Annotated in this window: 48 protein-coding genes, 7 tRNA genes, 1 rRNA gene and 1 other RNA gene (1 of these 57 running past the window's edge); 47 read left to right on the forward strand and 10 right to left on the reverse strand. The window is 53.0% G+C overall.

Going from position 1 to position 57,671, the window contains the following annotated elements; translation table 11 throughout:
- The 31 genes from H8B09_RS28465 to H8B09_RS28615 form a co-directional block, all read left to right on the forward strand.
- Positions 1-98 (forward strand): 23S ribosomal RNA (locus H8B09_RS28465); the annotation flags it as partial.
- Positions 99-279: 181 nt separating this feature from the next.
- Positions 280-356 (forward strand) — tRNA-Met (locus tag H8B09_RS28470).
- A 20-nt stretch (positions 357-376) separates the two neighbouring features.
- Positions 377-452 (forward strand) — tRNA-Val (locus H8B09_RS28475).
- 13 nt (positions 453-465) lie between these two features.
- Positions 466-542, forward strand: a tRNA-Asp gene (locus H8B09_RS28480).
- A gap of 45 nt (positions 543-587) precedes the next feature.
- A tRNA-Phe gene (locus tag H8B09_RS28485) sits at positions 588-663 on the forward strand.
- Positions 664-703: 40 nt separating this feature from the next.
- Positions 704-788: transfer RNA gene (locus H8B09_RS28490), tRNA-Tyr, on the forward strand.
- A gap of 15 nt (positions 789-803) precedes the next feature.
- Positions 804-879, forward strand: a tRNA-Lys gene (locus H8B09_RS28495).
- A 149-nt stretch (positions 880-1,028) separates the two neighbouring features.
- On the forward strand, positions 1,029-2,123 hold the full coding sequence (locus tag H8B09_RS28500; protein WP_224754107.1) for a PucR family transcriptional regulator: 1,095 nt from the start codon (positions 1,029-1,031) through the stop codon (positions 2,121-2,123).
- A gap of 98 nt (positions 2,124-2,221) precedes the next feature.
- A complete protein-coding gene (locus H8B09_RS28505) occupies positions 2,222-3,343 on the forward strand; it encodes an ABC transporter ATP-binding protein (RefSeq protein WP_191206973.1) in 1,122 nt (373 codons plus the stop codon).
- A 199-nt stretch (positions 3,344-3,542) separates the two neighbouring features.
- Entirely contained in the window at positions 3,543-4,136 is a 594-nt protein-coding gene (locus tag H8B09_RS28510; protein WP_224754108.1) for a sigma-70 family RNA polymerase sigma factor, read from the forward strand.
- Positions 4,137-4,141: 5 nt separating this feature from the next.
- Positions 4,142-5,542 carry a DUF4179 domain-containing protein gene (locus H8B09_RS28515; RefSeq protein ID WP_191206974.1) on the forward strand — a complete coding sequence of 467 codons (1,401 nt, stop codon included), beginning with the start codon at positions 4,142-4,144 and terminating at the stop codon, positions 5,540-5,542.
- Positions 5,543-5,625: 83 nt separating this feature from the next.
- On the forward strand, positions 5,626-6,564 hold the full coding sequence (gene hprK / locus H8B09_RS28520; protein ID WP_191206975.1) for an HPr(Ser) kinase/phosphatase: 939 nt from the start codon (positions 5,626-5,628) through the stop codon (positions 6,562-6,564).
- Between the two features lie 72 nt (positions 6,565-6,636).
- A complete protein-coding gene (gene lgt, locus H8B09_RS28525) occupies positions 6,637-7,608 on the forward strand; it encodes a prolipoprotein diacylglyceryl transferase (protein WP_397376105.1) in 972 nt (323 codons plus the stop codon).
- Positions 7,609-7,751: 143 nt separating this feature from the next.
- Positions 7,752-8,372 carry a pyrophosphatase PpaX gene (gene ppaX, locus H8B09_RS28530; protein WP_191207056.1) on the forward strand — a complete coding sequence of 207 codons (621 nt, stop codon included), beginning with the start codon at positions 7,752-7,754 and terminating at the stop codon, positions 8,370-8,372.
- A gap of 29 nt (positions 8,373-8,401) precedes the next feature.
- On the forward strand, positions 8,402-8,896 hold the full coding sequence (locus H8B09_RS28535) for an acyltransferase (protein WP_191206976.1): 495 nt from the start codon (positions 8,402-8,404) through the stop codon (positions 8,894-8,896).
- Positions 8,897-9,158: 262 nt separating this feature from the next.
- The gene (locus H8B09_RS28540; RefSeq protein WP_191206977.1) at positions 9,159-10,358 is read left to right on the forward strand and encodes an ATP phosphoribosyltransferase regulatory subunit; all 1,200 of its coding nucleotides are present in this window, start codon (positions 9,159-9,161) and stop codon (positions 10,356-10,358) included.
- A 32-nt stretch (positions 10,359-10,390) separates the two neighbouring features.
- On the forward strand, positions 10,391-10,999 hold the full coding sequence (gene hisG, locus H8B09_RS28545) for an ATP phosphoribosyltransferase (protein WP_224754115.1): 609 nt from the start codon (positions 10,391-10,393) through the stop codon (positions 10,997-10,999).
- Between the two features lie 109 nt (positions 11,000-11,108).
- Positions 11,109-12,398 (forward strand): histidinol dehydrogenase, encoded by a 1,290-nt coding sequence (gene hisD / locus H8B09_RS28550; protein WP_191206979.1) that lies wholly within the window; start codon positions 11,109-11,111, stop codon positions 12,396-12,398.
- A gap of 421 nt (positions 12,399-12,819) precedes the next feature.
- Positions 12,820-13,419 carry an imidazoleglycerol-phosphate dehydratase HisB gene (gene hisB, locus H8B09_RS28555; RefSeq protein ID WP_191206980.1) on the forward strand — a complete coding sequence of 200 codons (600 nt, stop codon included), beginning with the start codon at positions 12,820-12,822 and terminating at the stop codon, positions 13,417-13,419.
- A gap of 3 nt (positions 13,420-13,422) precedes the next feature.
- Positions 13,423-14,037 carry an imidazole glycerol phosphate synthase subunit HisH gene (hisH, locus tag H8B09_RS28560; RefSeq protein WP_191206981.1) on the forward strand — a complete coding sequence of 205 codons (615 nt, stop codon included), beginning with the start codon at positions 13,423-13,425 and terminating at the stop codon, positions 14,035-14,037.
- Positions 14,038-14,101: 64 nt separating this feature from the next.
- Positions 14,102-14,860 carry an imidazole glycerol phosphate synthase subunit HisF gene (gene hisF / locus H8B09_RS28565; RefSeq protein WP_191206982.1) on the forward strand — a complete coding sequence of 253 codons (759 nt, stop codon included), beginning with the start codon at positions 14,102-14,104 and terminating at the stop codon, positions 14,858-14,860.
- A complete protein-coding gene (gene hisIE / locus H8B09_RS28570) occupies positions 14,857-15,558 on the forward strand; it encodes a bifunctional phosphoribosyl-AMP cyclohydrolase/phosphoribosyl-ATP diphosphatase HisIE (protein ID WP_191206983.1) in 702 nt (233 codons plus the stop codon). The genes hisF and hisIE overlap by 4 nt, the downstream gene beginning before the upstream one ends.
- 86 nt (positions 15,559-15,644) lie before the next feature.
- The gene (gene hisJ, locus H8B09_RS28575) at positions 15,645-16,451 is read left to right on the forward strand and encodes a histidinol-phosphatase HisJ (RefSeq protein WP_191206984.1); all 807 of its coding nucleotides are present in this window, start codon (positions 15,645-15,647) and stop codon (positions 16,449-16,451) included.
- Positions 16,452-16,537: 86 nt separating this feature from the next.
- Positions 16,538-17,488, forward strand: coding sequence for a ribose-phosphate diphosphokinase (locus H8B09_RS28580; protein WP_191206985.1), 951 nt, complete (start codon positions 16,538-16,540; stop codon positions 17,486-17,488).
- A gap of 134 nt (positions 17,489-17,622) precedes the next feature.
- Entirely contained in the window at positions 17,623-19,392 is a 1,770-nt protein-coding gene (locus H8B09_RS28585) for a tetratricopeptide repeat protein (RefSeq protein WP_191206986.1), read from the forward strand.
- A gap of 109 nt (positions 19,393-19,501) precedes the next feature.
- A complete protein-coding gene (gene trxB / locus H8B09_RS28590) occupies positions 19,502-20,449 on the forward strand; it encodes a thioredoxin-disulfide reductase (RefSeq protein ID WP_191206987.1) in 948 nt (315 codons plus the stop codon).
- Positions 20,450-20,725: 276 nt separating this feature from the next.
- Complete coding sequence (locus H8B09_RS28595; RefSeq protein ID WP_191206988.1) at positions 20,726-21,676, forward strand: ROK family glucokinase; 951 nt, start codon at positions 20,726-20,728, stop codon at positions 21,674-21,676.
- Positions 21,677-21,795: 119 nt separating this feature from the next.
- Positions 21,796-22,686 (forward strand): RNase adapter RapZ, encoded by an 891-nt coding sequence (rapZ, locus tag H8B09_RS28600; RefSeq protein ID WP_191206989.1) that lies wholly within the window; start codon positions 21,796-21,798, stop codon positions 22,684-22,686.
- 13 nt (positions 22,687-22,699) lie between these two features.
- Positions 22,700-23,689 (forward strand): gluconeogenesis morphogenetic factor MgfK, encoded by a 990-nt coding sequence (gene mgfK, locus H8B09_RS28605; protein WP_191206990.1) that lies wholly within the window; start codon positions 22,700-22,702, stop codon positions 23,687-23,689.
- 6 nt (positions 23,690-23,695) lie between these two features.
- Positions 23,696-24,625, forward strand: a complete 930-nt coding sequence (whiA, locus tag H8B09_RS28610) for a DNA-binding protein WhiA (protein ID WP_191206991.1) — start codon at positions 23,696-23,698, stop codon at positions 24,623-24,625.
- A gap of 152 nt (positions 24,626-24,777) precedes the next feature.
- The gene (locus H8B09_RS28615) at positions 24,778-25,047 is read left to right on the forward strand and encodes an HPr family phosphocarrier protein (protein ID WP_110044041.1); all 270 of its coding nucleotides are present in this window, start codon (positions 24,778-24,780) and stop codon (positions 25,045-25,047) included.
- Between the two features lie 418 nt (positions 25,048-25,465).
- Here H8B09_RS28615 and H8B09_RS28620 read toward each other — a convergent pair whose 3' ends face one another.
- On the reverse strand, positions 25,466-26,749 hold the full coding sequence (locus tag H8B09_RS28620; RefSeq protein WP_191206992.1) for an adenylosuccinate synthase: 1,284 nt from the start codon (positions 26,747-26,749) through the stop codon (positions 25,466-25,468).
- A gap of 111 nt (positions 26,750-26,860) precedes the next feature.
- On the opposite strand from H8B09_RS28620, the gene H8B09_RS28625 reads away from it, so the two are divergent.
- Positions 26,861-27,757 carry a LysR family transcriptional regulator gene (locus tag H8B09_RS28625; RefSeq protein WP_318152808.1) on the forward strand — a complete coding sequence of 299 codons (897 nt, stop codon included), beginning with the start codon at positions 26,861-26,863 and terminating at the stop codon, positions 27,755-27,757.
- A gap of 75 nt (positions 27,758-27,832) precedes the next feature.
- Here the strand turns inward: H8B09_RS28625 and clpP are convergent, their stop codons facing one another.
- The gene (gene clpP / locus H8B09_RS28630; RefSeq protein WP_191207057.1) at positions 27,833-28,414 is read right to left on the reverse strand and encodes an ATP-dependent Clp endopeptidase proteolytic subunit ClpP; all 582 of its coding nucleotides are present in this window, start codon (positions 28,412-28,414) and stop codon (positions 27,833-27,835) included.
- Between the two features lie 502 nt (positions 28,415-28,916).
- Positions 28,917-28,991, reverse strand: a tRNA-Arg gene (locus tag H8B09_RS28635).
- Positions 28,992-29,315: 324 nt separating this feature from the next.
- On the opposite strand from H8B09_RS28635, the gene H8B09_RS28640 reads away from it, so the two are divergent.
- The 8 genes from H8B09_RS28640 (at position 29,316) to H8B09_RS28680 (ending at position 39,251) form a co-directional block, all read left to right on the forward strand.
- Positions 29,316-30,362 (forward strand): sugar-binding transcriptional regulator, encoded by a 1,047-nt coding sequence (locus H8B09_RS28640; RefSeq protein ID WP_191206994.1) that lies wholly within the window; start codon positions 29,316-29,318, stop codon positions 30,360-30,362.
- 108 nt (positions 30,363-30,470) lie between these two features.
- On the forward strand, positions 30,471-31,475 hold the full coding sequence (gene gap / locus H8B09_RS28645) for a type I glyceraldehyde-3-phosphate dehydrogenase (RefSeq protein ID WP_191206995.1): 1,005 nt from the start codon (positions 30,471-30,473) through the stop codon (positions 31,473-31,475).
- Positions 31,476-31,880: 405 nt separating this feature from the next.
- Positions 31,881-33,062 carry a phosphoglycerate kinase gene (locus H8B09_RS28650; protein WP_191206996.1) on the forward strand — a complete coding sequence of 394 codons (1,182 nt, stop codon included), beginning with the start codon at positions 31,881-31,883 and terminating at the stop codon, positions 33,060-33,062.
- Between the two features lie 420 nt (positions 33,063-33,482).
- Positions 33,483-34,238 carry a triose-phosphate isomerase gene (gene tpiA / locus H8B09_RS28660; RefSeq protein ID WP_191206998.1) on the forward strand — a complete coding sequence of 252 codons (756 nt, stop codon included), beginning with the start codon at positions 33,483-33,485 and terminating at the stop codon, positions 34,236-34,238.
- Position 34,239: 1 nt separating this feature from the next.
- On the forward strand, positions 34,240-35,772 hold the full coding sequence (gene gpmI / locus H8B09_RS28665; RefSeq protein WP_191206999.1) for a 2,3-bisphosphoglycerate-independent phosphoglycerate mutase: 1,533 nt from the start codon (positions 34,240-34,242) through the stop codon (positions 35,770-35,772).
- Positions 35,773-35,994: 222 nt separating this feature from the next.
- Entirely contained in the window at positions 35,995-37,290 is a 1,296-nt protein-coding gene (eno, locus tag H8B09_RS28670) for a phosphopyruvate hydratase (RefSeq protein WP_191207000.1), read from the forward strand.
- A gap of 225 nt (positions 37,291-37,515) precedes the next feature.
- Positions 37,516-38,283 carry a sugar phosphate isomerase/epimerase family protein gene (locus tag H8B09_RS28675; RefSeq protein ID WP_191207001.1) on the forward strand — a complete coding sequence of 256 codons (768 nt, stop codon included), beginning with the start codon at positions 37,516-37,518 and terminating at the stop codon, positions 38,281-38,283.
- Between the two features lie 83 nt (positions 38,284-38,366).
- Positions 38,367-39,251 carry an ROK family protein gene (locus H8B09_RS28680; protein WP_191207002.1) on the forward strand — a complete coding sequence of 295 codons (885 nt, stop codon included), beginning with the start codon at positions 38,367-38,369 and terminating at the stop codon, positions 39,249-39,251.
- Positions 39,252-40,127: 876 nt separating this feature from the next.
- Here H8B09_RS28680 and H8B09_RS28685 read toward each other — a convergent pair.
- From H8B09_RS28685 to H8B09_RS28705, 5 genes are all read right to left on the reverse strand, one after another.
- The gene (locus H8B09_RS28685; protein ID WP_191207003.1) at positions 40,128-40,859 is read right to left on the reverse strand and encodes an ABC transporter permease; all 732 of its coding nucleotides are present in this window, start codon (positions 40,857-40,859) and stop codon (positions 40,128-40,130) included.
- Between the two features lies 1 nt (position 40,860).
- The gene (locus H8B09_RS28690) at positions 40,861-41,577 is read right to left on the reverse strand and encodes an ABC transporter permease (protein WP_224754110.1); all 717 of its coding nucleotides are present in this window, start codon (positions 41,575-41,577) and stop codon (positions 40,861-40,863) included.
- Positions 41,574-42,548 (reverse strand): ABC transporter ATP-binding protein, encoded by a 975-nt coding sequence (locus H8B09_RS28695; protein ID WP_191207004.1) that lies wholly within the window; start codon positions 42,546-42,548, stop codon positions 41,574-41,576. Before H8B09_RS28695 ends, H8B09_RS28690 begins: the two co-directional genes overlap by 4 nt.
- A 63-nt stretch (positions 42,549-42,611) precedes the next feature.
- Entirely contained in the window at positions 42,612-44,012 is a 1,401-nt protein-coding gene (locus H8B09_RS28700) for a HAMP domain-containing sensor histidine kinase (RefSeq protein WP_191207005.1), read from the reverse strand.
- Entirely contained in the window at positions 44,009-44,683 is a 675-nt protein-coding gene (locus H8B09_RS28705; RefSeq protein WP_191207006.1) for a response regulator transcription factor, read from the reverse strand. The genes H8B09_RS28700 and H8B09_RS28705 overlap by 4 nt, the downstream gene beginning before the upstream one ends.
- A gap of 259 nt (positions 44,684-44,942) precedes the next feature.
- Here H8B09_RS28705 and secG point away from each other — a divergent pair, with 259 nt between their 5' ends.
- Positions 44,943-45,179: a preprotein translocase subunit SecG gene (gene secG, locus H8B09_RS28710; RefSeq protein ID WP_191207007.1), complete on the forward strand. Its 237-nt coding sequence runs from the start codon at positions 44,943-44,945 to the stop codon at positions 45,177-45,179.
- Positions 45,180-45,347: 168 nt separating this feature from the next.
- Here secG and H8B09_RS28715 read toward each other — a convergent pair whose 3' ends face one another.
- Entirely contained in the window at positions 45,348-46,793 is a 1,446-nt protein-coding gene (locus H8B09_RS28715; protein WP_191207008.1) for an alpha/beta hydrolase family protein, read from the reverse strand.
- A 182-nt stretch (positions 46,794-46,975) separates the two neighbouring features.
- Here H8B09_RS28715 and H8B09_RS28720 point away from each other — a divergent pair, with 182 nt between their 5' ends.
- Complete coding sequence (locus H8B09_RS28720; protein WP_191207009.1) at positions 46,976-47,413, forward strand: MerR family transcriptional regulator; 438 nt, start codon at positions 46,976-46,978, stop codon at positions 47,411-47,413.
- A gap of 206 nt (positions 47,414-47,619) precedes the next feature.
- The gene (locus H8B09_RS28725; protein WP_191207010.1) at positions 47,620-49,080 is read left to right on the forward strand and encodes an MFS transporter; all 1,461 of its coding nucleotides are present in this window, start codon (positions 47,620-47,622) and stop codon (positions 49,078-49,080) included.
- A 195-nt stretch (positions 49,081-49,275) separates the two neighbouring features.
- On the opposite strand, the gene H8B09_RS31150 is transcribed toward H8B09_RS28725, so the two are convergent.
- Positions 49,276-51,891 carry a rhamnogalacturonan lyase family protein gene (locus H8B09_RS31150; protein ID WP_318152810.1) on the reverse strand — a complete coding sequence of 872 codons (2,616 nt, stop codon included), beginning with the start codon at positions 51,889-51,891 and terminating at the stop codon, positions 49,276-49,278.
- A 532-nt stretch (positions 51,892-52,423) separates the two neighbouring features.
- Between H8B09_RS31150 and rnr the strand changes: the two genes are divergently transcribed.
- From rnr to ssrA, 4 genes are all read left to right on the forward strand, one after another.
- Positions 52,424-55,552, forward strand: a complete 3,129-nt coding sequence (gene rnr, locus H8B09_RS28735) for a ribonuclease R (protein ID WP_191207012.1) — start codon at positions 52,424-52,426, stop codon at positions 55,550-55,552.
- A 525-nt stretch (positions 55,553-56,077) separates the two neighbouring features.
- Positions 56,078-56,563 (forward strand): SsrA-binding protein SmpB, encoded by a 486-nt coding sequence (gene smpB, locus H8B09_RS28740; RefSeq protein ID WP_191207013.1) that lies wholly within the window; start codon positions 56,078-56,080, stop codon positions 56,561-56,563.
- A 256-nt stretch (positions 56,564-56,819) separates the two neighbouring features.
- Complete coding sequence (locus H8B09_RS28745) at positions 56,820-57,011, forward strand: hypothetical protein (RefSeq protein ID WP_191207014.1); 192 nt, start codon at positions 56,820-56,822, stop codon at positions 57,009-57,011.
- A gap of 365 nt (positions 57,012-57,376) precedes the next feature.
- Positions 57,377-57,671, forward strand: a transfer-messenger RNA (tmRNA) gene (gene ssrA, locus H8B09_RS28750); it runs 70 nt beyond the window's last position.

The raw sequence follows: 57,671 nt of genomic DNA on the forward strand, positions 1-57,671 counted from the left end.
TGTAAGATCCCTGGAAGACGACCAGGTTGATAGGCTCGAGGTGGAAGCGCAGCAATGCGTGCAGCTGACGAGTACTAATCGATCGAGGGCTTATCCTAAAATCCTTCTTCGGAAGGTAAAGCATATGCTAAAGCTAAGGATTCAACATTCGCATCCAGTTTTCAGGGTGTAACCACCTGGTCAATCAATGACAAGTGCATTGAGTGAATAGGATTACACGCAGCGCTTGGTCGCGCTGTATGCCTGATGGTATCCATTACCATAACAATGGACAAGTGTGGCGGTGTAGCTCAGTTGGCTAGAGCATTCGGTTCATACCCGGAGGGTCGGGGGTTCGAGTCCCTTCGCCGCTACCACTACCTTAATCAATTCCCATGGAGGCTTAGCTCAGCTGGGAGAGCATCTGCCTTACAAGCAGAGGGTCGGCGGTTCGATCCCGTCAGCCTCCACCATATTTACGAATGCGGAGCCGTGGTGTAGAGGCCTAACATGCCTGCCTGTCACGCAGGAGACCGCGGGTTCGAATCCCGTCGGCTCCGCCATTCCCTTCAACATTTAATGCAGGGATATAATTGAAAATTGAATAAGGCTCGGTAGCTCAGTTGGTAGAGCAGAGGACTGAAAATCCTCGTGTCGGCGGTTCGATTCCGTCCCGAGCCACCATTTGATTCCTGATGCAATGGCGCAGAAGGTTCGTTAACATGGAGGATTAGTGAAGTGGCTAAACACGGCAGACTGTAAATCTGCTCTCTCTGAGTTCGGTGGTTCGAATCCATCATCCTCCACCACTTATTTTACAGCAAGAGCCATTAGCTCAGTTGGTAGAGCACCTGACTTTTAATCAGGGTGTCGTAGGTTCGAGTCCTACATGGCTCACCATTTATCCAACAAACAAGCACCACAGACTACGGTCTGTGGTTTTTTTGTGTTCTTCGAATGGAACGATCATACAAGAAATTCGTAAGCATGGTAGGGAGTATGTTACAATGACCTAAAAGAAAAAGGCTTACATGGATAGGGGATAAGGAATGAGCATGTCGGATTGGGAACAGCTGCAGCACATTTTGAAATGCCCGATCATTGCTGAAGATTTGCTCGTGTCGGATCATTCAGAATGGACAAGTTTAGAGCCGGGTACGGTATGGATGGAGGAAGCGGAGTCGCTTAAAGTCGTGTGGCGTGTAGACTATCGCATGCTGCGACAATTAACGATTAAGCGCAGCTCTTGGACGGATACAGAGAAGGCATTGGTGCAGTGGGCGATCACGCAGCAGGCTGGACAAGGGTCAACTCACCCTTTTGAGACGGATGGCAAATCAGATCTTGAGCGTAAATCCCGTGCACTAGGGGAATGGATCGTTCAGCAAGCAGCTATTAATGGTACGGAGACGATACCTGGTAGTCTAGCTGCGGATGGACGGCTTTATGCAGAAATGATTCCTTTCTTATTAGAAACGGATCAAGCAGCGGAGGCATCAGCTCTCAATGACCTGCAGAAGCTTTTGGCTTCTTTCTTAGATGAAGAAGTTATTGTAATTCCGCTTAAGGCACAGGAGTGGCTCGTTCTTGCTCCAGTATCATTAACGCGTGACACAATGGATGAACGTGATGATCAGACGGAGATGCTGGAGGACAGCTTGGCTTCAATCGGATCAGGTCTGCAGGAAATGCTGGCAAGCGAGTGGATTGGCGAATGTCATTTAGCTGTTGGACGTCCGATGAAGCCTGTGAAGTCGATTGTTCAATCGGTTATGCTGCTACAAGAGACGATTGAGCTTGGACGCATTTTTGAGATGGGATCGAATATTCATCTTCCATGGAACATGCACCTGGAGCGATTGCTCATTAGCATTCCGGAGAATGTCCGTCTTCGTTATGTGGAACAGGCATTCGGAAGATCAGATGTGTTCATGGAACCAGAGACGTTGTCGACGCTGGAGACCTTCTTCGCATTGGATTGTAATGTAAGTGAGACTGCCAAGAAGCTATATATCCATCGGAATACATTATTGTATCGATTAGATAAGCTGAAACAGGAATCTGGCTTGGATGTACGGGTGTTCCGAGACGCAGTATTAATGAAGATCATTTTGCTATTGTACAAAGTTACGAAAAGGACCTAAATTTTTTGTAAGGAATGTGCATAGTCATATGGGATGCACTGAGTTAATATAGAAACATAACGAAACGAATCATACAATTGTTTAGGGGGAAATGACTCATGGCAGGTGTACGCTTAGAGCATGTGTACAAAAAATATCCAGGTTCCGATCTCGCATCCGTTAAAGATATCAATCTCGACATTAAGGATAAAGAATTCCTCGTACTCGTCGGCCCATCGGGTTGCGGTAAATCGACGACACTTCGGATGATTGCCGGCCTTGAAGAAATTTCCGAGGGTAAACTGTTCATCGGCGACCGCCTTGTGAACGATGTTGCTCCTAAAGATCGCGACATCGCGATGGTATTCCAATCCTACGCCCTGTACCCGCACATGAACGTGTACCAGAACATGGCGTTCGGTCTGAAACTTCGTAAATTCAAAAAAGCAGACATCGACAAACGCGTTCGTGAAGCTGCTAAAATTCTCGATATCGAGCACTTGCTCGACCGTAAACCTAAGGCTCTGTCCGGTGGTCAACGTCAGCGTGTAGCACTCGGCCGTGCTATCGTTCGTGAACCACAAGTATTCTTGATGGACGAACCACTTTCCAACTTGGACGCTAAACTCCGTGGTCAAATGCGCGCGGAAATCTCCAAACTGGCTAAACGTCTTGAAACGACTGTTATCTACGTAACACATGACCAGGTCGAAGCAATGACGATGGGTGACCGTATCGTAGTTATGAAAGACGGTATCATCCAACAAGCAGCTTCTCCTGAAGAGCTGTACAACCACCCAACGAACATCTTCGTTGCTGGCTTCATCGGCGCTCCTTCGATGAACTTCATCGCAGGCACACTGACGGACAAAGGCGGAGAGCTTCGCTTCAAAGCTGACGGCATTGACGTTGTTATGCCAGAAGGCAAAGCTAAAGTTCTTCGTGACAAAGGCTATGCTAACAAAGAGGTTATTCTTGGTATTCGTCCAGACGATTTCCACGAAGAGCCAGTGTTCATGGAAGCTTCGCCTAACACGATCGTATCGGCTCACATCGATGTTGCTGAGAACCTCGGCCACGAGATGATCCTTTACATGAACGGTATTGGTTCGCAAGCAGTAACGGCACGTGTAGACGGTCGTTCGACGCTTCGCGAAGGCCAAAACGTTAAACTCGCTATCGATATGAACAAGTCACACATCTTCGATAAAGAGTCCGAACTGAACGTATTCGAGAACTAATCGATTCGTAATAGATGAACAGCCTCTGAGCTCACAGCTCAGAGGCTGTTTTTTGTTTATCACATAAGAATAAATAAGTTTACGAGCTCATCATCGGAATGGCCTCGATATAGGTTTTCTCACATTGAAGTGGTATTAAGAAAACCGTTTGGCTTACTGCGATGTCTAATAGATATTGGAGAAGATGGGAGGCGAGTGATTGGAACGGGAATTCACCGTATATGAACCGCCAAGTGCAATTGCGAACGAACCATACGGAGATGAGACCGCGTTAGCGGCTGCCGCTATTCAAGGGGACGAAGAAGCATTCCTACGTCGAATAGAGATGGAGCGTGGCAAGCTATATGCCATTGCTTACAGTTATACTCGCCATCAAGTCAATGCGTTAGAGGCGATACAAGAGACCGTGTGCCGGGCATGGCTGAAGCGTAGAACATTGAGAGAACCGCGGTACTGGAGCACGTGGCTTGTTCGTATTTTGATTCGTATATGTATGGATATACAGCGCAAGCAGAAGCGAGAGGTACCGACGGATGATGCGCAGCTCATGCCGGATGTGTCGAATGCAGATGATCCTTCGGATCGTATGGCGCGACGGATGATGATCGAGGTGGCACTCGATCGGCTCGATGCGAAGGAGCGCATGGTCGTCGTGCTCAAGTACTATCGGGATATGACGCTGAGTGAGATTGCATTTCTAATGGATAAGCCGATAGGGTCCGTTAAGACCTGGCTGCATAAAGCATTAGGCAAGCTGCGAACCGAGTTAGGTCAATGGGAAGGAGATGAATAGAAGTCATGCGTAAACAAGGTCGAGATGACGAGTCTCTAGATAAGGAGTATCCTAACGAGCGACAAGCAGAGGAGATCGACCCGAATTGGATGTTCGATCGGCAGGCCATTCAGCAGGAAGAGGTTGATATACCAGACGATGCTTTAAAGGAAGTGATTCGAAGTGGACTGATGCGCGGGAAACAACGGAGCCGCAATGTGCGAAGACGCCGATTGTTAATGAGAGCATCTACAGCGGTCTTAAGTATTCTGCTGCTATTAGCGGTCTTCACCCGCGTCTCCCCTGTCTTCGCTTCGGTGCTGAAGGATATTCCTTTCTTTAACAAATTCGTTCAGCTGATTGATTACGACTCCACACTTCGTTCAGCTGCGAACAATGAGTTCATGCAGGCTGTTCAGGTATCGGATACCGTGAACGGAAGAACGTTTACGGTTCATTTTATAATGACGGATGGGCATCGTCTTGTTCTGTTCTACTCCCTTGAGGGCGAAGGGATTACGAAAAGTAGCAGCCTGAGCAGCTTCAAGATTCAAGGGGCTCATGGTGAGGCAATCCCGGCTGGCTATACGACTTGGGGAGCTGGTGATGAGGACAATAGCGCTGCAGGGGAGAAATTCGATAAAGTGGACATTCGAATCCAGCCAGGAACGACGCTCCCGGATCGGGTTGTATTCCAGACGGAATGCGAGCAAGACAAATTCCAAGTCGAGTTCGACATTGATCAGAGTCGATTCGCAACGATGCGTGAACAATACACCGTCGATAAAGTTTTCCAAATTGGCGGACAATCGTACCATGTAGGTAACGTCACCGTCACTCCGCTACAGGTCGAAGTACCGATTGAGGATATGCCAGGTAACACGAAGAAGACCAATGGGCTAATTGAGCTTGCGTTAGTGGATGAGCAGGGAAATCGGTGGAAATGGGATTCGGGATCGGAGTCTACGATTTATTTCTACAGCAGCTATTATACCCGGCCCAAACATCTGACGCTTGTTGCCGATGGAGCGTATCAAGTGGATACTGGTCGTAAGTTGGTAATCGATACAGATAAGCTTCAGACGATTGAAACACCTGACGAGCGGTTGAGATTAGTCGATACAAAGCCTAGTAGTGACGGTCAGAAGCTGACGCTCACAATTGAGATTGACGGTATGGATAAGATTGAGGGCGTAAAGGGCTATAATCTTTTCAATCAATCAACGCCATTCACGGATGCTGAGGGTCATGCCTACTACCTGGATGGAGGTTCAGGAATAAGCAGTTTGCAGGATACTAGTTTAGATCATTATAAGCAAGAGATTACGTATACGATTCCGAACAAACCGTATAAACAGCCGTTGACATTTGAACTGGATCAGTACCCCGGTTACGTGCTGCAGCAGGTCAAGGTACCGATTCGATAAGAAGAGACGGGCTAAACATTGCGTTTAGCCCGTTTTTCATTTACGATGAAGACATTGGAAAAACGGCGAGGGAGGCAGCGTTGATGCCCAAAAAGGTGAAAGTATCGGAACTCGTTCAGCAGTTCCAGTTTGAGATTTTGTCCGGCGAGGAAGGGCTTCGCCGTACGATAACGACAGATGACTTATATCGGCCAGGGCTTGAGATGGCAGGCTATTTTCATTACCATCCGCGTGAGCGGGTGCAAATACTCGGTAAGACGGAGCTGACATTCCTCCAGACGCTTAGTGCGCAATCCCGTTCAGAGCGGATGGAGAGACTGTGCAATGATGAAGCGCCATGTATCATAATTACACGTGGTCTAGAGGCGCCGACTGAGCTGCTCGAACAGTCCAAACAAGCGAATGTGCCCGTATTGCGAAGCGGTATGGCGACAACGATTCTGCAGAGCCGCGTGACGAACTTCTTGGAGCGTAAGCTGGCACCAACTGCTACGATTCACGGTGTATTAGTAGACGTATACGGCATAGGGATGCTCATTACAGGCGGCAGCGGTATCGGTAAAAGTGAGACGGCGCTTGAGCTCGTGAAGCGCGGTCACCGATTAGTCGCTGATGATGCGGTAGAGATCAGGCAGACGTCCGATAATCAGCTGCATGGATCTGCACCGGAACTTATTCGTCATTTGCTAGAAATTCGCGGTCTTGGCATTATTAATGTTATGACATTATTCGGAGCAGGAGCAATTCGCAACAACAAACGGATTGAGCTTGTCATTCGACTTGAGAACTGGCAGCCGGACAAGCAGTATGACCGTCTTGGTCTGGATGAGGAGACGACTCGCATAATCGATACGGATGTGCCGCTCGTTACCGTTCCTGTACGTCCTGGCCGTAACTTAGCGGTTATTATTGAAGTGGCAGCAATGAACTACCGTTTGAAACGAATGGGTTATAATGCAGCACTGCAATTCACCAACAAGCTTACAGAGACGATCGCAGACGACATGGATGATTATGAATGAGATAGCAAGCCGGCTTAACCGAGCCGGTCTCTTGCGGTGACTCTAATAATTTAAAGGAGACTCGGCCCTATTATGTTGGAAACGCTTCGTCTTAATCCAATTGCATTCGATCTCGGACCGATTACGGTGCACTGGTACGGCATCATCCTGGGTTTGGGGGCATTGGTCGGACTGCTGCTTGCCGTTCAAGAAGGCAAACGCTTCGGCATTACCCCGGACTTCTTCATGGATCTGCTTCTCCTTGGTGTTCCTTCGGCTGTCATCGCTGCACGTATCTACTATGTAGCATTCGAATGGAACCGCTATAAGAATGATTTCTTGTCCGTCTTCAAAATATGGGAGGGCGGAATCGCGATCTACGGCGCGTTGATCGGTGCTTTCATATGCGGCATTCTGTATGCTCGTCAGAAGGGATACAACTTCCTGCGCATTGCGGATATTTGTGCGCCGTCGCTTATCGCGGGCCAATTGATTGGCCGTTGGGGCAACTTCGTTAACCAGGAAGCTTATGGCGGTCCTGTAGAGGAATCGTTCCTGCGGGACAAGCTTCATCTCCCAGGATGGATTGTTGACCAGATGAATGTGGAAGGTATCTTCCACCATCCAACGTTCCTGTATGAGTCGCTCTGGAATGTGGTAGGCATTATTATACTGTTCGTTCTCCGTCGTCAGAAGTTTCTGCGCGTGGGCGAATTGCTGTGCACGTACTTCTTCTGGTACGCACTCGGTCGCTTCTATATTGAAGCATTGCGCACGGACAGCTTGGCATTCTCCGGTCCGGACTGGCTCGCATCGTTCATGAACGGACTGTGGACGCCAATGGAGTGGATGGGCTTCAGCCAAGGTTACTTGAATATCGCAGTAGAAGGCAATGTGCGTGTGTCGCAGCTCGTCAGTGTTGTGCTGCTGCTCGCGGCTATCGTATTCGTCGTTGTAAGACGCGTAACGATCGCCAATCCGGTACGCTATCTAGATCCGATTGTATCGAGCAAGCAGCAAGCGTCCGATATCAAGATTGATTCTTCGGATGCTGCCAACAGCTAATCATTCGTGAAGAGGCTCCTAATCGGGGGAGTGTATAAGGAATGCAATCGGCTCCGTCTGCTCCGCCATTAATTGGCTGACGGCGGGGCCGATTTTTAAGCAGGAAGGGGATTAACGGTTTGACACAGCAGCAAATCAAGACGATGTTGTTTGACTTAGATGGTACGGTGCTCGACACGAACGAGCTCATCATTCAATCTTTTATCCATGCGCTGGATGGTATCGTTGAACCGGGCTTTGGCGCGGAGCACATTATCCCATCGATGGGATTGCCGCTCGTGGATCAGCTCCGATTGTTCTCCGGCAGGGAAGAAGTTGAGGATCTGCAAGACAAATACCGTGAGTTCAACCTGCGTGTGCATGACGAGTATGTGCAAGCTTTTCCCAACGTGAATGAAGTACTGAAAACGCTGCATGAGCACGGTATTCAGTTGGGCGTTGTAACGACGAAGATGCGCCTCACGACTGAGCGGGGTTTGAACTTCGTTGGCATTCGCGAGTATATGAGCAGCATCGTATCAATTGATGATGTGAAGCATGCCAAGCCGCATCCAGAGCCTGTGCTTCGTGCAATGGAGGAGCTTGGCGCCGATCCAGCTACTACGATAATGGTAGGAGACAGCGCGGTTGATATGGAATCAGCTGCAGCTGCAGGCGTCATCCCAGTTGGTGTTGCATGGTCGCTGAAAGGCGAACAGAAGCTGCTTGCTAGCGGCGCGAAACATATCATTCATGACATGCAGGATTTGCTTAAGTTCGTCTAACCAACGTCTATCGACAAGGCGGGTGCTGAATGGGACGTAACGTTGAACGGTTCAAGATGGAAGGTCCGAATGCGTTGTGGCAGGTTTACCGTACGGTGAGCCGGTTCAAAGCGGTACGTAATTTCGTAGCGATTCAAATCGCGCGTTACTGCCCGTCGCTTCCGGTTAAGAATGCGATTTATCGTCGTGTGCTTGGCATGAAGGTGGGGCGCGAGACGGCGTTTGCGTTGATGGTGATGGTCGATGTATTTTTCCCGGAGAAGATTGAGGTCGGTGATAATTGCATTATTGGCTACAATTCCACACTGCTAACGCATGAGTACCTGATCGGCGAGTATCGGATCGGTAAGATTATAATTGGTAATAGCGTCATGATCGGTGCCAACACAACCGTGCTGCCCGGTGTAACGATTGGAGATGGAGCAGTTGTTGCAGCAGGTTCGGTTGTACATCGAGATGTGCCTGCAGGTGCATTCGTTGGTGGCAACCCGCTGCAGGAGCTTCGTGGATCAGGTCCAAAGTGAAGGCCAGACTCTCTCGTGGAGCTGGCCTTTTCCTGTGCTTTCGTGGGCGGGCGCTGTCCCTTGACGGTATGGTCAGATCATGGTACGATTACGACTAATCCTTTGTTTTGGTAGTATGGTAACATGGTATCGCTTTAATGCATCAAAGTAATGTTGGATGATGAACATAGAATAATGGAACTAACAAGAGAGAACGATGGAACACAAACATAGAACAAACCGCAATCTATTCTTATAACAATTGCTAAGAAGGTGAATCCGTATGTCGAAACCTAAAGTGTTTGAGAAACCGATCGGGGTCAAAGATTATTTGCCGCACGCCGTTGCGAAGATGCGCCGGATTGAGCGTCAGACGCTCGAGTGCATGAACCGTTGGGGCTATGAGCAGATCATTACGCCAACGATGGAGTTCTACGATACGGTCGGCGTAGCGAGCTCTACATCCGATCAGAAGCTGTTCAAGCTGCTTAACAACCGTGGCACGACACTTGTGCTGCGTTCGGATATGACAGCGCCAATCGCGCGTGTGGTATCGTCTTTATTGAAGGAAACGCCATTCCCGCTGCGTCTGTCGTACCATGCGAACGTATTCCGTGCGATTGAGGAAGAAGCGGGCCGCGATGCGGAATTTTTCCAAACAGGCGTAGAGCTTGTTGGGGATCCATCGGCTGAAGCGGATGCTGAAGTTGTCGCGCTGGCGATTGCATCGCTAAAGGCTGCTGGCGTGGAACGGTTCAAAATCGCAATCGGTCACGTGGGCTTCTTGAACGGTCTGTTCGAGGAGACGCTGCCAGGACGCCCGGAGGCGCAGGAAGCATTGAAAGCATGTCTGCTTGGCCGCGACTATGTCGGCTACCGCGAGCTGCTGCGCAGCCTCTCGCTGGCAGAGCCAGTGCTTAAGGAGCTTGAAGGCATTCTTCGTCTGCGCGGCGGACAAGAAATTTGCGATCAAGCGCTGCAACTGAGCGGTACGGCAACGGCGAAAGCGTCCATTCAGCATTTGTGCGAAATTTGGGATGTGCTGAAGGCGTATGGCGTATGCGAGAATGTACTGATCGACCTGACGATGATCGGTGATTTCTCTTATTATACGGGCATGACGTTCGAAGGCTACGCAGCGGATCTTGGATTCCCGGTTGTAAGCGGCGGTCGTTATGACAACCTGCTCACCCAGTTCGGACGTCCGGCACCGGCTACAGGCTTCGCGATTAAGACGACGCGCGTGCTCGAACTGCTTGATGGCGTAGAAGAAGCGCAGCCAGAGCGTGTGTTGATCAGCTATGATGCTGCGGGCCGCGCGGCGGCGCTTGAGGAAGCGCAGCGTCTTCGCAGTGAAGGCGTTAGTGTCGTAACGGAGCGGGTAGAAGCAGGGCAGCAAGATACGAATTCTGCTGACAGATACGGATATGCTACATTTATCTCATTTGTCGGATCGCAGGGAACGAAGGGAGCGCAATCGTAGTGAGCGGACAGCAGGAGATTTTGAAGGTAGCAATGCCGAAAGGTCGGATCTATAAACAAGCATCGAAGTTGTTCCGCGAAGCGGGACTGCCGATTCCAGTCGATTTTGACGATTCGCGCAAGCTGATTATTGAAGTGCCTGACGCAAAGATGGAATTCATCATGGCGAAGCCGGTCGACGTGCCGACTTATGTGGAGTACGGTGTAGCTGATATTGGGATCGTCGGCAAAGACGTGCTGATGGAAGAAAATAAAGACGTGTATGAGCTGCTGGACCTTGGCATTGCGAAGTGCCGGATGTCCGTAATCGGAATGCCAGACTGGAAGCCGGTTATTAACCCGCGTGTCGCAACGAAATATCCGAACGTGGCATCGCAATATTTCCGCGAGTTGGGCCAGCAGGTAGAGGTCATTAAGCTGAACGGCTCGATCGAACTAGCGCCGCTGATTGGTCTGGCGGATCGTATCGTCGATATGGTTGAAACCGGTCAGACGTTGAAGGAGAACGGTCTTGTCGAGATGGAATCGATCTTCGGCATTACGAGCCGTCTCATCGCGAACCGCGTGAGCTATCGGATGAAGAACGAGCCTATTCAGAAGCTGTGCGATCTGCTGCAGCAGACGTTAGCTGCAAGAGTGTAATGGACGGGTACGGGTAGAATGAACGGATAATTAGAAGGCTTATCGAAGGGCGGCTTGATCGGGAATATCAGGTCTGCCCTTGGTGAGCGAGTGAACGGGGGATGAAGCTATGCGGATTATGCGTGCAGAGCAGTTCAACATTGACCGGCAGGTCGAATACGGCACTCCGGAGCAGAATGAAGCGGTCAAATCGATCGTTGAAGCGATTCGTACGGAAGGCGACGCAGCGCTGCTGCGACTGACAGAGCAGTTCGACCGCGTGAAGCTGGATGCGTCCTCGCTTCGCGTAACTGAAGCAGAGATTCTAGCAGCGTACGATAAAGTCGACGCTGATTTTCTCGTTGCGATCCGTGAAGCGGCAGTGAACGTACGGACGTTCCATGAGAAGCAAATGCGCAATTCGTGGATCGATATGCAGCCAGACGGCACGATGCTCGGTCAAGTACTGCGCCCGCTCAAGCGTGTCGGCGTATATGTGCCAGGCGGCAAGGCAGCTTACCCTTCGTCGGTGCTGATGAATGTTATTCCGGCTCAAGTAGCAGGGGTGCCTGAGATCGTTATGGTAACGCCGCCATCAACAGGCGGTCAAGAAGGCATCAACCCATACATTCTAGTCGCGGCAGCAGAAGCTGGCGTGAAGGAAATGTACCGGGTCGGCGGGGCGCAGGCGGTAGCAGCATTGGCCTACGGAACGGACTCGATTGCGCCAGTCGACAAAATTACAGGTCCAGGCAACATCTACGTTGCACTCGCGAAGCGTGCCGTGTTCGGTGTCGTCGATATCGACAGCATCGCCGGACCAAGTGAAATCGCAGTGCTTGCCGACGACTCAGCAGACGCTTCTTACGTAGCGGCTGACCTGCTCTCGCAAGCGGAGCACGATGAGATGGCTTCGGCCGTCCTCGTTACAGCGTCCGAGACGCTGGCTGAGGCAGTTGCTGCTGAAGTGGAGCGCCAGCTCGCATTGCTGCCGCGCGAAGCGATCGCACGCAGCTCGATCGACAACTACGGCGCGGTGCTGCTCGTGGATTCGCTCGACGCAGGCATCGACGTTATCAACCGTATGGCGCCAGAGCACTTGGAGGTACTCACGGCGGACCCAATGGCGCTGCTTGCACGCATCGAGAACGCAGGAGCGATCTTCCTAGGACCATACAGCTCAGAGCCGGTAGGCGACTACTTCGCAGGCCCGAACCATATCCTGCCGACGAACGGTACAGCGCGTTTCTCGTCGCCAGTCAACGTAGACGACTTCCTCAAGAAGTCGAGCTTGATCTACTACAGCAAAGAGGCTCTTCTCGCCAACGGCGACAAAATCATGACGCTCGCCCGCCACGAAGGCCTCGAAGGCCACGCCCGCGCCATCGAAATCCGCCTGGAAAAAGAGGGCGGCAAGTAAGAAGCCATAGGCTTCACTTGCACTTGCACTTGCACTTGCACTGGCCTTGCACTTGCACTTGTACTTGCATTGGCACATAGTAGGCCCAAAAGCTGATTGCTGACGGGTACAGCCAGTACCTTCAGGTGTTTCCGCGCAGCGAGCAATGCGAGCCAAGCGGACCCAAGCTATATAAAAAGTGCTGAGCTAGACGTATGCACCACCGCGAACAAAAGCGGAGAGTGCGGAATCACTCTGGAGAAACGTAGTGGTCGCCTTTGTCACTCGGGTTGTTACCATATCTGAATCTATAAGTTCAGAACAATCCGAGGACAACAGCGATCGGAAGAGTGATCCGCGCTCGGAGCGGGCTAGAACACAAACGTAATGTTTTATCATTAAGCATTTAGTCTTTTATTTCAATCAAAGTGAGGTCAAATAAATGTCCGAAATCGTACAACGCGCAGCCGAAGTGGCGCGCAAAACCAACGAAACCGATATCAAACTCGCCTTCGCCGTCGACGGCAGCGGGCAAGTAAACCTCGAAACCGACGTGCCTTTCCTCAACCATATGCTCGACCTGTTCGCGAAGCACGGCCAGTTCGATTTGACGGTCGACGCTCGCGGCGATGTAGAGATCGACGATCACCACACGGTCGAAGACATCGGCATTTGCCTCGGGCAAACGCTGGCAACGGCACTTGGCGACAAGCGCGGCATCAAACGTTATGCAAGTGTATTCGTCCCAATGGACGAAGCGCTGGCACAGGTTGTGGTCGACTTGAGCAACCGTCCGCATTTTGAATACCGTGCAGAATATCCGTCCCAACAAGTTGGCAGCTTCTCTACTGAGCTTGTAGAAGAGTTCCTCTGGAAGTTCGCGCTTGAAGCGCGTATGACGCTGCATGTTATCGTTCATTATGGCAAGAACACGCACCACATGATCGAGGCTGTCTTCAAGGCGCTTGGACGCGCACTGGACGAAGCAACTAGCATTGATCCACGCGTACAAGGAGTGCCTTCGACGAAAGGGGTGCTGTAACCGATGATCGCCATTATCGATTATGGCATGGGCAACCTGCATAGCGTCAGCAAAGCGGTCGAACGCCTCGGCTTCGATTTTGTCATCACGGCTGACCCTGCTCGGATTCTTGCAGCAGACGGGGCTATTCTGCCAGGCGTCGGCGCCTTCGGCGACGCGATGGACAATCTCCGCGAGACGGGGTTGGACGAAGTAACGAAGAGGTTCGTTGCGACGGGCAAGCCGCTGCTCGGCATCTGCCTCGGCATGCAGCTGCTGTTCAGCGAGAGCGAAGAGTACGGAAACCACCAAGGTCTTAACCTGCTGCCGGGCCGCGTCGTGCGTTTCCAAGGCGACTACAAGGTTCCGCACATGGGCTGGAACAAGCTGTCGTTCCGTCAATCCTCGCCGCTGTTCGAAGGACTTGAAGAAGGGCATGTCTATTTTGTCCACTCGTATCATGTGAAACCAGAGCTGGCGAGCGATCTGCTCGCAACCGTTGACTATTATCAGCAAGTAACGGCAATCGTTGGACGCGATAATGTGTACGGCATGCAGTTCCACCCGGAGAAGAGCAGCGATCTCGGCATGCAGCTGCTTGGCAATTTTCTTAAGCTGGCTGTAAAAGCATCCGTGTAAGCATAAGAACGATTGGCGAATATCGCATTCTATACTATAGATAAACCGGAGAGGAGAGATCGGCATGTTGGCCAAAAGAATTATTCCGTGTCTCGACGTGAAGGACGGCCGTGTCGTGAAGGGCGTCAACTTCGTCAACCTTCGTGATGCAGGCGACCCAGTTGAGTTGGCAGCAACGTATGACCGCGAAGGCGCCGACGAGCTCGTATTCCTCGATATCTCGGCTTCCGTCGAAGGACGGGCAACGATGGTTGAGGTCGTCAAGCGGACGGCTGGCGAAATTACGATTCCTTTCACCGTTGGCGGCGGCATCTCGCACGTTGACGATATGAAGCGACTGCTGCGCGCAGGGGCGGACAAAATCGGCATCAATACAGCAGCGATCCGCAATCCGCAGCTTATCGCGGACGGCGCGCGCAAGTTCGGCTCGCAGTGCATCGTCGTTGCAATTGACGCGAAGTTCAATCCGGAGTGGGGCGAATGGGAAGTGTTCACGCACGGCGGCCGGAACGGCACGAGCATTAAAGCGCTGGAATGGGCACGCGAGGCGGAGCGTCTCGGCGCTGGCGAGATTCTGCTGACGAGCATGGACGCGGACGGGACGAAGGACGGCTTCGATGTGAAGCTGACTCGCGCGGTATCGGAACTCGTGAGCATTCCAGTCATTGCATCGGGCGGAGCGGGCCGAGTGGAGCACTTCCACGATGTGTTCGCAGAGGGCAAAGCGGATGCAGGCCTCGCGGCTACGATTTTCCACTATAAAGAAATGACGATTCAAGAAGTGAAGGACGATTTGCGGCGCAAGGGAGTGGAAGTACGATGAGCGACAACACGAATGCGGCAGTGGTGCCTTATGAGGAGCTGCAGCAGAAGATCAAATGGGATAAGGACGGTCTTGTAGCAGCAATTGTGCAGGACGCCGTCAGCAAAGAGGTTGTCATGCTGGCGTACATGAATGCAGAGTCGCTTAAGCTGTCGATCGAGAGCGGCGAGACATGGTTCTGGAGCCGTTCGCGCAGCGAGCTGTGGCATAAGGGCGCAACCAGCGGCCATACGCAGCCAATCCGTTCGATCCATTATGACTGTGATGCAGATACGCTGCTCGTACGCGTTAATCAGAATGGCGCAGCTTGCCATACGGGCCGATACTCCTGCTTCTTCAACCCGATTGTGGAAGAGGCGCCAGCAGTCGAACAAGACGCGCAAGGCGATCGCTTCCGTATGCTCAATGAGCTCGAAGCGATTATCTCGAAGCGTTACGCAGAGCGGCCGGAAGGCGCGTACACGACGTACCTGTTCGAGAAGGGTCTCGACAAAATATTAAAGAAATTCGGCGAAGAGTCGATCGAAGTCGTCATTGCGGCAAAAAATGGCGACAACGACGAGCTGCGCAGTGAAACGAGCGATCTGCTGTTCCACTTGATGGTGCTGCTTCGCGAACGGGGCGTTTCGCTCGATGAGGTTATGGCAGAGCTAGGAAAGCGCCATAATAAACCAACGACGAACAAAATGAATCGTTAATAAAAACAAAACTTTTTGAATCGTTAGTCAAGCTCGAACGTATGAAAGCACGAAAGCACGAAAGCACGGAAGGGGAAACCGAGCACATGCTAATCGATTACCATACGCACCATGAACGGTGCGGACATGCGGTCGGCAAGCTGGAGGAGTACATCCAGCAGGGCATTGCGATCGGCCTGCAGCAAATCGGCGTGTCGGATCATATGCCGCTGCTGCACGTCAATCCGGATGAGTACTATCCGGAGATGGCGATGCCGATGGAGGAACTGCCCCGCTATGTCGAAGAAGCGTTCGCGCTGAAGGACAAGTATAAGGGACAGATCGATGTTCGCGTCGGTCTGGAAGGCGACTATATCGAAGGCTCCGAGGAGCAGATCGAGACGATCGTGAACGCGTATCCGTGGGACTATGTAATCGGATCGGTTCATTTTCTCGGGACATGGGATATTACCGACTTCCGTCAAACGCATGGGTGGGAAGGCCGCGACCCGATGCAAGTGTATGAGCAGTATTATGACGCAGTGATTAAGGCGGCAAATACGGGCTTCTACGACTACATGGGCCACATTGATGTTATCAAGCGGTTCGGCTTCAAACCGGCTGGAGATGTCACTCATCTGGAGAACGCTGCGCTGGAGGCTGTACGTCGCAACGATCTGGCGATCGAGTTGAACGCATCGGGACTTCGGCATGCATGCGCAGAGATGTTCCCTGGCAAACGGATGCTTGATTATGCAAGAAAGCTGGACATTCCGATTACGATTGGTTCGGATGCTCATCAGCCCGCTAGATTGGCCGAATACTTGGATCAGGCGCGATCGCGTTTGAAAGAAGCCGGTTTTACACAGCTAGCGACGTTTGAGCGCCGAATTAGAACAATGGTCGATTTTTGAATTCTGCTGTAATCAATGTATAATGAATATTGTCGAACAAGCAGTGTACGTAAAATTATAGTGGTTCAAACGCTCAGGAGGGTATCATGTTAAGCGACAAGTTGCGTATTTTTTCGGGTTCCTCGAACCCGAAATTGGCCGAGATGATTGCGGAGGAGCTAGGGCTCAAGCTCGGCGCCATCAAGCTGTCCCGGTTCAAAGGCGGCGAGATCTATGTCAACTATGAAGAAGGGATTCGGAACTGCGACGTATTTCTAGTACAGTCTCTGTCGCATCCGATCAACGATCATTTCGTCGAATTGCTCATTATGATTGATGCAGCGAAGCGGGCTTCCGCACGGACGATCAATATCATCATGCCGCATTACGGCTATGCGCGCCAAGAGCGTAAGGCTGCACCACGTGAGCCAATCTCGGCGAAGATGGTGGCGGACGTTCTGACGACCGTCGGCGCCCATCGCGTTGTGACGATCGATCTGCATGCACCGGCGATTCAAGGCTTCTTCAACATCCCGGTTGACCATCTGACGGCGCTCGACATAATCAGCAACTACCTGAAAAATAAAGACATCAAGAACCCAATCGTTGTTTCGCCGGATGCAGGCCGGGCATCGACTGCGGAAATGCTGGCGAACTACCTGGACTGCCCATTCGCGATGATGATCAAGAAGCGTCCAGCGCACAACGAGTCAGTCATTACGCACGTCATTGGGGATGTAGAAGGCAAAACGCCGATCATCATCGAAGACCTGATTGATACCGGAAGCACGATTATTAACGTCGTAGAGGGACTGAAGGAACGTGGAGCTGAAGACGTCTACGTATGCGCAACGCATCCGCTGTTCTCTGGCAACGCCCTGCAGCGTTTGGATCACCCGAATATTAAAGAAGTCGTTGTAACGGACTCGATCGCCCTTCCGGCGCATCGTCCAGAGCGTTACCGCGTACTGTCCGTCGCACCTATGCTGGCGGAAGCAACCCGCATCATTATTGAGGGTGGATCGATTAGCACCCTGTTCAAAAACGCTGGCGTATAAGCCAGCAACCAGCCGAAAAATCGTGGGTCGCTTCATGCGCTCGCGATTTTTCCGCTTTTTCCAGCCTGTAAGGATAGGCGGGGCTATGATATAATCGTACCAACATTAGACGACTACGGGAGGTGCCTTGCATTATGACTAAGAAGCAGCGTGCGGCGGTTTCAGGCAGGCTAGCAAAAATTATACCCATCCAATGGGACGCGACGTACTTCTTCGAGCGGGCTGTTCGTTCGCTGGATCGTTATCATTATGACAAGGCACTGAAAAACTTTCGCCGCGCCGCGCAGTTTGAGCCTGATAATCCAGTGAATCATTGCAATATGGCCGGCATTCTATCCGAGCTTGGCAATTATGAGGAATCGAATCGGATTCTCAAATGGATCATTGACGAGCTTGACCCTACAATGACGGAATGCCACTTCTATATGGCGAACAACTATGCCAACATGGAGATGTATGAGGCTGCAGAGGATTCTCTTGTCCAGTACTTGGAGGAAGATGACGAGGGGCATTTCATCGATGAAGCGGATGAAATGATGGAATTGCTGACGTTCGAGCTTGCTCGTCCAACGAAGCAAGCGAATGTCAAATCGCTTGGCGGGATGCGGGAGCATGATCGTGCGCGGATGCTGCTGGAGGAAGGTAAATTCGCACAGGCGGTCAAAGTGCTGGAAGATATCGTAGAGCGGTACGAGGACTTCTCGTCTGCACGTAATAATTTGGCGTTAGCCTATTATTATATGGGGCAATTCGACAAGGCGATGGCGACGATTCTCAAGGTGATCGAGCTGGATGAAGGCAACCTGCATGCATTGTGCAATCTGGCAATCTTCTATCAGCATCTGGGAGACCGTGAGAAGCTGTCGGAGCTGCTTGCTCTGCTTCGTAAAACGTTTCCGTTCCATCAGGAGCATGCGTTTAAGCTGGCAACGACGCTTGGTATTCTAGGTGAACATGAAGGAGCTTACCGGCAATTTATCCGTCTGATTCGTACGGGTAGTTCCGGAGATGCCAGCGTATATCACTATGCCGCAGTCGCCGCTTGCCAGACGGGCCGACTCGCTGAAGCAGAGCGATTGTGGCAGCAGTGCCGCAGTCATGATCCGCAGTCGGAGGTCGCGTCATATTATTTGGACTATCTGGCCGGTATCCGCGCAAGCGGCAGTCAGCCGGCGCCGATCAGCTATCATTATCATCTGCCGTTCGAAGAGCAGATGAAGCTGTGGGAACGACTCCCTGGTGAAATTGTGCCCGAACGATTCAAGAAAGATCCGCTTGTGCGCTCTTCCTTCTTCTGGGCGCTGCGTCACGGCGACCGCCAGACGAAGCTGCAAGTTATTCAAGCGCTTGGCATTATTGGTGATGAAGAAGTGAAGGAAGCGCTGCGGGCGTTCATGAAGGAAACAAGCGAGGATGACGATCTGAAGCGGATCGCGCTGCTCGTGCTCCGCTCGCTTGGGGAGACGGCGCCAATCGAGGCTGTGTTCGGCAACGAAGAGACCATTATTGAACCGCAGCAGATGCCAACGCGTCTGCCTGTATGGGAAGCAAGCTGGCAGGCTATATTGGACGACGCGCTTAGCCGCATGCGGGCAACGGGTTATGATCTTGTGCAGCAGCATGACCTGCTGACGTTGTGGATTGATTTCTTGTCGCGGTTGTATCCGGATGTGCCGAAGTTCGGCAAGATACAGGGCTGGGCTGCCGCGCTGGAATATTGGACGGCAAAGATGCACAGCCGTACGATTTCGTTCGAGGAAGTGGCGCGCAAGTACGAAACAACGGCAGCGACGGTCAGCCGACATGCGAAACGAATTGATGATGTGTGCGGCATCCGTGACAAAATGCGCTCGACGAACGCGCTGCTGCAAACGCATCGTATAGACAGGAATGAACATGATTGATGCTCCCCCGTCAAGGGTATTCTAAGGGGGAATAGCATCTTGCACAGGGGCTGCTTGCACGCTTGATACAGCGGCAAGCGGCCCTGCAGTCGATCAGGAGGGCATACTTATGTACAAATCCATTATTATCGGAACGGGTCCATCGGGACTGACGGCTGCCATCTATCTGGCGCGCGCGAACATGAAGCCGCTCGTAATTGAAGGACCGGAGCCAGGCGGACAATTGACGACAACGACGGAAGTAGAGAACTTCCCAGGTTTCCCTGAAGGCATTATGGGCCCTGATTTGATGGCCAATATGCGGAAGCAAGCGGAACGTTTCGGCGCTGAATTCCGGACGGGCTGGGTCAACAGTGTCGATTTGTCTGAGCGGCCATTCAAGCTGCAGGTTGAAGGTCAAGGTGAGCTGGTTGCCGAGTCATTGATCATCTCGACGGGCGCATCGGCTAAATATATCGGCATTCCGGGCGAGAAAGACAACGTTGGACGCGGCGTCAGCACTTGTGCAACGTGCGATGGTTTCTTCTTCCGCGGGAAGAAAATTATCGTAGTTGGCGGCGGTGACTCGGCAATGGAGGAAGCCAACTTCCTGACGCGCTTCGCGACGGAGGTTGAACTCGTACACCGTCGTGATGAGCTGCGTGCTTCGAAGATTATGCAGGATCGTGCACGCGAGAATGAGAAAATCAACTGGAGTCTGAATAAGACTCCTATCGAAGTTGTCGCGAACGGCATGGGCGTTACTGCGCTTAAGGTACGCGACAATGCAACAGGCGAAGAAGAGCTGCTTGAGACGAGCGGTATCTTCGTTGCGATCGGCCACACGCCGAACACGGGCTTCCTGGGCGGACAGGTCGAAACGGACGAGCATGGCTACATTAAAGTGAAACCGGGCACGACGGAGACGAATGTGCCAGGTGTATTCGCCTGCGGAGACGTGCAGGATACGAAGTACCGGCAAGCGATTACGGCAGCGGGAAGCGGCTGTATGGCCGCGCTTGAGGCGGAGAAGTTCCTGGATGGTCACATTACCCAGGACTGGAGCGTTTCGCTGTAATAAATGGATCCCTTCCAGACGTCCTTTTTGAGCCGGAATACGGTGCAGAAAGGACGTTTTTCGTTGAGCGAATACGTCTTCCTGCGAGGTGTTGATTAACAATTTTTAATCTTTCTATTAAAACGTATATGGAGTCGAGATGGGAGAAAACGATAGGGCAGAAAGGGGCGAAGCCCCTTCCAACTGTTCCAGCTTTGCGTGCCTTGACCTATTAGAAGGCTTCGCTTATAGTTGGTAACAGAAGAAGTTTAACTTTGTGAACGAGGTGGCCTAGTAATGTCTGAGCAAATCTACGTGGGAGTCGATATCGGCGGCACCGCCATAAAGGTAGGCATTTGCAACCAAAGCGGCGATCTTCTCCATACGTATGAAGGACCGACCGAAAGCGATAAGGGGACGGAAGTCATCCTGCACAACATTGCAACTTATGCGAAGCGGATCGTAGAGCAATCGCATTATGAATGGGAACAGGTCGGTGGCGTAGGCGTAGGAATCGCCGGCTTCTTGGACATTCCGAACGGCATTGTTAAGTTCTCTCCCAATATTGGCCTGCGAGATGTACGGTTGAAAGATTACCTGGAAGAGCACTTGAACAAGACGGTGCGTATTAATAATGATGCCAATGTTGCAGCGCTCGGCGAAGCATGGGCAGGTGCAGGCAAAGGCGTCGACCATTGCGTATGCTATACGCTCGGAACGGGTGTCGGCGGCGGTATCATTGTAAACGGCAAAATCTATGAAGGCTTCAACGGCATGGCCGGCGAGCTTGGACATATGCAGATTGTACCGGATCTTGAAGCGATTCAGTGCGGCTGCGGCAAAATGGGATGCCTCGAGACGGTATCGTCCGCAACGGGCATCATTCGCATGGCGAAGGACGCTGTAGAGCGCGGTGACCGTACGTCGCTGTCGCTCGTTGAGCATATTATGGCGAAGGAAGTCATCGACGCGGCGAAAGCTGGCGACGAAGTCGCTTCGCGCATCGTGAATCGTGCCGCATATTACCTCGGTAAGTCGATGGCGGCTGTTGCGGTCGTATTGAACCCGCAGCGCTTCATCGTCGGCGGCGGCGTATCGAAGGCAGGCGAGTTCCTGTTTGATCAGATTCGTCAGGAATTCCGCAAGTACACGCCGGATGTGATCGCGGAGGGCGTAGAGATCGTAGCAGCTACGCTCGGCAACGATGCAGGCGTTGTAGGTGCAGCAGGCTTGATTCTGCGCGCGTAATGAAGGAATGTCGGCCAGCGGGCTGACACTAACAGAGAGAAGGCTGACCCGCCCTTACCGGCGGGTTTGTCCGTGATAGGGCCATTATCGGCTTGGCCTGGGAGAGGAGTGACCAAGGCATGGACAATGAATCGGTGCAAGTAGCGAAGCTCGTTATTATAACGGGCATGTCGGGAGCGGGCAAAACCATTGCGGTGCAGAGCATGGAGGATCTCGGATTTTTCTGCGTCGATAATTTGCCGCCCGTTCTCATTCCGAAATTCGCGGAGCTTATTGAACAATCGAACGGCAAGATCGGCAAGGTAGCGCTCGTTATCGACTTGCGCGGCCGGGAATTCTTCACAGCGTTGTCGGAGTCGCTTAGCTTCATTAAAGAGCACTATACGATCAGCTGCGAGATTCTATTCTTGGATGCGACGGATGCGGTTCTCGTTCAGCGGTACAAAGAAAGCCGCCGCAGACACCCGCTCGCGCCGGAAGGCATGCCGCTTGATGGCATCGGTCTCGAGCGCCGGATGCTTGAGGATCTTAAGGGGATGGCGACGCAGGTCATCGATACGAGCAGCCTGAAGCCAGCGCAGCTGAAGGAGCGGATCGTGTCGCGCTTCACGAACACGGAGCGTACCGGCATCAACGTGAACGTTATCTCGTTCGGCTTCAAATACGGCATCCCGATCGACGCTGATTTGATCTATGATGTTCGTTTTCTGCCGAATCCGCACTACATTGAGCATTTGCGCCCGAACACAGGGCAGAATCCGGATGTTTATGAATATGTTATGAAATGGCCGGAAACGCAGACGTTCCTTACCAAACTGCTTGATATGCTGAACTTTCTTATCCCGCTGTACCGGAAGGAAGGCAAAAGCCAGGTTGTCGTCGGTATTGGATGTACAGGCGGCAAACATCGATCTGTGGCGATTGCCGAATACTTGGGCCGAATGCTCGGAAGCAGTGATACAGAAACGGTGCGCGTCAGCCATCGTGACTCCGACCGAGATCGGCATTAAATGGGGTGCGTGAATGAAAGGCAGTGAACAATCGGCATCCGAGCGCCCTAAGATCGTCGTGATCGGCGGTGGGACGGGATTGTCAGTTATGCTGCGCGGCCTAAAAGAGAAGCCGCTCGACATAACGGCGATCGTTACGGTTGCGGATGACGGAGGAAGCTCCGGCATCCTGCGCAACGAGCTTCATATCCCGCCGCCAGGCGATATTCGCAACGTGCTGCTTGCGCTTGCCGATGTAGAGCCGCTGTTATCGAATTTGCTTAACTATCGATTCAACAGCGGCGCGGGCCTTGCAGGCCACAGCCTCGGCAATCTCATGCTGGCAGCCATTACGGATATATCCGGCGACTTCGTATCGGGCGTCAGAGAGCTGAGCCGCGTACTCGCGGTTCGCGGACGTGTGCTTCCGGCAGCTGGCCAAGCGATTGTGCTGAAAGGCGAGATGATGGATGGCACGATCGTAACTGGGGAATCAATGATTCCAAAGGCAGGCAAAGCGATCAAGCGTGTGTTCATTGAACCTCCGAATGTTGAACCGCTTGCTGAAGCGGTCGAAGCGATTCAAGAGGCTGATGCGATACTGATCGGTCCTGGCAGCTTGTACACGAGCATTATTCCGAATCTGATTGTGCCGAAGCTTGCCGAGGCCATTGTTTCGTCAGAAGCGCTCAAGATGTTCGTCTGCAACGTTATGACACAGCCTGGCGAGACGGATAACTACTCGGTAGGCGATCATCTCGAAGCAATCTATAATCATATTGGCTATCATTTGTTTGATTATGTTATCGTCAATGACGGCGAGATACCGCCGCAGGTTCAGAGCAAGTATGCCGAGAAGGGCGCTAAGGCGGTCCATCTCGACCTGGATGAAGTGAAGAAGCGCGGTTACAAAGTAATCGCTGACCGGCTGGTGCTGTTCCGCACCTATTTGCGGCACGATGCCGAGAGGCTGAGTCAGCATATTTTTCAACTAGTAGACGACTGGATGACACGGAAGAGGTGAATCGACATGTCCTTTGCGGCACAAACGAAAAAAGAACTGACAATGATTGAAATGGACGCCTGCTGCGAGAGGGCAGAACTGTCCGCATTGATCCGCATGAACGGCTCTGTGTCGTTGTCGAACCGCAAAGTGATACTCGATATCTCGACGGAGAATGCGGCGATTGCTAGACGGATCTATAGTCTTCTCAAGAAGCAGTTCGATGTACATACAGAGCTGCTCGTGCAGAAGAAGATGCGGCTGAAGAAAAATAATGTGTACATCGTGCGTATACCGACTAAAGTTCAGGAAATACTGAAGCAGCTAAGCATTGTGTCGGAAGGTTTTCTTTTTCAGCAGGGAATCGACAAAGAAATCATTAAGAAGTCATGCTGTAAGCGGTCTTACCTTCGCGGTGCCTTCCTTGCGGGAGGATCGGTCAACAATCCGGAGGGCTCGTCCTATCACCTGGAGATCGCATCGATGTACGAAGAGCACTGCCAAGCGCTCGCGGATCTGGCGAACAAGTTCGAATTGAACGCACGTTGCATCGAGCGGAAGAAGGGCTTTATTTTCTACATCAAAGAGGGCGAGAAGATTATTGAGCTACTGAACATTATCGGCGCTCACCAAGCGCTATTCAAATTCGAGGATGTTCGCATTATGCGCGACATGCGCAACTCCGTTAATCGGATCGTTAACTGCGAGACGGCGAATTTGAATAAGACGATTGGCGCAGCCGTTCGGCAAATCGATAATATTAAGCTGCTGCAGAAGGAACTCGGGCTTGATCAGCTGCCGGAGAAGCTGCGAGAAGTGGCGGAAATTCGGCTGATGCACCCCGATATGAATTTGACAGAAGTCGGCGAGCTGCTCAAAGGGAAGGTCAGCAAGTCAGGTGTTAACCATCGGCTGAGGAAAATTGATGAATTGGCTGAAAAAATACGTAACGGCTGACGTTTTCCCTAGTGCAACAAGCGCGATAATGATATAATAATTAACAAAATGCCGCGTTTGCGGCGGTTTCATCAGCTTAGAAGCTATTTTGCTCTGAATTACGACTGATTACATTCATGTCAATAGAAATATGTGTAGGGGGTATGGTTTCCATGACAAGACATCCCGTTGTCGTTCGTCTGAAAACAGGTCTGCACGCAAGACCAGCAGCTTTATTCGTTCAAGAAGCTAATAAATTCTCGTCCGAAGTGTTCGTGGAGAAGGACGACAAGAAAGTGAATGCTAAATCGATTATGGGCATCATGAGCCTTGCGATCAGCTCCGGTACGGAAATTCACATTAGCGCTGAAGGTTCTGACGCTGATCAGGCTGTAACCGCTTTAGTCAATCTCGTAAGCAAAGAAGAGCTCGAAAACCAATAATCGTCCGGATGACGAGTTAGCAAGACCCCCTTTAAAGGGGGTCTTTTTAATTATCTACCCAACTAAGGATATTAGAATAAGGAGTTCTACCCACCCAAACCCTCCCTGCAAGGGAGGGCCCCATGGGGCTAAGCATATGCTTCCGATGTGGTTTCCTCACGGAAACCTTTACCCCTGGACCCCGGAAGGTGTCGGCAGCAGGACAGAGGTGCATTGGAGGGGACGGCGTGCTGGTAGTCGCGTGCCCCTGTGGGGCACAACTTTCGTTCGAGCATGATAGTTACCTATCAAGGAACGTGTGAGCCTGCTGCGTGCAAATAGAGCCGTGCGCCTTATGGGCGCGACTCTACTTCGAGGTTACTAACCCTATTGGACTGTAGTTCTCGTCCAGAGTGTCGGATACAGCCGGCTGATGTCGTTAAGAACGATAGATCGTTTGCTCCCGATTCGGACCAACGGAGATGATTCGGATCGGTACGCCGATGACTTGTTCGATCCACTGTACATATTGCTGCGCTTGTGGCGGAAGTTGGTCGAATGAGCGAATATGCGAGATGTCACAGCCCCAGCCTGGCAGCGTAGTGAGTACGGGCTCGGCAAGCGCTAGTTGATCGGCTGTCAGGAATTCGTTCGTTATTTGGTCGTTCAAACGATAGCTCGTACAGACAGGGATTTCGTCTAAGTAGCCCAATACATCCAGATTGGTGAGCGCCACTTCGTTTGCACCTTGCACCATACAGCCATAGCGGGTAGCTACTGCATCAAACCAGCCAACGCGACGCGGCCGGCCGGTCTTCACGCCGTACTCTCCTGCGTCGCCTCCGAGACGACGAAGCTGCTCCGCTGCGTCCCCCGATAGCTCAGTCACGAATGGTCCAGCACCCACGCAGCTGGAGTAAGCTTTAGTTACAGCAATGATGCGATTGATAGCGTGCGGCGGAACGCCTGCTCCGATGGAAGCATAGCCAGCCAATGTTGATGACGAAGTGACATAGGGGAAATTACCGTGGTCAGGATCGCGAAGAGCGCCGAGCTGGCCTTCGACGAGAATGGACTCGCCGGCAGCGAGCTTCTGATGAAGAAGAACGGATGTATTCGCGATGAAAGGCTCCAAGCGGCTCTTCACTGCAAGCAGTCGATCAGCGATATGATCTGGATCAACTGGCTCGGCTTGGTAGAGATGCTGCATCAGTGCATTCTTAGCTGCCAAGGCCGCTTGGATCCGCTCGCGAAGCTGTGTTTCATCGCCAAGCAACGCGCTGAGCGGAATGCCGATCTTGAGCGCTTTGTCTGCATAGAAAGGAGCGATACCGGATCGGGTAGAGCCGAAGCTTTGTTTACCAAGCCGCTCCTCCTCGTATGCATCTAGCTGAATATGATAAGGGAGTACAAGCTGCGCACGATCGGAGATGCGAATCTCCGGTGCCGGAATGCCTCTAGCCAGCAGATTGTCGTATTCGCACAGGAAATCTTCGGGATTGAATGCAACGCCCGGGCCAATCACATTCATCGTGCCGTTAGTGAACACGCCCGACGGCAGCAGATGCAACGCGAATTTGCCGAAGGCATTAATAATCGTATGCCCCGCGTTGCTGCCGCCTTGATAGCGGACGACACAGTGATATTGCTCGGCCAGGAGGTCCGTTATTTTACCCTTACCCTCATCTCCCCAGTTCGCTCCTACTACTGCTGTTACACTCATTCCAATTCACTCCTCTAATCATCATTGGATTTCCAAAATTGATTATAAGTGCGATAATGATATTAATGAAATGAATATACATAATGACTAATATAAAGGAGATTAATGGCTGTGAGCGACCTCGTTACGAATATGGAGTGGTACCGCGCTTTCTATTGGACGGCGAAGGCGGGGAGTTTGTCAGGAGCGGCAGAGCATCTATATATTACGCAGCCAGCGGTCACGCATGCCATTAAGCAGCTGGAGTCACAGCTTGGCGGCCAACTGTTCTTCCGGACGTCTAAAGGCGTCAAGCTGACAGCAGAAGGCGCGATGCTGTATCAGCACATCGAACAGGCTTTTAACCTCATTCATGCAGGCGAACGGAGATTAGCAGAGCGGCATGCGCTTACGGAAGGGGAAATGCGTATTGGGGCGGGCGATACGCTGTGCAAGCATTATTTGCTGCCGCGCATGCGCCAGTTCCATGAGCAGTATCCTGGCGTTCAGTTTCAGGTGACGAATCGAACCTCTCGCGAGACGGTGAAGCTGTTGAAGGAAGGAGCGATCGACTTCGGCATTGTGAATCTGCCGCTGGAGGATCCAAAGCTGCTTATACAAGAGAGTATGATCGTGCAGGACTGCTTCGTGGTATCGGGTACTTACCGCAAATGGGTGGCGGCTGGGCAGCCTCTGTCTCTTGACTGGGAGGAGCTGAGCCATTACGAACTGCTGCTATTGGAGAAAGGCAGCGCCACCAGAGCGTATATCGATAAGGCGGCCGCTGCGAATGATGTCGCACTAACGCCGAGCATGGAACTTGGCAGCTTGGATTTGCTAAGTGAATTTGCTCAGACGGGATTCGGAATTGCATGTGTGGTCAGAAATTTCGCCCAGGATCTATTAGAGCGGGGAGAATTGGTGGAATTGGCGATTGCCCCACCGATTCCGCCTAGACGAATCGGGATAGCTACGTTAAAAGATGTCCCCTTATCTATTGCGGCGAAAGCATTCATAGCGCTGCTGTAATAGTAGACGTGATGAAAAGCCCCTCATTCCATTAAGGAGTGAGGGGCTTGCTGTCGTGATGCGCGGAAGAGCGGATTACAGCTTGTCGATGACTTTGTCGATCAGGCCGTATTGGCGTGCTTCCTCAGCGCTCATGAAGTTGTCGCGGTCCGTATCGCGTTCGATTGTTTCGAACGATTGACCAGTGCGTTCAGCCATGATGCGGTTCAGCTTGTCGCGCGTCTTCAGGATGCGGCGAGCACGAATCTCGATGTCGCTCGCTTGACCTTCAGCACCGCCGAGCGGCTGGTGAATCATGACCTCAGCGTTCGGAAGCGCATAGCGTTTACCTTTGGCACCGGCATTAAGCAGGAAAGCGCCCATCGATGCAGCCATACCAACGCAGATCGTGGAGACGTCTGGTTTGATGAATTGCATAGTGTCGAAGATGGCGAGACCGGCCGAGATGGAGCCGCCAGGGCTATTAATGTACAGGGAGATATCCTTCTCTGGATCGTCTGCCGCAAGGAACAACAGCTGCGCGATGATGGAGTTGGCGACAAGGTCGTTCACCGGCGTCCCGAGAAAAATAATACGGTCCTTCAGCAGCCGCGAGTAAATGTCGTAGGCGCGCTCGCCGCGGTTATTCTGCTCAATGACCATTGGCACATAGTTCATATCCATGAAAGTTCCCTCCCGAATAGGAAATGTAATATAGCTTCAGCACTAGCATGGTCAGATGCGACGCACTGCAAACGCTCGAAAACGAAAGTTGCAGATCCGCATAAGAAGATGCGAAAGTGCTGCTGATGAATTTTATAATAGCGGATTGATCAGTAAAAGTCAAAGAAAGTCAAACAAAGTGATAACGGGGATTTGAAGGACGTATTCAGGCGGCTAGGAGGGTTGAAGAAGGTGCGAATATGCGGGTGAATTGTATTTTGTACAACGGGAATCGAATGTGGAGCGGGCGGATCGTCTTCAAGGCCGGAATAGCGCAATTCAATTGTACGAGCTCCAACAGCGTGTTGAATTCGTAGAACGAGCAGGGGATTTATATTGTATAAAATGCAGCGGGCACGACACATTAGAGCACCGAATGGGACAACTATCGTACTCTTTAAGCAAAAATGAACGCAAAAAAACCGACCTCAAGGTCGGTTTCTAGTCATTATAAGGTTGGCGCGCCCGCTAGGAATCGAACCTAGATCTCAGGCTCCGGAGGCCTACGTCATATCCATTGGACCACGGGCGCAAAAAAGCGGAACGAGAGTTATCATACCTTAATTTCCATAGGATTGCAAGTGTCGGACTATTAGAAAAATAAAAGTTGTCTAATAAGTGTCGGAAAACGGTTACATGGGCGAAAAGGAACTTGCAGTCTTTTCCGCTATTCGATAAAATAAGTGTGGGACCTAAATCGAGCATGCGGGACGTTAAATGTCCAGATCGACAGAAGCCCATCAAAGTTTCTTCATATGCTAAAGTGCGAGTTCAAAAAGTCGGGTTTTCAGCACCGAGAAGTTATGAACAACCTCTTCAAGCAAGAATTCGGCTGTAGTGGAGTGAATGCGCTAAGATGCGACCCATGATCGAACTGCAGCAGCAGCTTGTGCCGGATTTATTGGAAGTCATGAGGAAACGTTACTTCATCCTGCATCAAGTTATGCTGTCTGATTCTGTCGGACGGCGCGCGTTGGCCGGAACCCTCGGGATGACGGAACGCGTGCTTCGTGCCGAGACTGATTATTTGAAAGCGCAAGGTCTGCTGGAGATTCATGCTTCTGGAATGCGCATCAGTGAACAAGGACGCATGCTGCTTGCAGAGATGGAACCGATGTTCAAGGAATGGTTCGGCTTATCCGATATGGAAGATAAGATCCGACGCCATTATGGACTGAAGCGAGTGCACATCGTACCGGGCGACTCTGACACCTCGAAGACAGCGAAGCGGGAGCTGGGCCGCGCTGCGAGCCAAGCATTGACCCGATTGCTGAACAAGGACGATGTCGTCGCCGTAACAGGCGGAACGACAATGGCGCAGGTGGCTAATCATCTGACATCGCCAATGCCGCTGCCAACGAACTGGTTCGTTCCTGCACGAGGCGGACTTGGTGAGAGCTTGGACTACCAGGCGAACACGATTGCCTCGATGATGGCGAAGCGGACAGGGGCGCAGTACCGACTGCTTCATGTACCCGATCATTTGGGTGAAGAAGCGTACGTCACTCTTATGCAAGAGCCGAACATTCAGGAAATCGTGAATGTCATTCGGAAGGCTAGAATCGTCGTTCACGGAATAGGGGACGCGATGGTCATGGCTAGACGCCGTAAGGTGGATCAAGCAATTGTCGATGCGATGAGAGCGGAAGGTGCGCTGGCAGAGTCGTTCGGGTATTATTTTGACCGGAATGGGGCTGTCGTTCACAAGATGCATACCGCGGGCCTGCGGCTCGAGGACATTGTAGCGACGGAGGTTGTCATTGCGGTAGCCGGAGGCGTAAGCAAGGGCGAAGCGATTGCCGCCGTCATGAGGTTCGGACACGATGATGTGCTTGTCACCGACGAAGCGGCAGCACAAGTCATTGTTAGGATTATTGATGAGGCCGATTTGGGCAATGCTTAATAAGGTGCATTTTGAACAGAGGATATCTTGACGGTCTCGCGGCTGGAATTCAGGGTCGTATATCGTCTTGAGTATATATATCACTTATTGTCTAGGAGGAATTTCCAAATGGTTAAAGTTGGTATTAACGGATTTGGCCGTATCGGCCGTAACGTGTTCCGCGCAGCGCTGAACAACCCTGCAGTTGAGATTGTTGCAGTAAACGACCTGACGGACACGAAAACGCTGGCTCACCTTCTTAAATATGACACGACGCACGGCAAGCTTGACGGTACGGTTGAGGCTAAAGAAGGCGCGCTGATCGTTAACGGCAAAGAAATCAAAGTATTTGCTGAGCGCAACCCAGAAAACCTCCCTTGGGCATCCGTAGGTGCTGAGATCGTTGTTGAATCGACGGGTATCTTCACAGCTAAAGAAAAAGCTGAGCTTCACCTCAAAGGCGGCGCTAAGAAAGTTATCATCTCCGCTCCAGCTACGAACGAAGACATCACGATCGTTATGGGCGTTAACGAAGACAAGTACGACGCTTCCGCTCATACGGTTATCTCGAACGCATCTTGCACGACGAACTGCCTCGCGCCATTCGCGAAAGTTCTTAACGATAAATTCGGCATCGTAAAAGGTATGATGACGACTGTTCACTCGTACACGAATGACCAATCCGTTCTCGACGTACCTCACAAAGACCTGCGCCGCGCTCGCGCTGCTGCAGAGAACATCATTCCTTCGTCGACGGGCGCTGCTAAAGCAGTATCCCTCGTACTGCCAGAACTGAAAGGCAAACTGAACGGCATGGCTATGCGCGTTCCTACGCCTAACGTATCGGTAACGGACCTCGTTGCTGAACTGAAAGTAAACGTAACTGTTGAAGAAGTTAACGCAGCTCTGAAAGCAGCTTCCGAAACTTCGCTCAAAGGTATCCTTAACTACTCCGAAGAGCCACTCGTATCGAGCGACTACAACGGTGACCCAGCTTCCTCCACGGTTGACGCACTGTCGACGATGGTTGTTGAAGGCAACATGGTTAAAGTTGTTTCCTGGTACGACAACGAGTGGGGCTACTCGAACCGCGTAGTTGACCTTGCTGCATTCGTTGCAAGCAAAGGCCTGTAAGGATTTCTAATCCCCCAAACCCCCTTGGTCTACAAAGGGGGCCCCGGGGCGCTACGCCCCCTGGACCCCCGTATTGGGGCGTAGGAGGGACGGCGGGTGCTCCTGCATGACAGTGTGCTAGGAACGCTTTCGTCCTGACGGACACGCTTTGGCGGCGGTGCACCCGTGCAACGGAAGGGATGCCGCCGTTCCGGCGGGACCAGGGGGCCGCAGCTCCTTAAGCGGAGCCTTGGCCCTTGGTTCGCGCCTTCCGCCATATTGGCGGGGGCTGAACCAATGGTTTAACGTTCCTTCTTTGAAGGAACGTTTTTTTATTATAGCGATGTTTTGAAGGCGTTCGCTGAAGCGAACGCAAGTACTTAATGGATTATTCATCTTCGCCTATTCCGAAGGAGGCTTTCTCTTATGAACAAGAAAAGTGTTCGCGACGTCGAAGTCGCAGGTAAACGCGTATTCGTACGCGTCGATTTCAACGTACCGCTCGAAAATGGCAAAATCACGGACGACACGCGTATCCGTGAAACGCTCCCTACGATCAAGTTCCTGATCGAAGGCGGCGCGAAAGTAATTCTCGCTTCCCACATGGGCCGTCCAAATGGTCAAGTGGTTGAAGAGCTGCGCCTGACGCCAGCTGCTGAGCGTCTGTCCGAGCTGCTTGGTAAGCCGGTTGTAAAAGCAAACGAGGTTGTTGGCGATGCGGTTAAAGCACAAGTAGCTGCACTGCAAGCTGGCGACGTGCTCCTGCTCGAGAACGTTCGTTTTGAAGCAGGCGAAGAGAAAAACGATCCAGAACTCGCGAAGCAATTCGCTGAGCTGGCTGATCTGTTCGTAAACGATGCATTTGGTGCTGCTCACCGTGCGCACGCTTCGACGGAAGGCATCGCTCACGTGCTTCCAGCTGTATCGGGTCTGCTCGTAGAGAAAGAACTCGACGTTCTCGGCAAAGCGCTGAACAACCCAGAGCGTCCTTTCACGGCAATCGTTGGCGGTTCGAAAGTTAAGGACAAAATCGACGTTATCAACAAAATGATCGAAATCGCAGACAACATCCTCATCGGTGGCGGTCTGTCGTATACATTCCTTAAAGCACAAGGCAATGAAGTTGGTAAATCGCTGCTCGACAACAGCAAGCTCGACCTGACGCTTGAGTTCATCGAGAAAGCGAAGAAGCTTGGCAAGAACCTGTACCTGCCAGTTGATATCGTTGTAACGGATGACTTCAGCGCAGACGCTAACACGCAAATCGTTGGCGTAGACGGCATCCCAGCTGACTGGGAAGGCATCGACATCGGTCCTAAGACGCGTGAAATCTACGCAGACGTTATCAAAAACTCGAAGCTCGTTGTATGGAACGGACCTATGGGCGTATTCGAAATCGAGCCATTCTCCCATGGTACGCGTGCAGTAGCACAAGCTTGCGCGGAGACGGCTGGTTACACGGTTATCGGCGGCGGCGACTCTGCTGCAGCAGCTGAGAAGTTCCACCTGGCTGACCGTATGGATCACATCTCGACAGGCGGCGGCGCTTCCCTCGAGTTCATGGAAGGTAAGGCCCTTCCAGGCGTAGTAGCCCTCAACGACAAGTAAGACCGTTGATCACGAAGTAACGCTTTGAAGCATAATCGGCATCGAATCTTGCATTAGCTCTCGAGCTCCGTTGCTCATGTAGGGTTAGCCTACATTCCGCTACTCGCTCTTCGATCTAACGCAACCTTCTCGGTGCTGAACGGTCTTACAGGCTGTTGATCACGAAGTAACGCTTTGAAGCATATTCGGCATCGAACTTTGCTCTGGTCTAGAATGCTAGTTTATGCTTGCGATGAAGGTTTCCGCCGGAAACCTTGCAGCTCATGCAGGTCCGACTGCATGTCGCTGCTATCCGCTTTTACGTCATTAGAAGCGGCTTCGTAAGCTGTAACGCTCGTTCTTCGGTCTGAAGCAATCTCGGTGCTGAATAGCTTACGGATTAATAATAAATAAATGCACTTGAAGGGAGATTTCTCTGACATGAGCAGAAAACCGATCATTGCAGGCAACTGGAAAATGTTCAAGACGATTGGCGAAGCACAATCGTTCTTCTCCGAAGTGAAAGGCAAAGCGGAGGTTGACGGTGTAGAGAGCGTCATTTGCGCACCATTCACAGCACTTCCGGCTCTCGTAGAAGCTGCGAAAGGCACGAGCATCGCAATCGGCGCGCAAAATCTTCACTTCGAAGACAACGGCGCATTCACAGGCGAAATCAGCGGCGTAATGCTGGCTGACCTCGGCGTGAAGTATGTTATCATCGGCCACTCCGAGCGTCGTGCATACTTCGCTGAGTCCGACGAGATCGTTAACAAAAAAACGCACGCAGCATTCAAGCACGGCTTGACGCCAATCGTTTGCGTAGGCGAGAAGCTCGAAGAGCGCGAAGCCGACCAAACGAAAGAAGTGTGCAAAGTACAAACAGAAGCTGCATTCCAAGGTTTGTCGGCTGAGCAAGCAGCACAAGTCGTTATCGCATATGAGCCAATCTGGGCAATCGGAACGGGCAAATCGTCGACATCGGCTGACGCTGAAGACGTTATCGCTTATATCCGCGGCATCGTAGCCGGCCTGTACGGCGAAGCAACGGCTAACGCAGTTCGCATCCAATACGGCGGCAGCGTGAAGCCAAACAACGTTGCGGAATACCTTGGTCAAGCGAACATCGACGGCGCACTGGTAGGCGGCGCAAGCCTCGAGCCAGCATCCTACATCGCGCTGGTTGAAGGAGCGAAGTAAGATGACTGCACCTAAACCGGTAGCACTGATCATCCTCGACGGCTTCGGACTTCGTAACGACGTTGTTGGTAACGCAGTAGCACAAGCAAACAAACCGAACTACGACCGCTACTGGTCGACGTATCCGCACACGACGCTGACGGCATGCGGCGAAGCAGTAGGATTGCCGGAAGGTCAAATGGGCAACTCTGAAGTTGGCCACTTGAACATCGGCGCAGGCCGTATCGTTTATCAGGATCTGACTCGCATTAGCAAGTCGATCCGCGACCGTGAGTTCTTCGACAACGAGACGCTCGTAACAGCGGTTCGTCAGGCGAAAAACAGCGGCAAGAAGCTCCACCTGTACGGTCTGCTGTCCGACGGCGGCGTACACAGCCACATCGCGCACCTGTTCGCCCTGCTTGAGCTGGCGAAGAAGGAAGAAATGAACGATGTGTACATCCATGCATTCCTCGATGGACGCGACGTATCGCCAGACAGCGCAGTTGGTTATCTGGAACAACTCCAAGCGAAGATCGCAGAAGTTGGCGTAGGCCGGATCGCGACTGTACAAGGCCGCTACTACGCAATGGACCGCGATAAGCGTTGGGAGCGTACGGAGAAATCGTACCGCGCAATGGTATACGGCGAAGGTCCTCAATATACGGACGCGCTGCAAGCAGTGAAGGAATCGTACGAGAAGTCGGTAATGGACGAGTTCGTTATGCCGACGGTTATCGTTGAAGACGGCAAGCCAGTGGGACTCGTTGAATCGGAAGATTCGGTCGTGTTCTTCAACTTCCGTCCTGACCGTGCGATCCAGCTGTCGCAAGTGTTCACGAACGAAGATTTCCGCGGCTTCGACCGTGGCGAGCAGCACCCGCGCAATCTGCACTTCGTGTGCCTGACGCTGTTCAGCGAGACGGTTGGCGGTTATGTGGCATACTCGCCGAAGAACCTCGACAATACGCTGGGCGAAGTGCTCGTTCAGAACGGCAAGAAGCAGCTGCGTATTGCTGAGACGGAGAAGTACCCGCACGTAACGTTCTTCTTCAGCGGCGGACGCGATGTTGAGCTGGAAGGCGAAACGCGTATCCTGATCAACTCGCCGAAGGTTGCAACGTATGACCTGCAGCCTGAGATGAGCGCTTATGAAGTTGCTGCTGCAGCGGTCGCTGAGATCGAAGCGGATAAACACGATGCGATCATCCTCAACTTCGCGAACCCTGACATGGTCGGCCACTCCGGTATGCTGGAGCCTACGATCAAGGCAGTAGAAGCGACAGACGAGTGCTTGGGCAAAGTCGTTGAAGCGGTTCTGGCCAAAGGCGGCGTAGCCCTCATCACGGCTGACCACGGCAACGCGGATATGGTTATCGACGAGAACGGTCGTCCGTTCACGGCGCATACGACGAATCCGGTTCCGTTCATCGTGACGAAACAAGGCGCTGAGCTGCGCGAAGGCGGCATTCTTGCCGACATCGCACCGACGATTCTGAAGTTCCTTGAGCTGAAACAACCAACTGAGATGACAGGCGAATCGATCGTTAAGTAAGACCATACATGTCCGGAATTGCGCATGGATCAGCAACGGGTGGAGAGACTCGTTCAGATAGATTGCTGGCCAGCGAAGGGCGTTGTATTTTAACACGAAAATAATGTCGGACTGCGCGTCTAGGACGTGCATTCCGAGCGATTTTCGTATACCATAGGAATGTTGGTTTCGAAATGCTTGGCAACCATTACAACTTAATGAATAAGAAGGAGTGTTACATCCATGTCTATCATTGCTGACGTATATGCACGCGAAGTCCTCGACTCCCGCGGTAACCCAACTGTTGAAGTTGAAGTAACTCTTGAATCCGGCGGTAAAGGCCGCGCAATCGTACCATCCGGCGCATCGACGGGCGCGTACGAAGCGGTAGAACTTCGCGACGGCGACAAAAGCCGTTACCTGGGCAAAGGCGTAATCAAAGCAGTTGACAACGTTAACTCCATCATCGCGCCTGAAATCATCGGTCTGGACGCTCTTGATCAAGTAGCAATCGACCGCAAAATGATCGAGCTCGACGGCACGGACAACAAAGGCAAGCTGGGCGCTAACGCGATCCTCGCTGTATCGATGGCTGTAGCTCGCGCTGCTGCTGACGCTCTGGACGTATCGCTGTACACGTACCTCGGCGGCTTCAACGCGAAGGTACTTCCTGTTCCAATGATGAACATCGTTAACGGCGGCGCTCACGCTGACAACAACGTTGACGTACAAGAGTTCATGGTTCTGCCGGTTGGCGCTCCAACGTTCAAAGAAGCTCTGCGCGTAGGCGCTGAAATCTTCCACAACCTGAAGGCAGTTCTGCATGACAAAGGCCTGAACACGGCAGTAGGCGACGAAGGCGGCTTCGCACCTAACTTCGGTACGAACGAAGAAGCAATCACGACGATCATCTCCGCTATCGAGCGCGCAGGCTACAAGCCAGGCGTTGACGTATTCCTCGGTATGGACGTTGCATCGACTGAATTCTACAAAGACGGCAAATACCACCTCGAAGGCGAAGGCAAGTCCTACACGTCCGCTGAGTTCGTGGACCTGCTCGCTTCGTGGGCTGACAAATACCCAATCATCACGATCGAAGACGGCTGCTCCGAAGACGACTGGGAAGGTTGGAAGCTCCTCACTGACCGTCTCGGCGGCAAAGTACAGCTCGTTGGTGACGACCTGTTCGTAACGAACACGGTTCGCCTCAAAGACGGTATCGATCAAGGCGTAGGCAACTCGATCCTCGTTAAAGTTAACCAAATCGGCTCGCTGACGGAAACGTTCGACGCGATCGAAATGGCTAAACGCGCTGGCTACACGGCTGTTATCTCCCACCGTTCCGGTGAGTCCGAAGACAGCACGATCGCTGACATCGCAGTTGCAACGAACGCTGGCCAAATCAAAACGGGTGCTCCTTCCCGTACGGACCGCGTAGCGAAGTACAACCAATTGCTCCGCATTGAGGACCAACTGGGTGCTACGGCTCAATACGCAGGCGCAAGCGCGTTCTACAACCTGAAAAACTTCAACAAATAATAATAACCGCTCGTCATAGCGGTTATCCAAGCTCACCCCTAGCGTCCGAGGCTAGGGGTGAGTTTTTTTCGTAGTTGAACGGAACAATATCATTGATTTGTATATATGAATGACAAAAATACAAATAATCCGTGCACAAACCGACATAGCAACTGCGATGGACAACCCTTATCATCAAGGTAGAAGCATAGATTGTCCAATCCAATCAGGGTGGTGCTTATTATTATGGGAAAACCGCTTGTCGGCATTCAATTGTATACACTTCGCGATCTAACAGAAACAGATCTTCTTGGCACAATTCGCAAAGTAGCTGAACTGGGCTATGAGGCAGTCGAATTCGCAGGCTTCTTCGGCCATTCGGCAGCAGAGGTTCGCAAGGTATTAGAAGAGACTGGCTTGAAAGCGCCTTCGGCACACATTTCGCTGCAATGGTCCGAACCAGAAGACAAGATGTGGGCAGCATACGAAGAAGTGCTCGTGTATGCGAAAGAAATCGGCCTGACTTACATTGTTGTACCTTGGGCGCCAATGCCGGAAGTGCCAACGATCGAAGACGTGAATAAGTTGACGGCTGTACTCAAACGTGCATCCGACTTGGCTCGTGAAGCTGGCTTCATTTTTGGTTATCACAATCATGACTTCGAACTGAAGCAAGTAGAAGGCGTAACGATCATGGATCACTTGTTGCAAAATCTCTCGGCAGAAGAATTGATCGCAGAGTTCGACCTTGGCTGGGTGCATATGGGCGGCGCCGTTCCGGTTGACTATATCAACCGTTATGCGGGCCGAGTGCCGCTGGCTCACTTCAAGGACTTCGGCGATGGCACGAAGGATACGGAAATCGGTCGCGGCGTTGTAGACTTCGAGCCGGTATTGGCAGTAGCGGAGCAAGCGGGTATCGAATACTTCATCGTTGAGCAAGAGCAGTTCCAAGTTTCGTCGCTGGAGAGCGCGAAGATCTGCTTGGAATTCTTCAGACAACGCGGATATTAATCGTTATAATAAATAGCAATGATAAGGGACGGTACGCGATTGTGCGGCCGTCCTCTTGCTGTAGAGAGCGGGGAGAATACGACATGCGTATTGGCGCGATAGAAGCAGGCGGCACGAAGTTTGTATGCGGCATCGGCGATGAGACAGGAGCGATCCACGAGCGGACAAGCTTTCCGACGGAGCAGCCTGAAGTGACGATGGAGCGGGTTGCCGCGTTTTTCGAAGGGAGAGGCGTTGAAGCGATCGGCATTGGCTCATTCGGTCCAATCGGGTTGAATTCAACAAAAGCAGACTACGGGCATGTGACAACGACGCCGAAGCCGGGTTGGTCAGGATTTGATTTTCTCGGTACGCTCAAGCAGCGCTTCGATGTGCCATATGGCTGGGATACAGATGTTAACGCGGCAGCCTATGGGGAGTCGGTGTGGGGAGCGGCGCAAGGGCTGAATAGCTGCGTTTATTATACGATTGGTACAGGCATCGGGATCGGCGTCTACGCGGAAGGTCGTCTCGTGCATGGACTTGTGCATCCGGAGGGCGGTCATATACTGACGCGTCGGCATGCAGAGGATACATTCGCTGGCTGCTGTCCTTATCACGGCGACTGCTTGGAAGGGATGGCGGCAGGCCCTGCGATCGAGAAGCGCTGGGGTATTAAAGGCAGCGAGCTAACGGTCGACCATCCGGCATGGGCGATGGAAGCTTTCTATATTGCGCAGTCGGTATCGAATACGGTACTGATGATGTCTCCTCAGAAGGTCATTCTCGGCGGCGGCGTCATGCATCAACAGCAGCTGTTCCCGCTCATTCGATCGGAGGTGAAGCGTCTGCTGAACGGGTACGTAAGTGCCTCCCAGCTGACAGAAGACATCAACAACTACATCGTCCCAACAGGCCTCGGCGACAACGCAGGCTTGTGCGGCGCACTAGCTCTCGGCCTAGCCGCAGCAGAGCAATCACGTTCATAGGTTGTGCAAAAAGGGCTGTTCGCGCAGTCGAGGTCACCGTAGACTTCGATCAGCACGAACAGTCCTTCGTTGTTGTTGCTCTTTGGAACACACTACTGGGCTCGAACAAAAGCTGTGCCCCACAAGGGCACGCGACTCACAGCACGCAGTATCTTACTCACGTCGTTGTCCCGCCACCATCACCTTCCGGGGTCCAGGGGACGGGAGTCCCATGGGGCCCTCCCTTGCAGGGAGGGTTTGGGTGGGTAGAGAAAGCTCGAACAAGAGTTGTGCCCCAAGGGGCACGCGACTCCAAGCACGCAGCAACTCATAAGCGTCGTTGTCCCGCCACCATCACCTTCCGGGGTCCAGGGGACGGGAGTCCCATGGGGCCCTCCCTTGCAGGGAGGGTTTGGGTGGGTAGAAAGCTCGAACAAGAGTTGTGCCCCACAGGGCACGCGACTCACAGCACGTAGCAACTCACTCACGTCGTTGTCCCGCCACCATCACCTTCCGGGGTCCAGGGGACGGGAGTCCCATGGGGCCCTCCCTTGCAGGGAGGGTTTGGGTGGGTAGAAAGTTCGAACAAGAGTTGTGCCCCAAGGGGCACGCGACTCCAAGCACGCAGCAACTCATAAGCGTCGTTGTCCCGCCAACATCACCTTCCGGGGTCCAGGGGACGGAATCCCATGGGGCCCTCCCTAGCAGGGAGGGTTTGGGTGGGTAGAGAAAAGCTGACGTCCAAGGGGCGGAGCTCCTTGAGCCTTTGAAAAAAGATAGGATATGTAGAAGAAAGGGATTCCAGGGGCGAAGCCCTTGGAACTCCCAGAAGAGAAGACTTGTAGAATAAAGGGGTCCCAGGGGCCGCGCCCCTGGAATCCTCCATTGAGGGAGGACTTAGATGGGTTTCCTCCGGAAATACATATGCCCCACTACAAAGAAAAGTATAAAACTCACACTTATGACCGTATACAGCGTCGTCATCGACAGATGGAAGGCATCGGGCCCATCATCAAGCTGCTGGGACAGCATAACGAGCACTGGCTGATCCCATGGATAGTACGGAGCGAACCGCTCTGAGTTCGCGATAATAATGTTCGGCAACGTGAAGATCGCATTAATCGCGAGCGGCGCTGCGAAGCTGGCCCACGCGACGGATACGCCCATCTGCAGGGCGGCCAGCGGCATGCAAGCGATCCAGCTGCCGATTAGGCTGAACAGCAGACTAGACCACTGTATCGGGTCCGTGTAGCCCTTGACCATACCGACAAGAAGCAGAGCAGCGAGGAAGACGGCCTGCGTTGCAAGCAGGAGCAGCATAACGGAAACAAATTTGCAGATGTACACAGCACCTCGGCTGACCGGCAGCGCCAGAAGCTGCTTCCAGCCCCCGCCTGCATGCTCGAGCCGACATACCGATGCGGCGAATACGCCAGTGAGCAGCGGCATCAGCAGAAGGGCATGCATAACGCCCATCATGTGCAGCAACTGATCCCACTGATTGCCGCTGCTCATGTCGTCGCTCTCTAGCAGACCAATCAGCGAACATAAAGCAGGACTAACGAATATCAGCCACAGAATCGGCGACTTGCGCCATTTGATCCATTCGGAACGTAAGACAGCCCACATGTTACTTCACGTCCTTTCTTACGAAATGGACGCTTCCAGCGATGTAAATCACCAGTCCGACAGCCAGGCCGAGCGCGGCAGGGATGAGCGGTTCATTCCATTGATTATCGAGCATCGGCCACTTGTACGGCACGAAATCTCCCAGCGCCATGCCAAACATCGATACGACCGTTCCGAGTACGCCAACTGTGAGTGGGATCGCTTGATTCGCCAGCGAGACGGACAGCCATAGTTGTATGGCGCCGATTGGCAGCGCAGCGAGCAGTGGCAGATAGCAGATGCGAAGCAGTTCATCATAGGGGATATCGGTTCCAATAGACAGGCATAGCCCGAGTGCAATGGTACCGACTGCGAGCATCGAACAAGCGGCAAACATTAGCCCAATCAGAAGCACGAACTTAGCGGCATATGCGGATAGGCGGGACAGAGGCAGTGCAAGCGTCTGCTTCCATGCGTTCGTCGCATGCTCGACGCCGGCGATCATTGAAGCGATGATTGCCATACCGATGATAAGCGAAGGCACTGCGAGAAAATGAGTCTCGCTCAGCAAATGACCCCACGGGTCATCGGCATTCAGCTTCATCAAATAGTCATACCGAAGCGCGTAGTTGGCGGCCTGCAGCAGGACGACGCCGAAGCCGCCGGCTGCGATAAGGGGCCAGACCGCTTTGCGGCGGATTTTGAGCCGTTCGACGGCTAGCAGCTGGAGCAGCATCATAAGCTTTCCTCTCCGTCGGTCAGCTTCAGGAACAAATCCTCAAGCGATTGTCTTACTTCCTCAACGCGATATATTTCGATGCCGCTTTCCACAAGCGTTCGAACATAGTAGGCTGCAATCTCATCGTCCACGGAGTCAACCAGAATGCGATTGGCATTCTCGTCGTAGGCTGCTCCCGTTCGCGAAGACTCCGCCGCTGCAGCCGACTCCGCTTGAACACCAATGGCTGAGAGCACCTTAGTCGCTTGCGGAACGGCGCCAACGCGAAGCGACAGGCGGCCCTTCGAGCGGCCTCTCAGTGCTCCGATCGATTCTTGTGCGATGAGTCTGCCTTGTGCGATAATGCCGACCTGAGTCGCCATCTGTTCAATCTCCGAGAGCAGGTGACTAGATACGACGATCGTAATGCCATGCTGCTGCGGCATGCTCTTGATCAGCTCGCGCATCTCGAGAATACCGGATGGATCTAGGCCGTTCGTTGGCTCATCCAGAATGAGCAACTCCGGGTTTCCCAGTAGTGCAGTCGCAATGCCAAGCCGCTGCTTCATGCCAAGCGAGTAGCCTTTGACAGGGCGCTTCGCATCCTTCGTCAGCCTTACGATCGTCAGCACTTCATCGATGCGACTGGAAGGGACGCCGAGGATACGGCGGACAGCCTCCAAGTTCTCGCGTCCAGTCAGATGGCCGTAGTAGGATGGATATTCGACGAGCGAGCCGACGCGGCGAAGCGCCTCGATGCGATTGCTCTTCAGCTCGCGACCGAACAGCTTAACCGAGCCGCGCGTTGGACGGATTAAGCCGAGCAACATGCGGATCGTGGTTGTTTTGCCGGCGCCGTTCGGACCGAGGAAGCCATATATTTCGCCGCGGCCCACACGCAAATTCAAATCTTGTACGAGCGCCTTGCGCCCAATGGCTTTGGTCAGACCGGAAGTTTCAATTACCCAATCGGTAGTAGTCGATTGTTTCATAGGATTCGATCACCTCGAAACCCATTGTAGCGAACGAAGGTTAAACAAACGGGAGGAAGAAGTTTAAATTTGGTTTAAACCTTGCAGCGTAATGCGGGTACCCGCTGTGGAGCTGTCGATTGTAAGTTGAAGCCCCATCTCCTTCGCCATCAGCTTGACGATGTTTAAGCCAATGCCCGAACCTGCTTCGTCCGATTCGCTGTCCATGCCGGGACCATGGTCCACGAAGGAGATATAGCCACTGCCCTCCCATTCATAAAGCCGGACGAGTGCATAACCCCCAGCGCTTGCATGCCGCAAAATATTCTGGAACAGATTATCCGCAATCCGTTCCATCCACTGCGGATCAATCTCCCATCGGAAGCTGTGATCAGGCGCATCCAGCTCCAGCTCGATGCCTTGTTGTTCGAAAGCGGCGTACCAGTTCGCACACAGCTGGCGCAGCAATCGATTCATATCGATCACCTCGGGACGATAAGGGTAACGGCCTGCGGAGAGCAATGTGTAGGAGAGCAGGTTGTCGATCAACCGACTGAGGTAGTCGACCTTCCGATCGATCACCTGCAGCGACTCGCGTCCGCGACTGCTAAGCTGTTCCTCGTTAAGCTGAAACGCATGGCCGCGAATGGCAGTAAGCGGCGTGCGCAAATCGTGAGACAGGTTGGCGATGAGCTGTCTGCGCAGATGCTCTTCCTCCGTCTCGCGCAGCCGGCCGTGCTCGAGCTGTCCGATCATCGTATTGAACGCGAACTCCAGCCGTCCGATCTCGTCCTGCTTGCCAACCGTTATACGTCCCGGAATGCCAGGGAAGGCGGCAGCGCTTGAAGTCATCGCCTTCTGCATGCGAAGCAGCCTGCGGGAGATCCGGTAGAAGAACAACCAGGAAGCGCCGATGAACAGGAGGAGAATGATCAGCAGCAGAGCAGGGAAGGCGAAGGACCAATATTTCGCGAAAGTTGTATTTTTGAAAGTTGGCGTAATGACCGTCCGAGGCACTTCCAGTATGATAAACCCTTCGGAGGGCTGATCGCCGATGAAGGCGACAATCGTGAACAGTTCGTCGCTGCCTGGTCGTTCCTTCATGAATTGCATGGCATCAGCAGCGGTCCAATGCTGCTGGATCTTCGCATCGCTAGGCAGCTGGAGCTGCGTGTCGCCTGCTGAATTGACCCAGTAGATGGTCGCTTTGTTATAACGCTTGTAGAGCTTCTCCAGCCTCTGCTGAATGACCTCGTCAGGCTTGCCTCCAAGCGATTTCACCTCGCTATGCCATTTGTTCTCGAGTTCAATTGCACCGCCATAGACCGCATACTCCTTCTCGTAAGGCGGATAGATGAGGAACAGAGCGGTCACAACAACAATAATGGCTAGAGGAATTAGAATGACGGCAACGGACATGAGGATGACATAACGGGAGACAAGCGAACGACGGGCGTCCGACAGCCAGTTCAACAGCCGATTCATTGCTTCACCCGAAAGCCGATGCCGCGGATCGTCTCGACAATGGCGGGCGAGCTTGGGTTGATCTCAATTTTCTCCCGAAGATAGCGGATATGGACATTAAGCGTCTTGTCGCCGTCCCAGCTGGGCTCGCCCCATACAGCCTCATAAATCTGCTCCTTCGTCAGGATCTGATTCGGATGGCGCAGCAGATACAGAAAGATCTGAAGCTGCTTGCCTGTCAGAATGATCTCTTCACCTGATCGCTGGTCGATAAACATCGGCTTCGAGAGATCGATATCGAGATGACCGAGCTTGATCTGCCCTTGATTGTCGGCCTTGCCGTTGCGCCGCAGCAGCACTTCGATTCGAGCCGCAAGCTCATCGGGGTGGAACGGCTTGGTCATATAGTCATCCGCAAATTGGAGTCCCTCCAGCTTATCGTCGATGGTGGAGCGGGCTGAGAGCATAAGGATCGGCTTGTCAGGCGCAATGCGTTTGAGCCGCTGGCCGACGGTGAACCCGTCCAATCCCGGCAGCATCACATCGAGAATAACAAGGTCTGCATCGGCCACTCGCTCAGTTGCGCCATCGCCTGAACGAAGCCAATCGACGGCAAAACCCCGGCCTGTTAAATGACTTTGAACGATAAGACCAATGTCTAAATCGTCCTCGATATATAGAATCCGCCTCATGGCGAATGCACCTCCTTGGCATCTTTCATTCCCATCATACGGGCACCGAGTCCAAATGAAAAGAGAGGCGGCAATAGTCGGTATTGTGTGGTTGTTGTGGTTGTGATACAATAAAATTACTGTTTTTAGGCTTGGCTTGAAACTGACGGACGTTTGTTCCGTACAAGGCTTTGACACTAGCGTATGCTTACGAAGTCAGCAATTTACTTACAGGTAGTAGTGTCAGGAAGTAAGCAAATTGCTGTTAGGAGGTGGGAAAGTGGACATTTTATTCAAAATCTTGCTTATCATCGCGGCACTTGGTTTGATCTCTGTCGTGCTTCTTCAGAAAGGTAAGAGTGCAGGTCTGTCCGGTGCCATCTCCGGCGGTGCGGAGCACTTGTTCGGCAAACAGAAAGCACGTGGTCTGGACCTGTTCTTGCAGCGTCTGACGATCGGCTTCGCAGCTGGATTCTTCATTCTGGCGCTTGTCGTATCTTACTTCGTTAAGAATTAAACGTGTTAACCACTTAACTCGTTAACGATTAGCTAGGTCAATAGCTAATGACATAAGCGCGAACAGCGCAGAGAAGAAGCAGAGCCATAGGCTCTGCTTCTTTTTTGTTTTATTTACATAGTCAAAACGCAAGTTATCGGACTCGTGTGTAAAAGACCGTTGGGTTGGCTATGACGGCCTCAGATACATGTTGAAGAAAGGGATGACCTCATCAGCAATGCGATGGTGTATCTCATCTAAGTCGCCAGTATGGTTCATAAGCGGAAGCACAGGAGACAGACGGTATAGGTCGGTGAAAGCAAGGTGATCAGCTCCTGGTATCACGACAGTACGGGAGCCAGGAGCCGACATGGCATTGGTTTCTCTTCTTGGGATCTCGATTGTCAGCTTATCATACTGCGCTCTCGTAAGTCTGGCGGCGCTCAGCTCGGAATCGCTTGGTACCTCATCGGTGGCGGCTCGTTTCGATTGAAGCAGCAGCAGTGGCTTACGAAGCGGCGCACTGCGGGCACCTGTGCCGAATATGGTTCCATCCATATTCACAGCCGCTTGAATCCGGTTGTCTGTATACAGCATCTCAACGGCATTTGCGCCGCCGAACGAGTGTCCGGCCATACCGATATGATTCAAGTCGAGATGACCAGCAAGAGGAAAGTTAGATTGCTCTCCCGCAGCATTCAGCTGTGTCAGACGATCAAGTACGAATGATGCGTCCTTGGCCCAGACGTCAGCGATCAATGAGTCATTGGCATCCCAATCGGCAGGCGAGGGAAAAGAGCCGCTGGACATCGTTACGACCGATCCATCCTGAAGCGCAGAGGCGATCGAATAGTAGGTATGATTGATCGAGACAACAATATACCCGCTGCTCGCGAGCGCCTCGAACAGGAATGTATTCGTAGCATACAAACCGGGAAGCCCATGTGAGAACAAGACGACGGGGTAACGGGATTGGCTTGCTGATACAGGCGCATCCGCATAACCATGTGACTGGATCTGTTTCAGGTGAGATAAGAGGAATGCGGGAAAATGGTACCGCTTCGCAAGCGCCGGGGCCATCGCGTCCCATTCAGGCAAATAAGGAGCACGCTGAAGTCCGGTAACGGACGGCAAGTCAGCCGGGTACCACACTTGAACAGTAAGCTCTCGATGGTCAGAAGGGTTATCTGTGACCGTCTCCATACGGGACTCATCCGACCAATGGTACATTGCTGTGCCGATAGCATACGAGCCTGGCGGCTGCTCCAGCGTGAACACGGGCAGCAGAATGGGCGGTGCGGCAGCGATGACTGCTAGGAGAACAGCGAGTGCGCTTGCGCCCAATTGTCGCATGAACGTTGATTTGCGATTGTTGTGTGAGTCTCCGGCGCTGTATTTGCGCTGCTTGCGAATGAGGTACAGACAGTAGAGTACTTCAGCGGCGCCTACGATAAATGCAGGCAGTATCGTCCATACGATAGGCTTCAGCAGCAGACGCAAGAGGATGAGGACGATCAATGTGACGGGAACAGCAGTCAGGATCCAGCGTGAATGGGATAAGCTCCTCCATGATAGGAGGGCCTGTGTGATGACGACGGAAATAATAACAGCCAGATCAATTCCGCTCAAGCTCAAGTCGGGAACACCTCATGTACATAATTTTTCAATATATTACCATGAAATGGCCGCTACAACAGGGGAACACAACCTTAAGAGATCGTAAAAAAATAGCCTGTGTATCTTATGCCGTAGGCGGATATCGATTATAATGGATTATCCAGCCATTTCTGGCTTGCGCGTATTGTAGGAGGTTAACAATGAAAGATAGATATTCGGTTGACGAGGTATGCGAGCGTTATGGCGTAACCGCGCGGACACTTCACTACTATGAAGAAATCGGACTATTAAACGGTGTGCCGAGAACAGAAGGCGGCCATCGGTATTATGATGAACGGATTATTGCACAGCTGGAGCAAATTATTCGGCTGAAGGAAGTGCTCGGCATCTCCCTGCAGGAAGTGAAGACGATCGTTGAACTGGAGGCTAAGCTGGAGCAAATCCGCGGCGCTTACCGCCAAGAGGACTCGGCCGAGGAGAAAACGAGAATTCTTGATCAAGGCGAGCAAGAGCTGCAGCGGTTCATCGATCAAATCGATGCAAGGCTGGATAAGCTTCAACAGCTGCGTCAAGGCTTTAACCAGCGGCTTGACCGCGTGAAGAAGCTGAAAGAATCCGGCGCAACGCAAGGAAGCTAACCAGAAGTATCGGCCTGACCTGCAATCATATATTCAAGCAATGATACGTTCCCTCATGCCACAACTTCTACGGAAAAGGTATGAGGGCTTTTTGGCGTCCAATAGGAAAAATTTATTTAACATAACATTACGTGAGGGTTAGATATCGTTTATAATAGGTGAGTTAATTATTTCCAAATAGAGAGCGTAGGGAGGAAGAGGCCATCATGCCGTCTCATAATCGCAAATGGTGGGTGTTATCGGTTACAAGTTTAGGTTCTCTGTTATCCGCTTTAAATTTCAGCACCTTAATTATCGCACTGCCGGATCTCATTACGGGCCTTCATTCGACGCTGCTGCAGGCGATGTGGATCATGCTCTCGTACATGGTTGCACAGACGGTCGTTGTGCTGATGGCCGGCAGCCTGGCGGACCGATTCGGCCGCAAGCGGCTGTATATCTGGGGCATGATTCTATTCACGATTGTATCGTTCATATCCGGCTTTGCGTCGGACGCGACGTGGTTAATCATCTTAAGGATTCTGCAAGGAGTCGGCGGCGCTATGGTTATGGCGAACAGTACGGCGATCGTTGCGGACGCTTTTCCGAAGGAGGAACTGGGCAGGGCGCTTGGCATTAACATCATGGTCGTTGCTGTTGGTCAGATTATCGGACCGGTGCTTGGCGGCTGGCTGACGACCGACTACGGCTGGGAGTGGACGTTCTGGTTCAACGTGCCGTTCGGCGTTGTGGCTGTGTTGTGGAGCTTATGGGCAATGGGCATGAAAGAGGAGAAGGCGGCAGTCAAGAGCAGCAAGCTCGACCTGGGCGGCATCGCGATGTACTCGCTGTCGGTTACAGGACTGCTGATTGCGCTCACTTGGGGTGCCATTCAGAGCTGGACGTCACCCGTTGTATGGGTATCGGCGATCGTATTCGTGTTGTGCTTTCCTGTCTTCCTTGCTATTGAGAAAAAGCATCCGGCGGCCATTCTGCATCTTCCGCTGTTCTTCAACCGAATCTTCTCACTCGGTATATTCTCGGCATCACTCAATGCAATTGCACGGATGGCGGTTATGTTCATGCTCATTTTCTACTTCCAAGGCGCGCAATCTTACGATGCGCTGGAAGCGGGCATTCTGACCATACCGCTTGCGGCGGGCATGCTGATCTTTTCGCCTGTGGCGGGTTGGTTGGGTGACAAGTTCGGAGAGACGATGCCTGCGACAGCGGGGCTGTTCATCAGCATGCTGGGGCTCATAGGGCTGGCTCTAGATACAGGCATCACGACTCCTTATTGGCAAATGGGGTTGTGGATGACGCTGATCAGCATCGGCTCGGGACTGTTCAACTCTCCGAATTCGAGCAGCCTAATGAATGCTGCTGGTCCCAAATTCCGCGGCGAGGCATCCGGCATTCGATCGCTGACGACGAACATCGGCATGATGCTGAGCATTGCTTTCTCGATGCCGATCATTACACACAGCATTCCGCATGAAGCGATGCTGGCGATTTTCTCCGGTACACAGGTTGGCATGGGCGAGTCGAGCGAAGCACTGAAGCCGTTCATTACAGGCTTGCATGAGGTGTTCTGGTTCATGGCGGTACTCATGCTGTTCGCGACGATTCTGTCGATGCTGCGCGCGGGTCAAGGCGGCCGGCGCGGAATGGTTGATGTGTCGGGGTAATGCAGGAAAGAGAGAGTGTAAGAGTAAATAGGATAGCGAGAGCCCCTCGGTCATGCCGCTTAGCGCATGGCTGAGGGGTTTTGTGTTTGGTGGGGAGAAAGCTGCCCTAGTAGGTAAGTATCCCATGGTTCTTATAAAAAAGGCCTGATCAGCGTCGATTGACGTGGATCAAGCCCTTCTTATTGGCAGTACGTATTAGGACGGTTCCACGCCCCATGCGAGCGTACCATTGACGTACAGCGTTACCTTGCTGTTGTTCACGAAGCTGGTGCTTGCCGTACTGAATGAATAATCGTTCGACTCGGAGAAGTTGGACCAGTCGGTCTTGCTGAAGCGGGTCTGGATCTGACCGCTGTTGCCACCTGCGGCGATGGATCCTGCGCCTGACTTGAAAGTTAGCTCCAGATACGTATCGGCTGTTGCGGTTGGCGACGTCATCGAGACGAACTGCGCTTGGACATTATCGCTGCCGATTTGCGCCCAGTCGCAGAAGAAATTGAAGGCGGTCGTGTTGTCTTTCGTGAAGTAGTAACGAACCTTCAGCGTACTCATATCGACGGCACTAGTTCCGCTGTTCGTGATGATGAACTGCGGAGCCGCCGAGCTGTTCGCTGCATCCGTATCGTTAGGGCGATATTGAACGGCTAGGCCAGTCGTCGTGCCGCCGCCAGTAGATGGCGAAGCAGGGGTGACGGAGACGGTGTTCGATGTGGCCGTACCAGCGGAGTTCGTGGCAACCACACGGTAGTAGTAAGTCGTGCCGCCCGCTGCGGTCGTATCGGTATACGTTAATGCCGTTAAGCTTCCGCTTAGATCGGCGAAGCCGCTGCTGCTTGCCGTCGAGCGCTGAACCTTATAGGACGCTGCGCCGGAGGATGCCGTCCACGTCAGTGCTGCTTGTGCGGTTCCAGCTGTACCCGTTAAGGTGAAGGTACCAGGGACCGTCACGACAGGAGGCGTTGTGCCGCCGACTGTATAGATGTTCGGCTGTGCCGGCGTCGCCATTCCGTCACCGAGGAAGTAGCTCGTATGCGGCGGCTGGTTGTATGCAACGTTCTGCCAAGCAACGCCGAGACGATAGACAGAGTCGTGCATCAGAGTAGGCAGCTTGTACGTCGTAACAGCTGTCGTCGTGTAGAGGCGAAGCGCGCTGCTGTCCGTTGTGCGCCAGATGACCTCTTCGCGCCAGTCGCCGAGCAGGTCCGCTTGGAGGCTCGGAGTGCCCTTGGTCGTGTTATTGGAGTATGTGCCAGTCGCAGTCAGGAGATTGGAAGATTTGCTCGTTGAGTAATTCCATTTGTCAATTTTGCCGACGCCGGCGCTGATGCTGGAGTCATAAGAATGGTCGAGAAGCTCGCGCAGCAGATCGCCGTCCCACCAGATCGCGAAGTTCTGGGAGGGGTAGCTCGTCGTAATCAGCGTGCCGGTAGCAGAGTGGACGCCGACAGGCGTCGTCCATACTTCTTCCCCGCGGTACCGCGGGTCGATGTCGCCGGACAAGCCGCGGCCGGTATCGACACCGGTGTTCTGACCCCAAATGATCTCGCCTGTCTTCGCGTCATGAATCTCGGCGCCATACTTCGCGCTCGTGTTCTCGTGCACGTCGAATACTTCAAGACCCGGTCGGTCAGGGTCGAGATCGCCGACATGCATCGCATCGCCGTGTCCAAGGCCCGTCGTGTACATTTTGGTGCCATCATCATTCACGGCCATTGCACCATAAATGACTTCGTCTTTGCCGTCGCTGTCAACGTCAGCGATGCTGAGCTGGTGGTTGCCTTGTCCGGCATAAGAGCTGTTACCGGATGCGTTCGTATCGAACGTCCAGCGCTTCGCAAGCGAGCCGTTGCGATAATCGTAGGCAACGATGACGGTACGGGTATAATAACCGCGACCCATGACGATGCTGGGGCGAACACCATCCAGATAAGCAACGCCAGCGAGGAAACGGTCTACACGGTTACCGTAGCTGTCGCCCCAACTGGAGACGGTGCCGCGGGCGGGCTCGTAGCTGACGGTTTGAAGGATTTTGCCGGTGCTGCCTGCAAACACGGTGAGGTATTCAGGGCCGCTTAGTATATAGCCGCTGGAGTTGCGGTAGTCGGCGGTGGAGCTTCCGATGACAGTGCCGGCGCTGTCCTTGGTGCCGTCAGCTGTTTTGCAGGCGACCTCGGCTTTGCCGTCACCGTCGAGATCGTAAACGAGGAATTGGGTGTAGTGCGCGCCAGCGCGAATGTTCTTGCCGAGGTCAATGCGCCACAGCCGGGTGCCATCTAATTCGTAGGCGTCGAGATAGACGTTGCCGGTGTAGCCGGACTGCGAGTTGTCCTTGGAATTGGACGGGTCCCATTTGAGTACGATTTCGTAATCGCCATCGCCGTCCAAGTCGCCGACGCTCGCATCGTTCGCACTATACGTGTAGCTTACTCCATCTGGCGTCGTGCCGCCTGCCGGTTTCTGAATCGGGATGTCCTTGTAATTGTTGCTCCATACGGTCGCTGAAGTCGATTGTGCTTGCACGGCGCCGTTCACAACGGCTGCCACCGTATAGGTGTTGCTCGCTGTACCAGCTGTGTCGACGTAGTTGGTACTGTTCGTAATTGGCGTTGTAGTAATCAAAGTACCGTTGCGATAAACGTTAAAACTGGTGGAGGCGGCTTCTGTGCCGAGCAGGCGCCAGCTTAAGTAGACGCCATTGCTTACTTTGACAGCGACAAGGCCACGATTCAGAAACTCCATCTGGCGCGCCGAAGCTGCATAGGCAGAGTCGGGGCGCTGCGGGAGCAGCGGAATAGCGATCAGTACAGCCATTGCGACGGTCAGCAATTGGCGTAAAGGTCGCTGCCAAGTGGTGCTCGTAGAGCGAAACATAATATTCCTCCTTACGATAATGGGTTCAGCGATCAGCAGCTGAGGGGCAGCTGGATAGCGCTTACATTTTTATTGTAAGGGTGGATGGGCTTGCTTAAATAGGGGGCGAGAGGAGCAATTGCGATGCGCGGCGCTGAGTTCGAAATGTCCACCTATTAACATTTCGGTGAATGCAAGGAGCCTGAACGATTAACCGATAGATTCGTAGAGATTAACAGCCGAAATTATTTTCGAAAAACAATCGAATGAGTAAGTCGAAAGGCCTCGGACAAGAGCGAAAGCGAATGAATAGAATGAATGGTGGGTCGAATGGTTCAGCGGCGGGGCAGAATAGAGGGGAAACAGCTCTATTTTTCGCAAGTATGCGGATGAAGGGCGGCTGTTTCGTGTATACTTAATGGTATATGAAAATATATCCTTATTTGTCGAACTACAAGGGACCCGAAAGTGTAGAGTCGGGGGCGGAGGAATCATGAGCTTAGAGCAGGACTTGCTTGATTTTATGAAAGAAACGGCGTACAAGCCGATGACCTATCAGGAGTTGGAGCAGCACTTCGGAATCGACGACGCGGGAGATTTCCGCGCATTCCTCAAGCTGCTTAATGAGCTCGAAGAGTCGGGCCAAATCGTCCGTACGCGCAATGATCGCTACGGCGTAATTGAACGGATGAATCTCGTTCGCGGCCGCGTGCAGGCGCATGCGAAGGGATTCGCATTCCTGATTCCGGAGGAGAAGGACCATCCGGATGTGTATTTGCATGCGAACGATCTGAAGAGTGCGATGAATGGCGATATCGTACTCGTTCGCGTTACGTCCCAGAGCGAAGGCGGCGGACGTATGGAAGGCGAGGTTGTCCGCGTCGTGACACGCGCTGTGACGCAGGTGGTCGGCACATTCGATAACCATGATGCGTACGGCTTCGTGCTGCCGGACGACAAGCGGATTAACCGCGATATTTTCGTCCCTAGGGGACAGTTCGGCGGAGCGGTATCGGGGCAAAAGGTTGTCGTGCGCATTACCGCTTATCCAGAAGGCCGCGCAGCGGCGCAGGGCGAGGTTATTGAAGTACTCGGCCACAAGGACGATCCGGGCGTCGATATTCTATCGATCATCCGCAAGCATCAGCTGCCGGAAGGGTTTCCGGATGATGTAATGGCAGAAGCGGAGGCTGCGCCGGACTCGATTACCGAAGAAGAGATTGTGGAGCAGGGACGCCGCGATCTGCGTAACGAGACGATCGTCACCATCGACGGTGAGGATGCGAAGGACTTGGACGATGCGGTCCATGTCGTACGATTGGAGAATGGCAATTACAAGCTGGGCGTCCATATCGCAGACGTCGGCTATTATGTACGCGAGCGCTCGGCGCTTGATCAGGAAGCGTATCGCCGCGGATGCAGCGTCTACCTCGTAGACCGGGTTATTCCGATGCTGCCGCATCGGTTGTCCAACGGCATTTGCTCGCTTAACCCGCAGGTTGACCGACTGACGATGTCGTGTGAGATGGAATTCGACCCTAACACGATGAAGCGGGTGCGTCATGAGGTATTCACGAGTGTGATCCGGACAACAGAACGGATGACGTACACGAACGTGAAGCGTATTCTGACCGCAACGGAAGAAGAGCCAGAGACGGAGCTCAAGGAGCGTTATGCGGGGCTTCTGGACATGTTCTCGATGATGGAAGAGCTGGCGATGAAGCTGCGGCGCAAACGGATGAAACGCGGCGCTATCGACTTCGACTTCCAAGAGTCGAAGGTTATCGTTGATCCGGAAGGCAAGCCGATCGATATTATTAAGCGCGAACGTTCGATCGCAGAGATGATTATCGAGGAGTTCATGCTTGCGGCGAACGAGACGGTAGCGGAGCATTTCCACTGGCTGCGCGTGCCGTTCCTGTATCGGATTCACGAAGATCCAGACGGCGAGAAGTTGCTGCATTTCATGCAGATCGTTTCGAACTTCGGCTATGTGGTCAAGGGCAAAGGCAACTCGGTTCATCCGCGTGCGCTGCAGACGCTGTTGGAGGAGATCCAAGGCACGAAGGAGCAGACGGTGATCTCGACGATGATGCTTCGTTCGATGAAGCAGGCGAAGTACGATGCGGAATGCCTCGGTCACTTCGGTCTGGCAGCGGAGTTCTACTCCCACTTCACGTCGCCGATTCGGCGTTATCCGGACCTTGTCATTCACCGCGTCATGCGCGAGGTGCTCGAGAACGGTGGGGCGATGCCGGAGGCAAGAGTGGAAGCGCTGGCTCCGCGGATGCAAGACATTGCTCAACAATCGTCGGAGCGCGAGCGCGTTGCTGTGGATGCGGAGCGGGATACCGATAAGCTGAAGAAATGCGAGTATATGCTCGACAAGATCGGCGAGGAATTCGACGGCATCATCAGCAGCATTACGAGCTTCGGTATGTTCGTAGAGCTGGACAATACGGTGGACGGCTTAATCCGACTAAGCCAGTTGACGGACGATTACTATCACTTCCACGAGCTGCACATGGTGCTGATCGGGGAACGTACGTCGAAGGTATACCGGATCGGGGACGAAGTGAAGATTCGGATTGCGGATGTAAACATGGATGAGCTAACAATCGACTTCGAGATGGTCGACATGAAGCCGCGCAGCAGCGGCGGTTTCCGCGGCTTCGCCGACTTCGGCGGCAGCAGTGGCGGACGCGGCGGCGCAGCAGCGAAGCGCGCACGCGGCGGATTTGGCCGCGATGAGCGGCCAGGGCGCGGGCCGGCGGCACGCGGCGGCGGTGGCGGCGCGCAAGGCAGCGGCGGCGGGCCGGGACGCGGCAAGCGCGGAGCTGGCGGCGGTGCGCCGGGCGCAGGCGGACGCGGCGCGCGGAGCGCAGGCGGCGAAGCGGCGAGCGGCGGAGCAGCGGCGGGCCGCGGACGGCGCGGTAAGCGCGGCGGCGAGTACGCGCTGGGCGCAGGCGAGCGCGGCACGTGGGACGCGCCGGTCGAACCGGTGAGCGGCGGGCGTCACGGACGCGCAGGCGACGGCGTGCAAGGTGCAGTCGAGCAAGGCGCGCGGAACGCGGGCGAAGCGGCGAGCGGCGGAGCAGGCCGTGGACGTCGCGGACGCAGAGGCCACGGAGCGCAAAGCGGCGGTGAACGCGGTGGAGCTGTGTTGCGCACAGAGGCACCAGCGGGCAATGAAGTGTTCGAAGCACCGGTTGCTCATGATACAGGTGCTGTGTGGAGTACGCGTCCACCTCGCAAGGAGCGCAGACCAAAGCTGGATATGTGGGGCCTGCCGGTACCGGCAAACAGCAATCCGCGCCGTGATGACGGCGGCGAGCGCGACGATGGCACTTACCAGCCGGGCAACGGACGACGCGGCGGCGGCAATCGCCGAGGCGGTGCGCCAGGAGGTGGTGGCCATGGCGCATCAGGCGGTCGCTCATCCGGCGGACGTAATAAACGTCCGGGTCAGGGTGGTGGCAGCATGAGCGCTGGCAGCGGCGGCAACCGTCCGTCGGACGGTGGCGAAGGCGGTAACGCAGGTGGCGGCGGTAAGCCGCGCAAGAAGAAAAAAAGCGGCGGCGGTAACGCAACAGCTGCTTTCGTAAGGAAGAATCGGAAGTAGGCATAAGATAACGAAGGGCATGCAGCTGTCAGCCATAACGGTGGAAAGCTGCATGCCCTTATTATTTTGCACAATCGAATTGAATGGATAGAGAGCGTCATGTCTGAATGCATAAAGCCTCACGTCAAATCTTCTGGATACGTTCATCCTTCGATTCGCGAGAGGCTCTGTAGTTAAACTATATCGCTGCAGGTGTTATTTAGGATGCTGACATTAGTCATTAGTCGAGTCTTTGGAATCGCCGGTTTTGGACTGCGTATTCTGGCTGCCGTGGCCTTGCTGCTTCTTGGCGCTGTCTCTACGTGAATTTTTTTGGTGGTGTCCGCGGGACATGATGATCGGTCGCCTCCTCTTGGTGGTTGTTCTTCAGCTGTATTGTTATCTCCCTGTGGGCAGGCGATTATGCAGCTGGGAGGGGGCTTGGCCTACTACGCCTTGAATTGGTAATCGATTGTTGCTACAATTAATGTCTAACTGGCCCATTGGCCGATGGAAGCGATTCAGACGAGGAGAAGGTGAAGACGTATGGCGCCGAAGAAGAATCAAGAGAACAAACCGCTTGCCCAGAACAAGAAAGCTTCGCACGACTACTTCATCGAGGAGACGTATGAAGCGGGCATCGTGCTGACTGGTACGGAGATCAAGTCGGTCCGCAATGGCCGGGCGAACATTAACGACGCATTCGCGACGATTCGCAATGGCGAGATGTACGTGAACAATATGCATATCAGCCCTTTCGAACAGGGCAATCGATACAATCCAACCGATCCGACGCGCGCACGCAAGCTGCTGCTGCACAAGGTGCAGATTCATAAGCTGCTCGGGTTGTCCAAGCAAGAAGGCTACACGATTGTGCCGCTTAAGATTTATGTGCGCAACGGTTATGCGAAGCTGCTGATCGGCCTTGGCAAAGGTAAGAAAAACTACGACAAACGCGATACCGCGGCGAAACGCGACGCAGAGCGTGATATTCAACGAGCGCTGCGCGAGAAGCAGAAGGTCGCACGGTAATCGAAAATAAAGGAACCTCCAGAGCGCGTGTTTGAACCGGCGTTCCTGGAGGTTTTTTGATAGGAGCGTGCATGGTATGCATCGGTTCCTGGTTGCAATGCCAAATCCAAGGGGCGCTCATGCCTAAGGTGCTATTGATGTGGACCAGACGACTGATTTCATCTAAAGAGAACTTTTTATTGTGAAAACAATCACATACTTTGTTGGATGTTTATTTTATAATTAAACCATCAAGAAGCGCAAGGAGTGAACGCTCATGATGAACATGAACAAAGACGAACAACTGACGAAGTACTTGGTCCAATTTTGTTATACTTGCGATCGGGCGCATGAGTGCACCAACGAAGCTGCGACTGCTCATTGTATGACAATGAAGCAATACGAAGCTGGATATACGACGACGCAGGATGAGACGCTTGAATTGCTGCGGTGGTACGAACAAATTTAATTATCGTGAGTTATACAAAGTCTGAGAATACTCACTTGGAGAACAAGCCGTTCAGTAGATGCCAATGCGATTGCGATAACGTGCTGCGACAAAGCGCCGACGGCTTGCTTTCCTTACGCCGAATTGCTACAATTAGGTTCACTGCTGATAGATGGAGGAGTTTTTACCGGTTCAGGTTTGAAGCGCTAGATCTCCCAGCAACCAACTAGACAATCAGCGTGGAAGACGTGTTATACTGAGTTCATCAGCAAGACAAGCAATAAGCATTCGTGCTCAGGATGAAGGCGCAGCAATGTGCCACCCATTCGAGTCGCCTGCATGGCTAACGGTTCGCTTAACTGACGATGCCGATTATGCCGATATTCGGGGGCGTTTATGGATTCGACAGGGGTAGTTCGAGCATGGGTTGCGGGTAGTGGGGACGCGTCCGCTTCATCAACGCTAAAGCCAATTAAATGGCAAACAACAACAAACTTACGCTTTCGCAGCTTAATAACCTGTGAGCGTGCTCCTACCTAGCATCGCCCATGTGACTAGACTAGGGGCTAACAAGTAGTGGGATACGCCGTTCGGTCTCCGCCTGGGGTCGACGGAAGAAGATAATCAGGCTGACCCAACGCGTAGTCGGTTACGGGACGACGCTCGGGTGACATCAATACC

Source organism: Paenibacillus terricola, from assembly GCF_014779765.1.
In the GTDB taxonomy this organism is placed as follows: domain Bacteria; phylum Bacillota; class Bacilli; order Paenibacillales; family Paenibacillaceae; genus Paenibacillus_T; species Paenibacillus_T terricola.

What these genes read in the sequence shown, in the direction of transcription:
- gpmI (WP_191206999.1), top strand. Translation starts at nt 34,240, where the DNA reads ATGACTGCACCTAAACCGGTAGCACTGATCATCCTCGACGGCTTCGGA.
- H8B09_RS28685 (WP_191207003.1), bottom strand. Translation starts at nt 40,859, where the DNA reads ATGTGGGCTGTCTTACGTTCCGAATGGATCAAATGGCGCAAGTCGCCG.
- H8B09_RS28745 (WP_191207014.1), top strand. Translation starts at nt 56,820, where the DNA reads ATGATGAACATGAACAAAGACGAACAACTGACGAAGTACTTGGTCCAA.
- H8B09_RS28695 (WP_191207004.1), bottom strand. Translation starts at nt 42,548, where the DNA reads ATGAAACAATCGACTACTACCGATTGGGTAATTGAAACTTCCGGTCTG.
- H8B09_RS28540 (WP_191206977.1), top strand. Translation starts at nt 9,159, where the DNA reads ATGTCGAAACCTAAAGTGTTTGAGAAACCGATCGGGGTCAAAGATTAT.
- H8B09_RS28725 (WP_191207010.1), top strand. Translation starts at nt 47,620, where the DNA reads ATGCCGTCTCATAATCGCAAATGGTGGGTGTTATCGGTTACAAGTTTA.
- H8B09_RS28580 (WP_191206985.1), top strand. Translation starts at nt 16,538, where the DNA reads ATGTTAAGCGACAAGTTGCGTATTTTTTCGGGTTCCTCGAACCCGAAA.
- H8B09_RS28650 (WP_191206996.1), top strand. Translation starts at nt 31,881, where the DNA reads ATGAACAAGAAAAGTGTTCGCGACGTCGAAGTCGCAGGTAAACGCGTA.
- hisG (WP_224754115.1), top strand. Translation starts at nt 10,391, where the DNA reads ATGCCGAAAGGTCGGATCTATAAACAAGCATCGAAGTTGTTCCGCGAA.
- H8B09_RS28675 (WP_191207001.1), top strand. Translation starts at nt 37,516, where the DNA reads ATGGGAAAACCGCTTGTCGGCATTCAATTGTATACACTTCGCGATCTA.
- H8B09_RS28690 (WP_224754110.1), bottom strand. Translation starts at nt 41,577, where the DNA reads ATGATGCTGCTCCAGCTGCTAGCCGTCGAACGGCTCAAAATCCGCCGC.
- H8B09_RS28500 (WP_224754107.1), top strand. Translation starts at nt 1,029, where the DNA reads ATGAGCATGTCGGATTGGGAACAGCTGCAGCACATTTTGAAATGCCCG.
- H8B09_RS31150 (WP_318152810.1), bottom strand. Translation starts at nt 51,891, where the DNA reads ATGGCTGTACTGATCGCTATTCCGCTGCTCCCGCAGCGCCCCGACTCT.
- H8B09_RS28585 (WP_191206986.1), top strand. Translation starts at nt 17,623, where the DNA reads ATGACTAAGAAGCAGCGTGCGGCGGTTTCAGGCAGGCTAGCAAAAATT.
- H8B09_RS28595 (WP_191206988.1), top strand. Translation starts at nt 20,726, where the DNA reads ATGTCTGAGCAAATCTACGTGGGAGTCGATATCGGCGGCACCGCCATA.
- ppaX (WP_191207056.1), top strand. Translation starts at nt 7,752, where the DNA reads ATGTTGTTTGACTTAGATGGTACGGTGCTCGACACGAACGAGCTCATC.
- hisF (WP_191206982.1), top strand. Translation starts at nt 14,102, where the DNA reads ATGTTGGCCAAAAGAATTATTCCGTGTCTCGACGTGAAGGACGGCCGT.
- gap (WP_191206995.1), top strand. Translation starts at nt 30,471, where the DNA reads ATGGTTAAAGTTGGTATTAACGGATTTGGCCGTATCGGCCGTAACGTG.
- hisIE (WP_191206983.1), top strand. Translation starts at nt 14,857, where the DNA reads ATGAGCGACAACACGAATGCGGCAGTGGTGCCTTATGAGGAGCTGCAG.
- clpP (WP_191207057.1), bottom strand. Translation starts at nt 28,414, where the DNA reads ATGAACTATGTGCCAATGGTCATTGAGCAGAATAACCGCGGCGAGCGC.
- H8B09_RS28680 (WP_191207002.1), top strand. Translation starts at nt 38,367, where the DNA reads ATGCGTATTGGCGCGATAGAAGCAGGCGGCACGAAGTTTGTATGCGGC.
- eno (WP_191207000.1), top strand. Translation starts at nt 35,995, where the DNA reads ATGTCTATCATTGCTGACGTATATGCACGCGAAGTCCTCGACTCCCGC.
- smpB (WP_191207013.1), top strand. Translation starts at nt 56,078, where the DNA reads ATGGCGCCGAAGAAGAATCAAGAGAACAAACCGCTTGCCCAGAACAAG.
- rapZ (WP_191206989.1), top strand. Translation starts at nt 21,796, where the DNA reads ATGGACAATGAATCGGTGCAAGTAGCGAAGCTCGTTATTATAACGGGC.
- H8B09_RS28620 (WP_191206992.1), bottom strand. Translation starts at nt 26,749, where the DNA reads ATGAGTGTAACAGCAGTAGTAGGAGCGAACTGGGGAGATGAGGGTAAG.
- hisD (WP_191206979.1), top strand. Translation starts at nt 11,109, where the DNA reads ATGCGGATTATGCGTGCAGAGCAGTTCAACATTGACCGGCAGGTCGAA.
- H8B09_RS28615 (WP_110044041.1), top strand. Translation starts at nt 24,778, where the DNA reads ATGACAAGACATCCCGTTGTCGTTCGTCTGAAAACAGGTCTGCACGCA.
- whiA (WP_191206991.1), top strand. Translation starts at nt 23,696, where the DNA reads ATGTCCTTTGCGGCACAAACGAAAAAAGAACTGACAATGATTGAAATG.
- H8B09_RS28515 (WP_191206974.1), top strand. Translation starts at nt 4,142, where the DNA reads ATGCGTAAACAAGGTCGAGATGACGAGTCTCTAGATAAGGAGTATCCT.
- trxB (WP_191206987.1), top strand. Translation starts at nt 19,502, where the DNA reads ATGTACAAATCCATTATTATCGGAACGGGTCCATCGGGACTGACGGCT.
- tpiA (WP_191206998.1), top strand. Translation starts at nt 33,483, where the DNA reads ATGAGCAGAAAACCGATCATTGCAGGCAACTGGAAAATGTTCAAGACG.
- hisJ (WP_191206984.1), top strand. Translation starts at nt 15,645, where the DNA reads ATGCTAATCGATTACCATACGCACCATGAACGGTGCGGACATGCGGTC.
- H8B09_RS28700 (WP_191207005.1), bottom strand. Translation starts at nt 44,012, where the DNA reads ATGAATCGGCTGTTGAACTGGCTGTCGGACGCCCGTCGTTCGCTTGTC.
- lgt (WP_397376105.1), top strand. Translation starts at nt 6,637, where the DNA reads ATGTTGGAAACGCTTCGTCTTAATCCAATTGCATTCGATCTCGGACCG.
- hisB (WP_191206980.1), top strand. Translation starts at nt 12,820, where the DNA reads ATGTCCGAAATCGTACAACGCGCAGCCGAAGTGGCGCGCAAAACCAAC.
- hprK (WP_191206975.1), top strand. Translation starts at nt 5,626, where the DNA reads ATGCCCAAAAAGGTGAAAGTATCGGAACTCGTTCAGCAGTTCCAGTTT.
- H8B09_RS28640 (WP_191206994.1), top strand. Translation starts at nt 29,316, where the DNA reads ATGCGACCCATGATCGAACTGCAGCAGCAGCTTGTGCCGGATTTATTG.
- H8B09_RS28535 (WP_191206976.1), top strand. Translation starts at nt 8,402, where the DNA reads ATGGGACGTAACGTTGAACGGTTCAAGATGGAAGGTCCGAATGCGTTG.
- H8B09_RS28720 (WP_191207009.1), top strand. Translation starts at nt 46,976, where the DNA reads ATGAAAGATAGATATTCGGTTGACGAGGTATGCGAGCGTTATGGCGTA.
- hisH (WP_191206981.1), top strand. Translation starts at nt 13,423, where the DNA reads ATGATCGCCATTATCGATTATGGCATGGGCAACCTGCATAGCGTCAGC.
- mgfK (WP_191206990.1), top strand. Translation starts at nt 22,700, where the DNA reads ATGAAAGGCAGTGAACAATCGGCATCCGAGCGCCCTAAGATCGTCGTG.
- H8B09_RS28705 (WP_191207006.1), bottom strand. Translation starts at nt 44,683, where the DNA reads ATGAGGCGGATTCTATATATCGAGGACGATTTAGACATTGGTCTTATC.
- rnr (WP_191207012.1), top strand. Translation starts at nt 52,424, where the DNA reads ATGAGCTTAGAGCAGGACTTGCTTGATTTTATGAAAGAAACGGCGTAC.
- H8B09_RS28505 (WP_191206973.1), top strand. Translation starts at nt 2,222, where the DNA reads ATGGCAGGTGTACGCTTAGAGCATGTGTACAAAAAATATCCAGGTTCC.